Origin of the sequence: Streptomyces fildesensis (assembly GCF_016107395.1) — a bacterium.
Classification (GTDB): domain Bacteria; phylum Actinomycetota; class Actinomycetes; order Streptomycetales; family Streptomycetaceae; genus Actinacidiphila; species Actinacidiphila fildesensis.
Genome location: NZ_JAAIKO010000005.1, coordinates 280,923 through 337,928 on the forward strand (window position 1 = coordinate 280,923; position 57,006 = coordinate 337,928).

54 protein-coding genes (2 of these 54 running past the window's edge) are annotated in these 57,006 nt (G+C 71.6%); 8 read left to right on the plus strand and 46 right to left on the minus strand.

Annotated features, from left to right (window positions below):
- The 7 genes from C6N31_RS11215 to C6N31_RS11245 all read right to left on the minus strand — a co-directional run.
- Positions 1-68, minus strand: the 5' portion of a protein-coding gene (locus C6N31_RS11215) for a carbon-nitrogen hydrolase family protein (RefSeq protein ID WP_138353011.1). 733 nt of this gene lie to the left of the window's left edge; only the first 68 of its 801 coding nucleotides appear in the window; it begins with the start codon at positions 66-68; its stop codon lies beyond the left edge, outside the window.
- A gap of 175 nt (positions 69-243) precedes the next feature.
- Complete coding sequence (locus C6N31_RS11220) at positions 244-699, minus strand: Lrp/AsnC family transcriptional regulator (protein WP_138353010.1); 456 nt, start codon at positions 697-699, stop codon at positions 244-246.
- A 10-nt stretch (positions 700-709) separates the two neighbouring features.
- Positions 710-2,200, minus strand: a complete 1,491-nt coding sequence (locus C6N31_RS11225) for an amino acid permease (RefSeq protein ID WP_307811331.1) — start codon at positions 2,198-2,200, stop codon at positions 710-712.
- A gap of 338 nt (positions 2,201-2,538) precedes the next feature.
- Complete coding sequence (locus tag C6N31_RS11230) at positions 2,539-3,978, minus strand: GuaB1 family IMP dehydrogenase-related protein (RefSeq protein ID WP_138353009.1); 1,440 nt, start codon at positions 3,976-3,978, stop codon at positions 2,539-2,541.
- A 154-nt stretch (positions 3,979-4,132) separates the two neighbouring features.
- On the minus strand, positions 4,133-4,447 hold the full coding sequence (locus tag C6N31_RS11235; RefSeq protein ID WP_244809089.1) for a barstar family protein: 315 nt from the start codon (positions 4,445-4,447) through the stop codon (positions 4,133-4,135).
- Entirely contained in the window at positions 4,444-4,911 is a 468-nt protein-coding gene (locus tag C6N31_RS11240; RefSeq protein WP_138353008.1) for a guanyl-specific ribonuclease, read from the minus strand. Before C6N31_RS11240 ends, C6N31_RS11235 begins: the two co-directional genes overlap by 4 nt.
- Before the next feature lie 50 nt (positions 4,912-4,961).
- Positions 4,962-5,720: a GntR family transcriptional regulator gene (locus tag C6N31_RS11245; RefSeq protein WP_138353007.1), complete on the minus strand. Its 759-nt coding sequence runs from the start codon at positions 5,718-5,720 to the stop codon at positions 4,962-4,964.
- 188 nt (positions 5,721-5,908) lie between these two features.
- Here C6N31_RS11245 and C6N31_RS11250 point away from each other — a divergent pair, with 188 nt between their 5' ends.
- Positions 5,909-7,021, plus strand: coding sequence for a glycosyl hydrolase family 18 protein (locus tag C6N31_RS11250; RefSeq protein ID WP_198357469.1), 1,113 nt, complete (start codon positions 5,909-5,911; stop codon positions 7,019-7,021).
- Positions 7,022-7,056: 35 nt separating this feature from the next.
- On the opposite strand, the gene C6N31_RS11255 is transcribed toward C6N31_RS11250, so the two are convergent.
- Together C6N31_RS11255 and rpe are read right to left on the minus strand one after the other, a co-directional pair.
- Positions 7,057-8,043 carry a sugar-binding transcriptional regulator gene (locus tag C6N31_RS11255; RefSeq protein WP_187145265.1) on the minus strand — a complete coding sequence of 329 codons (987 nt, stop codon included), beginning with the start codon at positions 8,041-8,043 and terminating at the stop codon, positions 7,057-7,059.
- A gap of 110 nt (positions 8,044-8,153) precedes the next feature.
- Entirely contained in the window at positions 8,154-8,819 is a 666-nt protein-coding gene (rpe, locus tag C6N31_RS11260) for a ribulose-phosphate 3-epimerase (protein WP_138353005.1), read from the minus strand.
- A 176-nt stretch (positions 8,820-8,995) separates the two neighbouring features.
- Here rpe and C6N31_RS11265 point away from each other — a divergent pair, with 176 nt between their 5' ends.
- The gene (locus C6N31_RS11265; RefSeq protein WP_138353004.1) at positions 8,996-11,146 is read left to right on the plus strand and encodes an MMPL family transporter; all 2,151 of its coding nucleotides are present in this window, start codon (positions 8,996-8,998) and stop codon (positions 11,144-11,146) included.
- Positions 11,147-11,168: 22 nt separating this feature from the next.
- Here C6N31_RS11265 and C6N31_RS11270 read toward each other — a convergent pair whose 3' ends face one another.
- From C6N31_RS11270 to def, 3 genes are all read right to left on the minus strand, one after another.
- The gene (locus C6N31_RS11270) at positions 11,169-12,683 is read right to left on the minus strand and encodes an RsmB/NOP family class I SAM-dependent RNA methyltransferase (RefSeq protein WP_198357470.1); all 1,515 of its coding nucleotides are present in this window, start codon (positions 12,681-12,683) and stop codon (positions 11,169-11,171) included.
- Between the two features lie 188 nt (positions 12,684-12,871).
- On the minus strand, positions 12,872-13,813 hold the full coding sequence (gene fmt / locus C6N31_RS11275; protein ID WP_138353002.1) for a methionyl-tRNA formyltransferase: 942 nt from the start codon (positions 13,811-13,813) through the stop codon (positions 12,872-12,874).
- Positions 13,814-13,925: 112 nt separating this feature from the next.
- Complete coding sequence (gene def, locus C6N31_RS11280; RefSeq protein ID WP_138353001.1) at positions 13,926-14,471, minus strand: peptide deformylase; 546 nt, start codon at positions 14,469-14,471, stop codon at positions 13,926-13,928.
- A 301-nt stretch (positions 14,472-14,772) separates the two neighbouring features.
- Here def and C6N31_RS11285 point away from each other — a divergent pair, with 301 nt between their 5' ends.
- Positions 14,773-15,417 (plus strand): hypothetical protein, encoded by a 645-nt coding sequence (locus C6N31_RS11285; protein ID WP_138353000.1) that lies wholly within the window; start codon positions 14,773-14,775, stop codon positions 15,415-15,417.
- Between the two features lie 154 nt (positions 15,418-15,571).
- Here the strand turns inward: C6N31_RS11285 and C6N31_RS11290 are convergent, their stop codons facing one another.
- The 14 genes from C6N31_RS11290 to pyrR all read right to left on the minus strand — a co-directional run bounded on the left by C6N31_RS11290 (position 15,572) and on the right by pyrR (position 32,163).
- On the minus strand, positions 15,572-17,710 hold the full coding sequence (locus C6N31_RS11290) for a primosomal protein N' (protein ID WP_198357471.1): 2,139 nt from the start codon (positions 17,708-17,710) through the stop codon (positions 15,572-15,574).
- Positions 17,711-17,806: 96 nt separating this feature from the next.
- Complete coding sequence (gene metK / locus C6N31_RS11295; protein WP_138352590.1) at positions 17,807-19,015, minus strand: methionine adenosyltransferase; 1,209 nt, start codon at positions 19,013-19,015, stop codon at positions 17,807-17,809.
- Between the two features lie 231 nt (positions 19,016-19,246).
- Complete coding sequence (gene coaBC, locus C6N31_RS11300; RefSeq protein WP_498063715.1) at positions 19,247-20,479, minus strand: bifunctional phosphopantothenoylcysteine decarboxylase/phosphopantothenate--cysteine ligase CoaBC; 1,233 nt, start codon at positions 20,477-20,479, stop codon at positions 19,247-19,249.
- A 75-nt stretch (positions 20,480-20,554) separates the two neighbouring features.
- Positions 20,555-20,824, minus strand: coding sequence for a DNA-directed RNA polymerase subunit omega (rpoZ, locus tag C6N31_RS11305; RefSeq protein WP_138352592.1), 270 nt, complete (start codon positions 20,822-20,824; stop codon positions 20,555-20,557).
- 44 nt (positions 20,825-20,868) lie between these two features.
- Positions 20,869-21,462 (minus strand): guanylate kinase, encoded by a 594-nt coding sequence (gene gmk, locus C6N31_RS11310; RefSeq protein ID WP_138352593.1) that lies wholly within the window; start codon positions 21,460-21,462, stop codon positions 20,869-20,871.
- A gap of 38 nt (positions 21,463-21,500) precedes the next feature.
- Positions 21,501-21,824, minus strand: coding sequence for an integration host factor (locus tag C6N31_RS11315; RefSeq protein WP_138352594.1), 324 nt, complete (start codon positions 21,822-21,824; stop codon positions 21,501-21,503).
- A 255-nt stretch (positions 21,825-22,079) separates the two neighbouring features.
- On the minus strand, positions 22,080-22,925 hold the full coding sequence (gene pyrF, locus C6N31_RS11320; RefSeq protein ID WP_138352595.1) for an orotidine-5'-phosphate decarboxylase: 846 nt from the start codon (positions 22,923-22,925) through the stop codon (positions 22,080-22,082).
- Positions 22,922-24,031, minus strand: a complete 1,110-nt coding sequence (locus C6N31_RS11325; RefSeq protein WP_138352596.1) for a quinone-dependent dihydroorotate dehydrogenase — start codon at positions 24,029-24,031, stop codon at positions 22,922-22,924. Before C6N31_RS11325 ends, pyrF begins: the two co-directional genes overlap by 4 nt.
- 77 nt (positions 24,032-24,108) lie before the next feature.
- Complete coding sequence (gene carB, locus C6N31_RS11330) at positions 24,109-27,420, minus strand: carbamoyl-phosphate synthase large subunit (RefSeq protein WP_198357472.1); 3,312 nt, start codon at positions 27,418-27,420, stop codon at positions 24,109-24,111.
- The gene (gene carA, locus C6N31_RS11335; protein ID WP_198357473.1) at positions 27,413-28,555 is read right to left on the minus strand and encodes a glutamine-hydrolyzing carbamoyl-phosphate synthase small subunit; all 1,143 of its coding nucleotides are present in this window, start codon (positions 28,553-28,555) and stop codon (positions 27,413-27,415) included. Before carA ends, carB begins: the two co-directional genes overlap by 8 nt.
- Positions 28,552-29,196, minus strand: coding sequence for a PH-like domain-containing protein (locus tag C6N31_RS11340; RefSeq protein ID WP_244809091.1), 645 nt, complete (start codon positions 29,194-29,196; stop codon positions 28,552-28,554). Before C6N31_RS11340 ends, carA begins: the two co-directional genes overlap by 4 nt.
- Complete coding sequence (locus C6N31_RS11345; protein ID WP_138352599.1) at positions 29,193-30,479, minus strand: dihydroorotase; 1,287 nt, start codon at positions 30,477-30,479, stop codon at positions 29,193-29,195. Before C6N31_RS11345 ends, C6N31_RS11340 begins: the two co-directional genes overlap by 4 nt.
- Entirely contained in the window at positions 30,476-31,507 is a 1,032-nt protein-coding gene (locus C6N31_RS11350; RefSeq protein ID WP_138352600.1) for an aspartate carbamoyltransferase catalytic subunit, read from the minus strand. Before C6N31_RS11350 ends, C6N31_RS11345 begins: the two co-directional genes overlap by 4 nt.
- An 83-nt stretch (positions 31,508-31,590) precedes the next feature.
- Entirely contained in the window at positions 31,591-32,163 is a 573-nt protein-coding gene (gene pyrR / locus C6N31_RS11355; protein ID WP_138352601.1) for a bifunctional pyr operon transcriptional regulator/uracil phosphoribosyltransferase PyrR, read from the minus strand.
- A 237-nt stretch (positions 32,164-32,400) separates the two neighbouring features.
- Between pyrR and bldD the strand changes: the two genes are divergently transcribed.
- Positions 32,401-32,901, plus strand: a complete 501-nt coding sequence (bldD, locus tag C6N31_RS11360) for a transcriptional regulator BldD (protein WP_138352602.1) — start codon at positions 32,401-32,403, stop codon at positions 32,899-32,901.
- A gap of 116 nt (positions 32,902-33,017) precedes the next feature.
- Here the strand turns inward: bldD and C6N31_RS11365 are convergent, their stop codons facing one another.
- The 15 genes from C6N31_RS11365 to C6N31_RS11435 all read right to left on the minus strand — a co-directional run bounded on the left by C6N31_RS11365 (position 33,018) and on the right by C6N31_RS11435 (position 47,744).
- On the minus strand, positions 33,018-34,478 hold the full coding sequence (locus C6N31_RS11365; RefSeq protein WP_198357474.1) for a pyridoxal phosphate-dependent decarboxylase family protein: 1,461 nt from the start codon (positions 34,476-34,478) through the stop codon (positions 33,018-33,020).
- A 94-nt stretch (positions 34,479-34,572) separates the two neighbouring features.
- Positions 34,573-34,998, minus strand: coding sequence for a transcription antitermination factor NusB (nusB, locus tag C6N31_RS11370; RefSeq protein ID WP_138352604.1), 426 nt, complete (start codon positions 34,996-34,998; stop codon positions 34,573-34,575).
- 1 nt (position 34,999) lies between these two features.
- Positions 35,000-35,566 carry an elongation factor P gene (gene efp, locus C6N31_RS11375; RefSeq protein ID WP_138352605.1) on the minus strand — a complete coding sequence of 189 codons (567 nt, stop codon included), beginning with the start codon at positions 35,564-35,566 and terminating at the stop codon, positions 35,000-35,002.
- 53 nt (positions 35,567-35,619) lie between these two features.
- Positions 35,620-36,729 carry an aminopeptidase P family protein gene (locus C6N31_RS11380; RefSeq protein ID WP_138352606.1) on the minus strand — a complete coding sequence of 370 codons (1,110 nt, stop codon included), beginning with the start codon at positions 36,727-36,729 and terminating at the stop codon, positions 35,620-35,622.
- 69 nt (positions 36,730-36,798) lie between these two features.
- A complete protein-coding gene (locus C6N31_RS11385; RefSeq protein WP_138352607.1) occupies positions 36,799-37,497 on the minus strand; it encodes an AAA family ATPase in 699 nt (232 codons plus the stop codon).
- 136 nt (positions 37,498-37,633) lie between these two features.
- Positions 37,634-38,074, minus strand: coding sequence for a type II 3-dehydroquinate dehydratase (gene aroQ / locus C6N31_RS11390; protein WP_138352722.1), 441 nt, complete (start codon positions 38,072-38,074; stop codon positions 37,634-37,636).
- Between the two features lie 5 nt (positions 38,075-38,079).
- The gene (gene aroB / locus C6N31_RS11395; protein ID WP_138352608.1) at positions 38,080-39,171 is read right to left on the minus strand and encodes a 3-dehydroquinate synthase; all 1,092 of its coding nucleotides are present in this window, start codon (positions 39,169-39,171) and stop codon (positions 38,080-38,082) included.
- The gene (locus tag C6N31_RS11400) at positions 39,168-39,683 is read right to left on the minus strand and encodes a shikimate kinase (RefSeq protein WP_138352609.1); all 516 of its coding nucleotides are present in this window, start codon (positions 39,681-39,683) and stop codon (positions 39,168-39,170) included. Before C6N31_RS11400 ends, aroB begins: the two co-directional genes overlap by 4 nt.
- Positions 39,680-40,864, minus strand: a complete 1,185-nt coding sequence (aroC, locus tag C6N31_RS11405) for a chorismate synthase (RefSeq protein WP_138352610.1) — start codon at positions 40,862-40,864, stop codon at positions 39,680-39,682. Before aroC ends, C6N31_RS11400 begins: the two co-directional genes overlap by 4 nt.
- A gap of 172 nt (positions 40,865-41,036) precedes the next feature.
- Complete coding sequence (locus tag C6N31_RS11410; protein ID WP_138352611.1) at positions 41,037-41,879, minus strand: shikimate dehydrogenase; 843 nt, start codon at positions 41,877-41,879, stop codon at positions 41,037-41,039.
- A complete protein-coding gene (mltG, locus tag C6N31_RS11415; protein ID WP_198357475.1) occupies positions 41,879-43,690 on the minus strand; it encodes an endolytic transglycosylase MltG in 1,812 nt (603 codons plus the stop codon). The genes C6N31_RS11410 and mltG overlap by 1 nt, the downstream gene beginning before the upstream one ends.
- 120 nt (positions 43,691-43,810) lie before the next feature.
- A complete protein-coding gene (ruvX, locus tag C6N31_RS11420) occupies positions 43,811-44,275 on the minus strand; it encodes a Holliday junction resolvase RuvX (RefSeq protein ID WP_138352613.1) in 465 nt (154 codons plus the stop codon).
- 2 nt (positions 44,276-44,277) lie between these two features.
- Positions 44,278-46,947, minus strand: a complete 2,670-nt coding sequence (gene alaS / locus C6N31_RS11425; protein WP_138352614.1) for an alanine--tRNA ligase — start codon at positions 46,945-46,947, stop codon at positions 44,278-44,280.
- Positions 46,947-47,303: a DUF6167 family protein gene (locus C6N31_RS11430; RefSeq protein WP_138352615.1), complete on the minus strand. Its 357-nt coding sequence runs from the start codon at positions 47,301-47,303 to the stop codon at positions 46,947-46,949. The genes alaS and C6N31_RS11430 overlap by 1 nt, the downstream gene beginning before the upstream one ends.
- A gap of 6 nt (positions 47,304-47,309) precedes the next feature.
- Positions 47,310-47,744 (minus strand): DUF948 domain-containing protein, encoded by a 435-nt coding sequence (locus C6N31_RS11435; protein WP_138352616.1) that lies wholly within the window; start codon positions 47,742-47,744, stop codon positions 47,310-47,312.
- Positions 47,745-47,926: 182 nt separating this feature from the next.
- On the opposite strand from C6N31_RS11435, the gene C6N31_RS11440 reads away from it, so the two are divergent.
- Positions 47,927-50,077, plus strand: a complete 2,151-nt coding sequence (locus C6N31_RS11440; protein ID WP_198357476.1) for an ATP-binding protein — start codon at positions 47,927-47,929, stop codon at positions 50,075-50,077.
- 22 nt (positions 50,078-50,099) lie between these two features.
- On the opposite strand, the gene rpsD is transcribed toward C6N31_RS11440, so the two are convergent.
- A complete protein-coding gene (rpsD, locus tag C6N31_RS11445; protein ID WP_138352618.1) occupies positions 50,100-50,711 on the minus strand; it encodes a 30S ribosomal protein S4 in 612 nt (203 codons plus the stop codon).
- Positions 50,712-50,835: 124 nt separating this feature from the next.
- On the opposite strand from rpsD, the gene C6N31_RS11450 reads away from it, so the two are divergent.
- The gene (locus tag C6N31_RS11450) at positions 50,836-51,564 is read left to right on the plus strand and encodes a DUF2470 domain-containing protein (RefSeq protein ID WP_198357477.1); all 729 of its coding nucleotides are present in this window, start codon (positions 50,836-50,838) and stop codon (positions 51,562-51,564) included.
- Positions 51,565-51,574: 10 nt separating this feature from the next.
- Complete coding sequence (locus C6N31_RS11455; RefSeq protein ID WP_138352619.1) at positions 51,575-51,874, plus strand: YciI family protein; 300 nt, start codon at positions 51,575-51,577, stop codon at positions 51,872-51,874.
- A 34-nt stretch (positions 51,875-51,908) separates the two neighbouring features.
- On the opposite strand, the gene C6N31_RS11460 is transcribed toward C6N31_RS11455, so the two are convergent.
- From C6N31_RS11460 to C6N31_RS11475, 4 genes are all read right to left on the minus strand, one after another.
- Positions 51,909-53,258 (minus strand): replication-associated recombination protein A, encoded by a 1,350-nt coding sequence (locus C6N31_RS11460; protein ID WP_198357478.1) that lies wholly within the window; start codon positions 53,256-53,258, stop codon positions 51,909-51,911.
- Positions 53,259-53,268: 10 nt separating this feature from the next.
- Positions 53,269-53,988, minus strand: coding sequence for a gamma-glutamyl-gamma-aminobutyrate hydrolase family protein (locus tag C6N31_RS11465; protein WP_138352621.1), 720 nt, complete (start codon positions 53,986-53,988; stop codon positions 53,269-53,271).
- An 86-nt stretch (positions 53,989-54,074) separates the two neighbouring features.
- Entirely contained in the window at positions 54,075-55,574 is a 1,500-nt protein-coding gene (eat, locus tag C6N31_RS11470) for an ethanolamine permease (RefSeq protein ID WP_198357479.1), read from the minus strand.
- A 117-nt stretch (positions 55,575-55,691) separates the two neighbouring features.
- The gene (locus C6N31_RS11475) at positions 55,692-56,447 is read right to left on the minus strand and encodes a FadR/GntR family transcriptional regulator (protein ID WP_138352623.1); all 756 of its coding nucleotides are present in this window, start codon (positions 56,445-56,447) and stop codon (positions 55,692-55,694) included.
- 74 nt (positions 56,448-56,521) lie between these two features.
- On the opposite strand from C6N31_RS11475, the gene C6N31_RS11480 reads away from it, so the two are divergent.
- Positions 56,522-57,006, plus strand: the start of a protein-coding gene (locus C6N31_RS11480; RefSeq protein WP_138352624.1) for a glutamine synthetase family protein. It continues 877 nt past the right edge of the window; only the first 485 of its 1,362 coding nucleotides appear in the window; it begins with the start codon at positions 56,522-56,524; the stop codon falls past the right edge of the window.

Consider the following 57,006-nt stretch of genomic DNA (forward strand, 5'->3'; position numbering starts at 1 on the left):
AGGGCGGCGCCGGTGGAATCCGGAACGCCGCCGGGGCCTTGGTACAGCGCGATGCGCAGCGGCGGCATGGATCCTCTTCGTCGCTCGATGGTCTGTTCGGGGTCTCTTAGAAGGTACGTTTCCGGCCACCTACGCAACAAGATGTGAATCTTGCGCACCTACCAGCGATCCGTTGCGTCTCGGAGCCGGCCGGCGGCGATCTGTTGCGTATGTGGTTCAGGCCACAGCCTGGGACGGCACGGCCTAGGCCGGCGAGCCCGAGGTGTAGCGGCGCAGCAGCGGCGACAGCACCAGGACGGACTTGGTCCGCTCGACGAACGGCTCCCCGGCGATCCGTTCCAGCACCCGCTCGAAGTGCCGCACGTCGGAGGCGAAGACCTGGACGAGGGCGTCCGCCTCGCCGGTGACGGTCGAGACGGTCGCGACCTCGGAGTAGCGGGCGAGGCCGCGCAGGATGTCGCCGGGGCCGGTGTTGCGCCGGCAGTAGATCTCGACGAACGCCTCGGTCTCCCAGCCGAGCGCCGCCGGGTCCACCCGTACGGTGAAGCCGGTGATGGCGCCGGAGGCCAGCAGCCGGTCCACCCGGCGTTTGACGGCGGGGGCGGAGAGCCCGACCTGGGTGCCGATGTCGGCGTAGGAGCGGCGGGCGTCCTCGGCAAGGGCATGGACGATGCGTTCGTCGAGATCATTCAGGCGCACAGCGGGTGGTTCACACTTCTTCTCGGGCGAGCTGGGACCGGCGCATGCCGTACGTGAAGTACAGCACGAGTCCGCCGGCCATCCAGATTCCGAACCACTTCCAGGTCTGGGCGCCGAGGCTGGTCATCATCCACAGGCACAGCAGGAACCCGATGGCGGGGGTGACCGGGGAGAACGCGACGCGGAAGGTGCGCGGCAGGTCCGGCCGGGTGCGGCGCAGGATGATCACCGCGACGTTGACCAGGGCGAAGGCGAAGAGCGTACCGATGCTGGTGGCGTTGGCGAGCTCGCCGAGCGGCACCAGGGCCGCCAGGATGCCGCAGAAGAGCGAGACGATCACGGTGTTGGCGCGCGGGGTGCCGCTCTTCGGGTCGACCTTCGAGAAGATCTTGGGCACCAGGCCGTCGCGGGACATCGAGAACAGGATGCGGGTCTGTCCGTACAGCACGGTCAGCACCACGCTGGCGATCGCGATGACAGCGCCCGCGGCGAGCAGCACCGCCCAGAAGCTCTGGCCGGTGACCTGGCGGAGGATCTGTGCGAGGGCGGCGTGGGCGTCGCTGAACTGCTGCCACGGCATGGCGCCGACGGCGACCAGCGCCACCAGGCAGTACAGCACCGTGACGATGAGCAGCGACAGGATGATCGCGCGCGGCATGTCGCGCTTGGGGTTCCTGGCCTCCTCGCCTGCGGTGGAGGCGGCGTCGAAGCCGATGTAGGAGAAGAACAGCGTGGCGCCCGCGGCGCTGACGCCCGCCATGCCGAGCGGCATCAGCGGGTGGAAGTTGCCGGCCCGGATGCCGGTGAAGGCGACCGCGCAGAACAGCACCAGCGAGGCGATCTTCACGACGACCATGACGGTGTTGACGCGGGCGCTCTCCCGGGCACCCCGCAGCAGGAACGCCATGGAGAGCAGCACGACCAGGAGTGCGGGGATGTTCACGACGCCGCCCGCGCCCGGCGGGTTGGCGAACGCGTCGGGGATGGTGACCCCGATCGTGCCGTGCAGCAGCTCGTTGAGGTACTGGCCCCAGCCGACCGCGACCGCGGCGACCGACACCCCGTACTCCAGGATCAGGCACCAGCCGCAGAGCCAGGCGATGAACTCGCCCATCGTGGCGTAGGTGTAGGAGTACGAGGACCCCGAGACCGGGATGCTGCCCGCCAGTTCGGCGTAGGAGAGCGCCGAGAAGAGCGCGGTGAACCCGGCGATGACGAAGGAGATCACGACCGCGGGGCCGGCCTTGGGGACGGCCTCGCCCAGCACCACGAAGATGCCGGTGCCGAGGGTCGCCCCGATGCTGATCATCGTCAGCTGCCACATGCCGAGGGAGCGCTTCAGCTCCCCGCCGTCACCGTGGCCGCCCTCGGCGACGAGCCGGTCGACGGGCTTGCGCCGCATCAGCCTGCCTCCGAAGCCGCCGCCGGGGGTGGGGCCGCCCGGGGCGGGATCCGCCCCGGTCCGGTCGCGGGTGGACGGCGCTGCGCCAGTTCGTGCCACTGCGGGAGCTCCTTGGTCGTGCCGGTTCGGACGGCGGCGGCGAGGTCGCGGCGGCACCGTACGGGAGTGCGCGTCCCGGCGCACTACCGGTGGGAACCGCCGAGCTTGGGGTCGCCACCGCTCCACGTACAGGGCATGACCTTACGAGGTATGACGAGTGCCTGTAATGCGGGTCTATTGCGCATCTGCGGATGATCGTTGCGCGAAACCGCCGGAGTGCGCCGAATCATTGCCATCGCTGCGGCAGGTCGTTGCGTTGTCCGCTTTGTGGGGGCGAACGCGAGAGCGCCGGACCGGGCTGGAGTCCCAGCCCGTCCGGCGCTCGGCGTGCTGCGTCATCAGCTCCAGCTGGCGTGCAGGGCCTTGCCCTCGGCGTAGCCGGCGGCGCTCTGGATGCCGACGATGGCCTTCTCCTCGAACTCGGCGAGCGAGCCCGCGCCCGCGTAGGTGCACGAGCTGCGCACCCCCGCGATGATCGAGTCGATCAGGTCCTCGACGCCCGGACGCGTCGGGTCGAGGAACATCCGCGAGGTGGAGATGCCCTCCTCGAAGAGCGCCTTGCGGGCCCGGTCGTACGCGGACTCCTCGCTCGTTCGGTTGCGCACCGCGCGAGCCGAGGCCATGCCGAAGCTCTCCTTGTACAGCCGCCCTTCGGCGCTCTGCTGGAGGTCGCCCGGGGACTCGTAGGTGCCGGCGAACCAGGAGCCGACCATCACGTTGGACGCGCCCGCGGCCAGCGCCATCGCGACATCGCGCGGGTGCCGGACGCCGCCGTCGGCCCAGACGTGCTTGCCGTACTTCTTCGCCTCGGCGGCGCACTCCAGGACCGCGGAGAACTGCGGGCGGCCCACGCCGGTCATCATGCGGGTGGTGCACATGGCGCCGGGGCCCACACCGACCTTGATGATGTCCGCGCCGGCCTCGATGAGGTCGCGCACCCCCTCGGCGGCGACGATGTTGCCCGCCACGATCGGCACCTGCGGGTCGAGGGCGCGGACCGCCCTGACCGCGGTGAGCATCGACTCCTGGTGGCCGTGCGCGGTGTCGACGACGAGTGTGTCGACGCCCGCGTCGAGCAGCTGCTTGGCCTTGACCGCGACATCGCCGTTGATGCCGACGGCGGCGGCGATGCGCAGCTTGCCGTTGGCGTCGGTGGCGGGCGTGTACAGGGTGGCGCGCAGCGCGGCCTTGCGGGTCAGGATGCCGACCAGCCGGCCGTCCGCGTCCACGGCCGGGGCGAGCTTGCGGTTGGCGGCGTCGAGGCGGTTGAAGGCCTCGCGCGGGTCGATGCCGGCGTCCACGAGCAGCAGGTCGCGCGTCATCACCTCGGACAGCTGGGTGAAGCGGTCCACGCCGGTGAGGTCGTGGTCGGTGACGACGCCGACCGGGCGGCCGTCCTCTACGACGACGCCCGCGCCGTGCGCCCGCTTGGGCAGCAGCGACAGCGCGTCGGCGACGGTCTGGTGCGGAGCCAGCGTGATCGGGGTGTCGAGCACCAGGTGGCAGCTCTTGACGTACGCCACGACGTCCGCGACCACGTCGATCGGGATGTCCTGGGGGATCACGACGAGGCCACCACGGCGGGCGACCGTCTCGGCCATCCGGCGGCCGGCGATGGCGGTCATGTTCGCGACGACCAGCGGGATGGTGGTGCCGGTGCCGTCGGGGGACGCGAGGTCCACCGCCTGCCGGGACCCGACCGCGGAGCGGCTGGGCACCATGAAGACATCGTCGTAGGTCAGGTCGTAAGGGGGCTTCACGTCATTGAGGAATTTCATACTGGCTGCCTCACCTGCGGTTATACGTCTGGGGCGGGTGGGGAGTCAGCACCGAACCAGCGCCGTCCAGGCTGCGGCTCCTACGCCATCATCGCCGATGCGACCAAGTTCTGGCGAACCGGCGCCCCCCGTTCTGTGCCTTCCACCAGGGGGCTCAGACCTCGTTTGTGGCTTCCTCCACGATCACGTGAAGGGGGGTGTCGGTGTGCTGCCAGAAGTCGGAGGCGTCCCGGAGGATCTGTGTGACGATGCGCCATTCGCGGGGCGAGACGGCGGCGTACTCCTGCCAGCCCGTGACCCGCAGCCGGCGCCGGGTGGCGGCCGGGCACCAGGACAGGTCGGTGAGGCAGTCCGCCAGGGCGTCCCAGTTGCGGCCGAAGTACTCCGGCAGGGACAGCGACCGGGCGCAGCGGTCCATGAACTCGTGCCGGGTGGTGACACCGGCGAGGTCGAGCACGGTGGCCGTCACCGCAGCACCGCCTTGAAGGTCTGGTAGTGGTCGTCGGTGTAGTAGAACTCCCCGCCCTCGCCGGTGATGACCCGGCGGGCCCCGCGGTCGCGTGAGCCCGGGGTCGTGACGGTGTACTCGTGGTAGTAGCCGGACTTCTCGCGGGGCAGTTCCCTCTCGAAGTTGCTGAACACCGCCCCGTCCTTCGCGTACGGGTACGGGCCGCCCCGGTCGATCAGCGCCAGTGTGTTCCGCGCCTCGGCGGGCAGCCGGCCGGCCGCGACCGTCGCCCGTCCCGAGGCCCAGCCGGGAACGGAGGCGGTGGGGCCGTAGCCGCTGCCCGGGGACGCCGGGGAGCGCGTCGCGGTCCCGGTACCCGTCGTCCCGGTGCGCGTCCCGGTGTCCGAGGAGCAGCCGGTGAGGAGCACGACGAGGCACATCAGGAGCGCGGCGGCGGCCGCGCGCGTGGCGGACCGCAGCAGCATGCGGCCGATGCTGCCACACGGCCCCGGCCGGAGCACGGTGGCGCGCGCGGTCAGACGGTGGGCGTGACCTGGGGACTCGCGGCGTCCGGCGGACCGCTGAGGGCCAGCTGGGAGACCAGCCGGTAGCGGTCGCCGCGGTAGATGGCGTGCGTGTACTCGAAGAGCCGGCCGTGCTGGTCGCGGGTGACGCGCTCGGAGGACAGCACCGCCGCTCCGGCGCTGATGCCGAGCAGCGACGCCTGCACGGTGTCGGCGGACAGCGCCTCGTGGATCTGCTCGGCCGCGGAGGGCTCGATGCCGTAGCGCTCGCGCAGCAGGGAGTAGAAGGAGCCGCTCTCGACGTCGTCCGCGGTGGCGCCGGGCACCAGCTCGCTGAGGACGTGGATGGTCTCCAGCGCCATCGGCTCGTCGTTGACCAGCCGCTGCCGGGCCACCCGCAGCACGGGGGTGCCGGCCTCGACGCGGAGCCGGCTCCCGATGCTCATGCCGGCCGGGATCACCGAGTGGTCGAGGACGCGGCTGGTCCACGTCCCCGGGGCCGCCGGGTAGCCGGACTGATCGGCGGCCGGCGCGGTCACGATCCGCTGGGAGATCTTCGGCGTGCCGACGAACACCCCGCGCCCGTGCTCGCGCACCAGCCAGCCGTCCTTGACCAGTTCGTCCACCACGGCGCGCAACGTCGGCCGGGACGTCTCCAGTTCGACGCACAGCTGCCGTTCGGCCGGGATGGCCTGCCCCACCGCACGGGCCTCGATCAGCGAGATCAGGTGCTCGCGGATCAGATCGCGTTTTCTCAGTCCGGCAGTCATCGGGTACGCCGCTCCCGCGCAGTGAGCACACAGTGGCCAATCTTGTGCTCTCAGCTTAGGTCAGCAGACAGGTTGGCGTAAATAAACTGACCACTTATTGACCAATTGCCGCCTCCTGGTCCACCATCACCCCAGCGCCATCCCCCCACTGGTCAGGATTCCGACCACCGTCACCGGAGGCCAGCACCATGCGCAATCGCCGACTTCTCACCGCCGCCGCCGCGGCCGCCGCCTGTACGGTCGCGGCGTTCACCGCCGGATCGGCCGTGGGTTCTCCCGCGGGCCGTACGCCCGCCCCGGCCCACGCCGCTCCCGCCGCCGTCCCCGCCGTCCCGTCCGGTGTGCAGCTGCAGGGCTGGCTCTACCCCGGCTCCGCCGGTGAGCCGCAGTGCTCCGGCCAGGCCGAGTACGCCGACAACCGGCTCAGGAGCGGAGCGCTCAAGCCCGAGTACTGGGCGGTCCAGCCCAACGGCACCCTGCTCCTGGAGACCACGGCGCAGGGCCTGTGCAACGCCTACAGCGCGGCCAACGTCACCGATCTCAAGGCACATTCGACGTACCAGTACCCGACCGTCTCGGGCATGGACACCCCCACCGTCCGCGCCCTGGTGGGCAGTTCGGCCCGGCGCGGCCAGGCCGTCCAGCAGCTCACGGCGATGACGGTCAACGCCGGGCTGACCGGCATCGACGTCGACATGGAGGACTACTGGTCCTGGTCCACCGGCGACTTCGCCACCTACCGCACCTTCCTCACCCAGCTCGCCACATCGCTGCACGCCTCCGGCAAGCGCCTGCAGGTGGACGCCCCGGCCATGACCGAGGACGCGCCCTACTACGACTACGCGGCGGTGGTCGCGACGGGCGTCGACGAGCTCGCGATCATGGCCTACGACGACGAGTACGACTCCGACCCGGGCGGAAAGTGCAAGGCCATCACCCCGTACGCCTGGCTGAAGCAGGTCGTCCAGTACGCCCGGAGCAAGGTGCCCAACCACGACAAGCTGGTCATCGGACTGCCCTCGTACGGCTACAGCGCCCCCGCGTCGTGCGACACCTCGGCCATCGAGGGCAACATCCCGTTCAGCGTGATGCGCGGCAAGCCCGGCTGGTCGGGCAACGCGTCCACCATCGAGCAGCGCCGGGACAGCGGATCCGGCGAGATCCGCTGGACCTCGGGCGGAAAGCTCTACGACTACGTCGACCAGACGTCGATGGACCGCAAGCTGCAGGTCCTCACCGGCCTCGGCGTCACCAAGGTCTCGGTGTGGTCCCTCGGCGGGAACCCCTGGTTCACCCGCTGATCCGGCCGGACCAGGGCACGTGCGACCCCGGCGGACTACGGTCCGTCGGGGTCCGCGCGGTCCAGGGCGGGGCGCGGGGCGGCGCCGGTCGAGTACAGCAGGTGGTCGGCGGCGGCCGTGTCCGTCACCAGGCTGGTGACCAGCCCGGAGCGCAGCACGGCGTCGATCGCGGCGGCCTTGCGCAGCCCGCCCGCGATGGCCAGCACCTCGGGGATCCGGCGGAGCCGGTCCGCCTCGATGGTGATGCAGCGCTCGCCCAGGTCGCGGCCGACCCGGCGCCCCGCGGCGTCGAACAGGTGCGAGGACATCTCGGCGGCGACGCCGAGCCCCGCGTAGTGCGCGCGCTCGGCGTCGGTCAGCGCGTCATGGACGGTGGAGATGCCGGCCGCCCAGGAGCCGATCGAGACCACCGCGACGGTGACCTTGTCGAAGTACCCCATGGCGGCGGCGATTCCGCTCTGGGCGCGCAGGGTGGCGGCCGTCGCCGGGTCCGGCAGCACCATCGGCGCGTACAGCGGGTGCGCCTCACCGCCGGAGACCGCGGCGGCGGTCCGCACCGCCTCGACGGAGCCGCGCTCGGCGGTGCCCACGTCGTACACACCGGTCAGCTGGACGACGGTGCACTGCGGCAGCCGGTCCAGGGCGTTGGCCATCGTGATGATGGAGCGGCCCCAGGCCAGGCCGAGCACATCGCCCTCGGTGACCAGCTCGCCGAGCAGGTCGGCGGCGACCTTGCCCAGGTTCTCCGGGTCGGGCGCGTCGGACTGCTCCGGCGGGGTCTCGACGACGACCGCGTGCCGCAGGCCGTAGCGGGCGCGCAGCGCGTCCGAGCGCTCGGCGTCCAGCTCGGCCGGGACCCGGATCTCGATCCGTACCAGGTCACGTTCGAGGGCGGTCTCCAGCACCCGGGCCACCTTGAAGCGGCTCACGCCGAACTCCTCGGCGATCTGGATCTTGGACTTGCCCTCGAGGTAGAAACGGCGCGCCATCGCTGCGGCCTGGACCATCTCGCCGGGGCCCATGCGCACCTGTGTGCGGCCTGTGGTCACGTTGCTCTCCCCAGTTGCCCATCTGATCGGCTCCGCGCTCATCCTCGCAGATGGCGCGGTGTTACGGACGCGTAGCCGGACCGTCAGTGGGTACAGGCCGCCGTGGCCAGCTCACGCAGCCCCCGCACCGCCGCCGCCGGGTCGTCCGCACCGTAGACCGCGGAACCTGCGACGAAGACGTCCGCGCCCGCCTCGGCACACCGTTCGATGGTCCGCTCCGACACCCCGCCGTCGATCTGCAGCCACAGCTCCAGGCCGTGCTTGTCGATCAGCTGACGGGTCCGGCGGATCTTGGGCAGCATGATGTCGAGGAACGCCTGCCCGCCGAAGCCGGGCTCCACCGTCATGATCAGCAACATGTCGAGCTCGGGCAGCAGGTCCTCGTACGGCTCGATCGGGGTGGCGGGCTTGAGTGCCATCGACGCCCGCGCGCCCTTCGCCCGGATCTCCCGGGCCAGCCGCACCGGCGCGGCCGCCGCCTCGACGTGGAAGGTGACGGAACCGGCGCCCGCCTCGACATAGGCCGGGGCCCAGCGGTCCGGGTCCTGGATCATCAGATGGCAGTCGAGCGGGATGTCCGACGCCCTGCTCAGCGACTCCACGATCGGCACACCGAGCGTCAGGTTGGGCACGAAGTGGTTGTCCATGACGTCGACATGGAGCCAGTCGGCGCCTTCCACGGCCTTCGCCTCGTCGGCGAGCCGGGCGAAATCGGCGGAAAGGATGCTGGGGTTGATCTGCACGCTCATATGCCCAGCAAACCAGATCCCGGAGGGTGCCAGATCCCTGCCCCCGCAAGGAACGGGTCCGTTCCGTAAAATCGCGGAACGATCTCGAACACCGGTGCCATGCTGGCTCTCCAAGCACTCTCCCCACAAGGATTTCGGGAGGGCCGACAGACGTACGCAAAGCGGGGAGACTCGTCGTGGGCGGAACCGGACGGTGGGCACACCTGGTGTGCGGCCGGCGCAGCAAGTGGGTCGTACTCGTCCTGTGGCTGATTCTGCTGGTGGCGGTCTCACCGCTGGCGCAGAAGCTGACGGACGAACAGAAGAACGACTCGTCGACGTGGCTTCCCGGGAGCGCGGAATCCACTCAAGTCCTCACCCTCCAGAAGGATTTCCTCCCCGACACCGCTCCAGCCGTCGTCGTATACGCCCGGCCGGGCGGCCTGACCGAGACCGACCGCGCCAAGATCGTCAAGGACACGGCGTCCCTCAAGGCCATGACGCAGCACGGCATCCTCGGCGCCCGCACCGTGGGACCGGTGCTGGAGAAGACCGGCACTCCGCGCGCGGCCCAGATCATCGTCCCGATCAGCGTGGACGCGGGCGGCTGGAACGGCCTGGCCGACGCGGTGAAGGACATCCGCGCCACCGCCGACGCGAACAGCGCCGGCCTCGATGTGCACCTCACCGGTCCTGGCGGCTACGCCTCGGACTCCGCCGAGGCGTTCCAGGGCCTCGACGGCACGCTGCTGTTCTCCGCGCTCGCGGTGGTCGTGGTGATCCTGCTGCTCACCTACCGCAGCGTGACCCTGGTCTTCCTGCCGATCATCTCCGTCATCGGCGCGCTGTTCACCGCCCAGGCGGTGATCTATCTGCTCGCCAGGCACGCCGGTCTGGTGGTCAACGCGCAGAGCGCCGGCATCCTCACCGTCCTCGTCTTCGGCGCCGGCACGGACTACGCGCTGCTGCTCGTCGCCCGGTACCGCGAGGAACTGCGCCGCCACGAGGACCGGCACGAAGCGATGGCCCTGGCCCTGCACCGGGCCGGGCCCGCGGTGCTCGCCAGTGCCTCGACTGTCGCCGTCAGCATGCTGTGCCTGATGGCCGCCGACATGAACTCGACCTCGGGGCTCGGGCCGGTCGCGGCCATCGGCGTGGCCGTCGCCCTGCTCGCGATGACCACGCTCTTCCCCGCGCTGCTCGTCATCGTCGGACGCTGGGCGTTCTGGCCCGCCGTGCCGCACATGGGATCCGACGAGCCGACCCGCAGCGGACTGTGGGCGCGGGTGGGCGGGCGTATCTCCCAGCGGCCGCGCGCGGTCTGGGCGGGCACCGCGGTGGCCCTCGCGGTGCTCTCACTGGGGCTGATCGGCCTGAAGGCGAACGGACTGACGGCCGCCCAGGGCTTCACCGGCACCCCCGACTCCGTGGTGGGCCAAGAGGTCGCGGCGCGGTACTTCCCCGCCGGCGCCGGGCAGCCGCTCGTCGTCATCGCCGACGCCGGGGCCGCGGACCAGGCGCGTACCGCCCTCGGCTCGGTCCAGGGCGTCGCGCCCGGCTCCGTCACCACCCCACCGGGCGTCCCAGCCGAGAAGAACGGCCGGGTCTATCTGGAAGCCACGATGGCTTCGGCGGCCGACAGTACGGCGGCCAAGCAGACCGTCGACCGGGCCCGTGACGCGCTGCACGCGGTGCCGGGCGCCGACGCCAAGGTCGGCGGCGGCACGGCGGTCATCCAGGACGCCAACCGTGCGACCTCGCACGACAACAAGCTCCTCATCCCGATGATCCTCGCCGTCGTGCTGTTCATCCTCGCGCTGCTGCTGCGGTCGCTGGTCGCCCCGCTGATCCTCATCGCGACCGTCGTGCTGTCCTTCGCGGCGGCGCTCGGGGCGAGCACGTTCGCCTTCCACCACCTGTTCGGGTTCGAGGGCGAGGACACCTCGTTCCCGCTGTTCGTCTTCGTGTTCCTGGTGGCGCTGGGCATCGACTACAACATCTTCCTGATGACCAGGATCCGCGAGGAGACGGCCCACTCCGGCACCCGTGCCGGAACGCTCACCGGCCTCGCGGCGACCGGTGGTGTCATCACCTCCGCGGGACTGGTCCTGGCCGGCACGTTCGCCGCGCTGGGCACTCTCCCGCTGGTCGGCTTCGCCGAGCTCGGGGTCGCGGTCGCCTTCGGCGTCCTGCTCGACACGTTCATCGTGCGGTCGATCCTGGTCTCGGCGATCACCCTCGACCTGGGTCACCACGTCTGGTGGCCCAGCAAGCTGGACGCCCCCGGCACCACACCGCCGCAGGCCACCGCCCACCAGCAGGACGACGATCTGGCACAGCGGTCCTGAGACCCGTTCGGCCGCGGGCAGCTCAGGCAGTGCGGCGCAGCAGGGCCAGGTACATGGCGTCGGTGCCGTGCAGATGCGGCCAGAGCTGGACGTCCGGGCTGTCGCCGATCGCGGGGACGCCGGACATCAGGGGGCGGGCGTCGATCCACTCGGCGGCCGGCTGCCCGTCCGTCCCCCAGCTGCCGCTGGTAGGTGCCCCCAGGCCGCGCAGCACGTCGTCGACGACGGCACGGGTCTCCGCCGGGTGCGGCGAGCAGGTGGCGTAGCCGACGACGCCGCCGACGCGGACGGCTCGCAGCGCCTCGGTGAGCAGTCCGCGCTGGAGCGTCGCGAAGCCCGCGACGTCCTCGGCCTTGCGGCGCCAGCGCGCCTCGGGGCGGCGGCGGAGCGCGCCCAGGCCGGTGCAGGGCACATCGACGAGCACCCGGTCGAAGGAGCCCTGGGCCCAGGCGGGACGGGTGCCGTCGGCGACGATCACCTGGTAGGGGCCGGGGTTGCCGGCCAGCGTGCGTTCCACCAGCCGGGCCCGGTGCGGCTGCTTCTCGGACGCGACGAGCAGGGCGCCGCGCTGCGCGGCGAGCGCGGCGAGCAGGGCGGCCTTGCCGCCGGGGCCCGCGCAGCCGTCCAGCCAGAGTGCGTCCCGGCCGTCCAGCGGAGCTGCCGCCAGCGCGGCCGCGACCAGCTGGCTGCCCTCGTCCTGTACCCCGGCCCGGCCCTCACGGACGGCTTCCACCGCGCCCGGGTCGCCGCCCTCGGCCAGCCGTACGGCGTACTGGGACCAGCGGCCGGGCTCGGTCGCCTCCGGCGGGAGCGACGCGGCCACCTCCTCGGCCGTGGAACGGCCGGGACGGGCCACCAACGTCACCTCGGGCCGCTCGTTGTCGGCCTCCAGCAGGTCCTCGATACCGGCCCGGCCGCCGCCGAGCGCGTCCCACAGCGCGGAGACGATCCAGCGCGGATGCGAGTGAACCACGGCGAGGTGCGCCTCGGGGTCGTCGTCGTACGGCGGGGCGACCTGGGCGACCCAGGCGTCGATGTCCTGCGCGGCGATCTTGCGGAGCACCGCGTTGACGAACCGGGCCCGGCCGTCGCCGAGCACGCACCGGGCCAGTTCGACGGTGGCCGAGACGGCGGCGTGCGGCGGGATGCGGGTACCGAGCAGCTGGTGCGCGCCGAGCGCGAGCACGTCCAGCACCGGCGGGTCGACCTCGCGCAGCGGCCGGTCCACACAGGCGGCGATCACGGCGTCGTAGGTGCCCTGACGGCGCAGCGTGCCGTAGACCAGTTCGGTGGCGAGGGCGGCGTCCCGGCGGTCGAACTCGCCGCCCTTCTTGACCGCTTCCGCCTCGGCGTTGCGCAGCAGCGAGGGCAGGACGAGGTTGGCGTACGCGTCGCGCTCGTCGACCGCCCGCAGCGCCTCGAAGGCGAGGATCCGGACCGGATCCCGCTGGGGCCTGCGGTAGGGCTTGCCCTTCGGCTTGCCCTGGGACTTCCCCTGCGAGGTGCCCTGCGGTCGGCTGCGCGGCTGGTCGTTCACGATCAATGTGCTCCGGACTCGGTCGGAAAAAACTGCTGCGCCCGGGCGGCGGGATGCCCCCTCCCGCGCACAGGGCGTGAACAAAGCGTACGGCCGCCGGCCCGCCGACCGCTCACCCGGGCGACCGGGGCCGGCCGCGGGCCGTCACCGTCCGGCGGGACGGCGCTCCTCGTCGGAAGGGGTGCGGGCTACGCGCCCAGGCGGGTGCCGGAGGCGAGGCGGACGCCGCGCGCCCAGTCGGCGGCGCGCATCAGCTTCTTGCCCTGCTGCTGCACCTCGCCGAGTTCCACGGCGTGGCTGCCGGTGCCCACGTACACCGCGTTCTTGGCGACGGAGAGCTCGCCGGGGGCCAGTCCCGCGAGGTCCTCGCGGCCGGGCAGCGGGGTCACGGGGCCGAGCTTGAACCGTTCGCCGTCGAGCAGCGTCCAGGCGCCGGGCGCCGGGGTGCAGCCGCGGATCAGCCGGTCGACGCGCAGCGCGGGCGCGTTCCAGTCCACCGCCGCGTCCTCGACGGTGATCTTGGGGGCGATGGTGATGCCCTCGGTGGGCTGTGTACGGGGCACCAGGCGGCCGTCCTCGATGCCGTCCATGGTCGCGGTGAGCAGCCCGGCGCCGCTGTGCGCGAGCCGGGTGAGCAGATCTCCGCTGGTGTCGGTGGGCCGGACCTCCTCGGTCACGACGCCGAAGACCGGGCCGGAGTCGAGCCCCTGCTCGATGAGGAACGTCGAGGCGCCGGTGACCTCGTCACCGGCCATCACCGCGTGCTGTACAGGAGCCGCGCCGCGCCAGGCGGGAAGCAGCGAGAAGTGCAGGTTGACCCAGCCGTGCACCGGGATCTCGAGCGCGGCCTTGGGCAGCAGCGCGCCGTACGCGACGACCGGGCAGGCGTCCGGGGCGATCTCCCGGAGCCGGGCGAGGAAGTCCTCGTCCCGCGGCTTCACGGGCTTGAGCACCTCGATGCCGGCCTCCTCGGCCCGCTGGGCGACCGGGCTGGAGACCAGCTTGCGGCCGCGGCCCGCGGTCGCGTCGGGGCGGGTGACGACGGCGACGACCTCGTGCCGGTCCGACGCCAGCAGCGCCTCCAGGGCGGGGACGGCGACCTCGGGAGTGCCTGCGAAGACGAGCCTCATCGTGGGTTCTGTGCCTCTCGTTGGCAGGGGGGACGGCCGTGGGCGGTGGTCCGCGCGGCGGGTCGGACGGCGGTCAGGGCAGCGGTCAGGGCAGCGGTTCGGGCGGCCGGACTCACAGCGCGCTGCCGAAGGTGCTGTGCGGGGAGACCTTCACCTGCGGCACGCCCAGGTCCGCCCACTCCGCCTCCCGGATCGCCTTCATCGCGGCCTTGCGCTGCTCGGCGTCGAGCCGGTCGATGAAGATGATGCCGTCGAGGTGGTCGGTCTCGTGCTGGATGCAGCGGGCCAGCAGCTGGGTGCCCTCGATGGTGACCGGGTCGCCGTACATGTTGAAGCCCTTGGCGACGACACCGTAGGAGCGGACGCAGTCGTAGGTCAGGCCGGGGAGCGACAGACAGCCCTCGGGGCCGTCCTGCTCCTCCTCGCTGAGCGTGAGGTCCGGGTTGACCAGATGCCCCATTTCGCCGTCGACGAAGTAGGTGAAGACCCGCAGCGAGACGCCCAGTTGCGGGGCCGCGAGGCCGGCGCCCGGCGCCGCCTGCATGGTCTCGGTCAAATCCTGGACGAGGGTGCGGAGTTCCTTGTCGAAGGTGGTGACAGGCTGCGCCGTCATGCGCAGCACCGGGTCGCCGAAGAGGCGGATGGGCGTGACGGACACGGCTGGCGGGCTCCCGGGTCGGACGGAGCGGGCGGCACCCCTGGGGGCACCCCCGGACGAAGTTCGGGGGATGTGGCTGTGGGGGCACCTCCCAGCGGTAGCTGGGGGCCGTCCAATTCTAGGGGCCGACCCGTTCGGGGGTGCACGCGGTCGTTCGCGCCCCCCGGAAACATCAGCACGCCCCCTGATGCGTGACTCGATGGCCCGCTGGAGCGTTGGTCAAGAGAGATTGACCGAAAAAGGGCCATCACACCACGGACACGGCCCGATCCTTATCAACGCCGGTTGGAGAGGCTTGTTGATGCCCGACCACGCAACCCATGACGCCCAGGCCCGGGCAAGCCTGCACCTACTGGTGCGGGACATCGAAAGGGTCCGCCGACAGGTGGACGCGCTACGGACCCTGACCGCCCAGCTGGGCAATGTGTACCGACCGCGGCGCAGCGGTCCCGCCGCCGGATTCGTCGTCTACGGACGCGCCCCCGCACCCACCGTGCGGCTCGCCCAGGAACTCCGCGACAGTGTGGAGACCCTGGTCACGGCGGCGGTGGAGTTCGACCGCTCGCTGGGGTTCTCCTGGGACGCGGTGGGCTCCGCCCTCGGGGTGACGAAACAGGCGGTGCACCGCCGGTACGGGGCGCGCCGCCATGCCGTCCACGGTACGGAGGACGAGTCCTCGCAGCCGGACACCACGGGGGTGCACGCCGCGGCGTCCGCTCCCCCGATGGCCGGCGTGCCGGCGGCGCGCTCGATGCCGGACCAGATGTCCGCGCCGATGTCGGGGCAGCCGGCCGGGCCGATGTCCGGGCACCTGCCCTCGCAGGGGTCCGGGCCGTTGCCCGCGCAGCTGCCGCAGCAGATGCCGGGACATGTGCCGGGACATCTGCCGGCCAACGCCCGGGAGGACGCCTTCCCCGGCGCGCTTCCCGGTCCGCGCAGCGGCTGAGCGGCACCACCCGCACCACCGCACCGCACCCGCACCACCCGCGGTGCGTTTCCGCAGGACCAGCCGCCCCGCCGCCCGCCACGCCGACAGGTCGGACGCCGGGGCGGCGCCATGTCCAGAACCGGACCGGACGTCCTGGGTCTCTGGGGACCGGTCAGCCGATGTCCAGCGGGTCGATGCGGACCAGGACCTGATCGGTCTGCTTGAGCGCCGTACGGGCCACCTGTGCGGCCTTGAGAGCGGCGGCCAGCGCCGCCCCGCTGCCCGGCGGGACCCTGATCAGCATCCGCTCCCTGTGCTCCCCCGCCGGGGCGTCCCCGGCCCTGCGCGGTCCGCCCGGCCGGTCGCCGGACACCGGGACCGGTCCCAGGACGGCGGCCCCCTCGGGCAGCCGGGCCAGCTCGACCAGTGCGGCCACCGCCGCCGGGCTCCCGGTCACGGAGGCCATCCGCGAGACGGGTGGGAAGCCCAGTTCGGCCCGCTCGGCCAGTTCGCGGGCCGCGTGCCCGGCGGGATCCCAGCGCACCAGCGCCTGGACCGGCCGCAGCGTGGGCTCGGCCAGCACCAGCACCGTGCCGCCCTCGGTCGCGGGCCTGACCAGGGCGGCCGCGCCCGTCCAGCGGCGCAGCGTCTCCTCCCCCGCCCGCAGGTCCGGCCGGTTGAGCAGCGCCCAGCCGTCCAGCAGCAGCGCGGCCGCGTAGCCGCCCTCCGCGACCGGTTCGGCGCCCGGCGTGGAGATGACCAGCGCCGGGGTACCGGTGACGGCTCCGAGGATGCCGTCCCGTCCCGAGGTGCGGACCGGGACCTTCGGGAACGCCCGGCCGAGTTCGTCCGCGGTCCGCCGGGCGCCGACCACCTGGGCGCGCAGCCGAAACCCGCCGCACTCCTGGCAGTGCCACGCCGCCTCGGGGCGGCCGCACCATCCGCACTGCGGCGCGCTGCTGCCGTCGGTCAGCTCCAGCGGTCCCGCGCACTTTCCGCACCGGGCGGGTTCCCTGCAGCGTTCACAGGCCAGCCGCGGCACATAGCCGCGGCGCGGGACCTGGACGAGGACGGGGCCGCGCAGCAGCGCTTCCCTGGCCACCTGCCAGGCGAGGCTCGGCAGCCGGGCGGCGCGGGCCGCCCCGTCCCGCGCCTGGTCGCCGTCGCCGATGGTGCGGACGAGCGGCGCCGCCGCCCGGACCGCCTCACGGGTGGCGTCCACCGGCAGCGCCCACTGGGTCTCGACGAGCTGGGCGCCTTCGACGGTGCGGATGAGGCCGCCGAGCAGGAAGGCCGCCCGCTCCTCCGTGGCCCGCAGCAGCAGCACGTCCCGGGCGTGCGGCATGGGGGCGTGCGGCTCGGCGTGGCTGGAGTCGCCGTCGTCCCACAGCGCGACCAGGCCGAGGTCCTGCACCGGGGCGAACATCGCGGCCCGGGTGCCGACGACCGCCCGGACGGCGCCCCGGCTGACCGCCAGCCAGCGCCGGTAGCGCGCCTCGGGGCCGGCATCCGCGGTGAGCAGGACGTGGTGGCCCTCGCCGAGCAGCGCGGTGAGCGCCGCGTCGACCCGGGCGGCGGCCCGGCCGTCGGGCAGCACCGCGAGCGCGCCGCGGCCCGAGGCGAGGGTGGCGGCGATGGCGGCGGCCAGCTCGGCGGGCCAGTGCGGGCCCGGCAGCGCGGTCCACACGGCGCGCGGGGAGTCACCGCGGCCCAGCGCGCGCAGCAGCGCGGGGCCGGTCGGATAGCGCGACCAGGTGCCGGGCTCCGGTGGGGCGGGGGTGGCGGGCGGTTCCGGGGAGGGCTTCTTCTCCACCCGGCCGTGCCGGGCGGGCACGGCGAGCTGGATCACGTCGGCGAGCGATCCGGCGTACCGGTCGGCGACCGCGCGGCAGAGCCGCAGCAGCGCCGGGCTGAGCACCGGCTCCGGGGACACCACCTGGGCGATCGCCGCGAGCGGGCCTGCGTAGTCGGACTCGGTGAGCCGGGCGACGACGAAACCGTCGATCAGCCCGCCGCCCTCGCGGCGTCCGCTGACGACGTTGTGCGCCCCGGCGCCGAAGCGGACCCTGACCCGGACCCCGGGCTGCGCGTCCGCGTCCATCGCGGCGGGCACCGCGTAGTCGAAGTACTTGTCGAGGTGCAGCACGCCTTTGTCGACCAGGACGCGGGCGACGGGCAGCCCCTCGGCGAGATCGGCACCGCGCCAGGTGCCACGCCTGGCCTTGGGTTCCTTCGCCTTGCGCACGGACTCGCGGATGAGCGCCAGCTGCTCCCCCGCCGGTGGATTCGTCCGCTCGTCCTCGCTGCTCACAGCCCCAGTCCTACCAGACGTCCCGGACAGCGCGACGGCCCCGGACCGCAGGGTCCGGGGCCGTACGCGTGGTGCGGGTGTGTCTGCTGCCGGGTCCTACAGACCGGCGGCGGCGCGCAGCGCCTCGACACGGTCGGTGCGCTCCCAGGTGAAGTCCGGCAGCGCGCGGCCGAAGTGGCCGTACGCGGCGGTCTGGGAGTAGATCGGACGCAGCAGGTCCAGGTCGCGGATGATCGCGGCCGGGCGCAGGTCGAAGACCGACGCGATGGCCTGCTCGATCTTCTCGACGTCCACGGACGCGGTGCCGAAGGTCTCGACGAACAGACCCACGGGCTCGGCCTTGCCGATCGCGTAGGCGACCTGGACCTCGCAGCGCGAGGCGAGGCCCGCGGCGACGACGTTCTTGGCGACCCAGCGCATGGCGTACGCGGCGGAACGGTCGACCTTGGACGGGTCCTTGCCCGAGAAGGCACCGCCGCCGTGACGGGCCATGCCGCCGTAGGTGTCGATGATGATCTTGCGGCCGGTGAGGCCGGCGTCGCCCATCGGGCCGCCGATCTCGAAGCGACCGGTCGGGTTCACCAGCAGGCGGTAACCCTCGGTCTCCAGCTTGATGCCGTCACCGAGCAGCGCCTTGAGCTCGTGCTCGACGACGAACTCGCGGATGTCGGGCGCGAGCAGCGACTCGAGGTCGATGTCCGAGGCGTGCTGCGAGGAGACGACCACGGTGTCGAGGCGGACGGCCTTGTCGCCGTCGTACTCGATGGTGACCTGGGTCTTGCCGTCCGGGCGCAGGTACGGGATGGTCCCGTTCTTGCGGACCTCGGAGAGCCGGCGGGCGAGCCGGTGTGCCAGGTGGATCGGCAGCGGCATCAGCTCGGGGGTCTCGTCGCAGGCGTAGCCGAACATCAGGCCCTGGTCGCCGGCGCCCTGCTTGTCGAGCTCGTCCTCGTCACCCTCGACACGCTGCTCGTAAGCGGTGTCCACACCCTGGGCGATGTCGGGCGACTGCGCGCCGATGGACACCGAGACGCCGCACGAGGCGCCGTCGAAGCCCTTCTTCGACGAGTCGTAGCCGATCTCGAGGATCTTGTTGCGCACCAGGGTCGCGATGTCCGCGTATCCCTTGGTGGTGACCTCACCGGCGACGTGCACCTGGCCGGTGGTGATCAGCGTCTCGACCGCGACCCTGGAGGTCGGGTCCTCCTTGAGGAGGGCGTCGAGGATCGTGTCGCTGATCTGGTCAGCGATCTTGTCGGGATGTCCCTCGGTGACGGACTCCGAGGTAAACAGGCGGCGGGACACATTGCTCCCTGGGGTTGCAGCGGCTGCTGGCTGATCATGGGGTGGGACGCGCGGGGCTGCGCCCGGCGTTCCGTGGCTAGTTTATCGTTCGCTCCGGCCGGACCGACAAGCCATCTCGGTACTTGGATATGCCGTGACCTGCGACACCACTGGCGCCGGTACGACGATCGGCCTTGTCGCACGGGCAGAATGCCGCAGAATTCCGGTTTTGGTACACCCGGAGGAACTATTTCACGTCAACCGGGCCAGCGTGAGATCCCACACCTGGTCGGCGAGGGCTTCCTTCGGACCGTACGGTACCGGGGTCTCGCTGCCGTCCGCACCCAGCACCACGGCTTCGTTCTCCTCGGAGCCGAACGCCTTGTGGTCCCCGACCTCGTTGACAACGAGCAGGTCACAGCCCTTGCGGAGCAGTTTGGCCCGACCGTTCGCCAGTACATCGTCGGTTTCGGCGGCGAACCCGACGATGAGCTGTCCGGGGTATGAACGTTGTGTGGCGAGTTCGGCGAGGACGTCGGGGTTGCGGACGAGTTCCAGGGGCGGCTGCTCCTGGTCGTCCTTCTTCTTGATCTTGCCTTCGGCGTAGTACGCGGGCCGGAAGTCCGCCACGGCCGCCGCCATGACGACCACATCGGCGTCCGCCGCCGCCTTCAGCACCGCCTCGCGCAGCTGCAGCGCGGTGCCGACCCGCACCACATCGGCGCCCGCCGGGTCGGCGAGGTCGGTGTTGGCGGCCACCAGGGTGACCCGGGCGCCGCGGGCGACCGCCGTACGGGCCAGTGCGTAGCCCTGCTTGCCCGAGGAGCGGTTGCCCAGGTAGCGCACCGGGTCCAGCGGCTCACGGGTGCCGCCGGCGCTGATCACCACATGGCGCCCGGCGAGATCGGTCGCGAGCCCCCGCGGGCCGCGGGCGAGCACCCGGCGGCAGACCTCGAAGATCTCGGCGGGGTCGGGCAGCCGGCCCTTGCCGGTGTCCACACCGGTCAGCCGGCCGACGGCGGGCTCGATCACGATCGCGCCCCGGCGGCGCAGGGTGGCGACGTTCTCCTGGGTGGCGGGGTGTTCCCACATCTCGGTGTGCATGGCCGGCGCGAACACCACCGGACATCGCGCGGTGAGCAGAGTGTTGGTGAGCAGGTCGTCGGCGAGGCCGTGCGCGGCCTTGGCGAGCAGGTCGGCGGTGGCCGGGGCGACCACCACGAGGTCGGCGTGCTGGCCGATCCTGACGTGCGGGACTTCCTGGACGTCGTCCCACACCCGGGTCGAGACGGGGTTGCCGGACAGCGCCGACCAGGTGGCCTCTCCCACGAAGTGCAGCGCCGAATCGGTGGGGACCACGCGTACGCCGTGCCCGGACTCGGTGAGCCGCCGCAGCAGCTCGCACGCCTTGTAGGCGGCGATCCCGCCGCTCACCCCCAGGACGACCTGTGGCTGGCCCATCGTCTCTCCCGCCGAGCTGTGGATTCTCTGGTGTCCATCACACACCACGGGCCCGGCAGCGGTGCTGCCGGGCCCGTGGTGACAAGGATTCGGGTACTGCTAGCCGGCCGACTCGATGGCCTCGGAGGTCAGCAGTCCCGCGTTGATCTCGCGCAGCGCGATCGACAGCGGCTTCTCGTGGACGTGGGTGTCCACCAGGGGGCCGACGTACTCCAGCAGGCCTTCACCGAGCTGGGAGTAGTACGCGTTGATCTGGCGCGCGCGCTTGGCCGCGTAGATCACCAGGCTGTACTTCGAGTCCGTGGCCTCGAGCAGCTCGTCGATCGGCGGGTTGATGATGCCCTCGGGCGTGGTGATGGAAGAGGACATTCTCTACCTACCCCTACTTGCTTGTGGAAAAGAATGGAAGTGGATCATACAACTCTCATCAAGGCTAGCAGCTCACGTGCTACATCCTCGACGGAGGTATTGACAAGGGTGATGTCGAACTCGGATTCGGCAGCCAGTTCGACCTTGGCCGCGGCCAGCCGCCGCTCGATCACCTCGGGCGATTCGGTGCCCCGCCCGGTGAGCCGGCGGACCAGCTCGTCCCAGCTCGGAGGGGCCAGGAAGACGAGCTGCGCCTCGGGCATCGACTGGCGGACCAGCCGGGCACCCTGCAGATCGATCTCCAGCAGCACGGGTTCGCCCGCGTCGAGCCGGTCCAGGACCGCCTTGCGCGGGGTGCCGTAGCGGTTGCCCGCGAACTCGGCCCACTCCAGCAGTTCACCGTTGGCGACGAGCTTGTCGAACTCGTCGTTGTCCACGAAGAAGTAGTGCACTCCGTGCTGCTCGCCCGGCCGTGGCCGACGAGTGGTGGCCGACACCGAGAGCCATACCTCGGGGTGGACCTTGCGCATATGAGCGACGACCGTGCTCTTGCCGACCCCGGAGGGGCCGGAGAGCACGGTCAGCCGCGGACGTACGTCCGGGGGCACGGGGGACGTCCCCCGGGATGTTGCAGCCATGAAGCGATTATCCCGGTTCCCGGAGGTGCTGGGGACCGTCAGGCGGCGCCGCCGCCGAACTCACGCTCCAAAGATGCGATCTGGTTGGAGCCGAGACCCCGCACCCGGCGGCTTTCGGAGATGCCGAGCCGCTCCATGATCTGCTTGGCGCGGACCTTGCCCACACCGGGCAGGGACTCAAGGAGGGCCGAGACCTTCATCTTGCCGATGACATCGTTCTCTCGGCCCGACTTGATGACCTCGTGCAGCGAAGCGCCGGAGTGCTTGAGCCGATTCTTGACCTCGGCGCGCTCCCGGCGAGCCGCAGCGGCCTTCTCGAGCGCGGCAGCGCGCTGTTCAGGGGTAAGGGGCGGAAGAGCCACGCCTACGTCACCTCGGATATCGAACTGTCGGATACGGACCGGTTGTGGAACCTAGTCGCCCTCACCTGCAGGGCAACGAACGAAGCACTTGCGTGCTCGCTCTCGTCGGAGACTAGCGGTCACGGCGGCTCAAGTCAGCGAGAACAGACGAAAAGTCCTGGTCAGACTCGATCCGCTGGGATTTTTAGGACATATCGGCACCGGTTGACGCTGTCGCGGCTCCCGACAGGGGTCCTGAAGGGCGCCGGTTGCCGCTCAGCCCGCCAGGGCGGCACGGACCTCGTCGGAGAACCGGGCCGCGGCGTCCCGCAGTCCGGCCGCGTCGGGGCCGTGCCGCAGCACATCGCGGCTCACGCTCGGGAGGACGTTGCCGACCGCGGACCCGAAGAGCCCGGGAAGACCGGCGGGCGTCGCGCCCTGGGCGCCGATACCGGGGGCCAGCAGCGGCCCGTTGACGTCCAGGTCCGCGCCGGCCTCGCCGAGGGTGGCACCGACCACGGCGCCGACGGATCCGAGCGGCCGCTCGCCGGCGTTCTCCGCCGCGATGTGGTCGAGCATCACCTGGGCGAGCGACTTACCGTTCGCCGCCGTGGCCCGCTGGACCTCGGCGCCCTCCGGGTTGGAGGTCAGAGCGAGGACGAAGACCCCGGCGCCGGAGATCCGCGCCGCGTCCAGCGCGGGGCGCAGCGAGCCGAAGCCGAGGTACGGGCTGACGGTGACCGCGTCGGAGAAGAGCGGGGAGTCCTTGTCGAGGAACGTGGCGGCGTAGGCGGCCATGGTGGAGCCGATGTCACCGCGCTTGGCGTCCATCAGCACCAGCGCGCCGGCGGCGCGGGCGTCGGCGACGGCCCGCTCCAGCACGGCGATGCCCTTCGAGCCGAAGCGCTCGAAGAACGCGCTCTGCGGCTTGAGGACGGCGACCCGGTCGGCGAGGGCCTCGACCACGGTGCGGGTGAAGCGCTCCAGACCGGCCACGTCGTCGTTGAGGCCCCAGGAGGTCAGCAGCGCCGCGTGCGGGTCGATGCCGACGCAGAGCTGACCGCGGGTGTCCATCGCGTGCCGCAGCCGCGCGCCGAAGGGTTCCAGGTTCTCCACGCTCATGAGCTCACCTTCCGGTGTTCGGCGCCGACCGCGTCGGCGAGGGTGGCGTACGGGCTCGCGGCCAGCCGGGCCGCGAGGCCCTTGTGGAGGGCGCGGCACCAGAACGGGCCCTCGTAGATGAAGGCGCTGTACCCCTGGACCAGGGTGGCGCCAGCCAGGATGCGCTCCCAGACGTCGTCGGCGGTCGTGACGCCGCCGACCCCGACCAGGGTGATCCGGTCGCCGACCCGGGCGTACAGCCGGCTCAGCACCTCCAGTGAGCGGGATCGCAGCGGAGCGCCGGACAGCCCGCCGGTCTCCTGGACCAGCGCCGGGTCCGAGGTCAGCCCCAGGCCGTCGCGGGCGATCGTGGTGTTGGTGGCGATGATGCCGTCCAGACCGAGTTCGACGGCGAGGTCGGCGACCGCGTCGATGTCGTCGTCGGCCAGGTCGGGGGCGATCTTCACCAGCAGCGGTACCCGGCGGGTGGTGACCGTGCGGTCGGCGGCCTCGCGCACCGCGGTCAGCAGCGGGCGCAGCTGGTCGACGGCCTGCAGATTGCGCAGGCCCGGGGTGTTCGGCGACGAGACGTTGACGACGAGGTAGTCCGCGTGGGCCGCGAGCCGCTCGGTGGACGTCACGTAGTCCCCGGTGGCCTCGTTCTCGGGGACCACCTTGGTCTTGCCGATGTTGACGCCGACCGTCGTCCGGAAGACCGGGTTACGGGCCGCCAGCCGGGCGGCGACCGCGGCGGAGCCCTCGTTGTTGAAGCCCATGCGGTTGATCAGCGCCCGGTCCTGGACGAGGCGGAAGAGCCGTTTCTTCGGGTTGCCGGACTGCGGCTGCCCGGTGACGGTGCCGATCTCGATGTGGTCGAAGCCGAGCATCGCCATGCCGTCGATCGCGACGGCGTTCTTGTCGAAGCCGGCCGCGAGGCCGAACGGGCCGTGCATGCGCAGGCCCAGCGCCTCGGTGCGCAGCGCCTTGTGGCGGGGCGCGAGCACGGCCGCCACGAGGGTACGCAGGACCGGGACGCGGGCGGCGAACCGGATCCAGGCGAACGCCAGGTGGTGCGCCCGCTCGGGGTCCATGCGCCGGAAGAGCAGTCGGAAGAGGAGGGGATACATGCGGAGCCTTCTACGGGATTCTGCGGGGCGGCGGTCACATGGCGAGGGGGACACCGGTCGGTGTCCCCCTCCTGGCGCTATCCCTCGCGGGCGGCGTTCAGCCGTTCCGCGTGTTCCTGCAGCGATCTGACCCCGATGTCACCGCGGTTGAGCGCGTCGATGCCCTGCACGGCGGCGGCGAGCGCCTGCACCGTGGTCAGGCACGGGACACCGCGGGAGACCGCGGCGGTCCTGATGTCGTAGCCGTCGAGGCGGCCGCCGGTGCCGAACGGGGTGTTGACGATCAGGTCGATCTTGCCGTCGTGGATCAGCTGCACCACGGTCGGCTCACCGTCCGGGCCGGTGCCCTCGCTCTGCTTGCGCACGATGGTGGCGTGGATGCCGTTACGGCGCAGCACCTCGGCGGTGCCGGAGGTGGCGAGCAGTTCGAAGCCGTGGTCGGCGAGCGCGCGGGCCGGGAAGACCAGGTTGCGCTTGTCGCGGTTGGCCACCGAGATGAACGCGGTGCCCTTGGTGGGCAGCGCGCCGTACGCGCCGGCCTGGGACTTGGCGTAGGCGGTGCCGAAGACGGAGTCGATGCCCATGACCTCGCCCGTGGAGCGCATCTCCGGGCCCAGCACGGTGTCGACGCCGCGGCCGTGGATGTCGCGGAAGCGGCTCCACGGCATGACGGCCTCCTTGACGGAGATCGGCGCGTCCAGCGGCAGGGTGCCGCCGTCGCCGGTCTTCGGGAGCATGCCCTCGGCCCGCAGTTCGGCGACGGTCGCACCGAGCGAGATCCGGGCGGCGGCCTTGGCCAGCGGCACCGCGGTCGCCTTCGAGGTGAAGGGGACGGTGCGCGAGGCGCGCGGGTTGGCCTCGAGGACATAGAGGATGTCCCCGGCCAGCGCGAACTGGATGTTGATCAGACCCTGGACGCCGACACCCTTGGCGATGGCCTCGGTGGAGGCGCGCAGCCGCTTGATGTCGTAGCCGCCGAGGGTCATCGGGGGCAGTGCGCAGGCGGAGTCGCCGGAGTGGATACCGGCCTCCTCGATGTGCTCCATGACGCCGCCGAGGTAGAGCTCGGTGCCGTCGTAGAGCGCGTCGACGTCGATCTCGATGGCGTCGTCGAGGAACCGGTCGACCAGGACCGGGCGGGTCGGGCTGATCTCGGTGGACTCGGCGATGTACGAGGAGAGCCGGGCCTCCTCGTAGACGATCTCCATACCGCGGCCGCCGAGCACGTACGACGGGCGGACCAGGACCGGGTAACCGATCTCGTCGGCGATGGCCTTGGCCTCGTCGAAGGTGGTCGCGGTGCCGTGCTTGGGGGCGGGCAGTCCGGCCTCGGCCAGGACGCGGCCGAAGGCGCCGCGGTCCTCGGCAAGGTGGATGGCCTCGGGCGAGGTGCCGACGATCGGCACCCCGTTGTCCTTGAGGGCCTGCGCCAGGCCGAGTGGGGTCTGGCCGCCGAGCTGGACGATGACGCCCGCGATCGGGCCGGCCAGCGACTCGGCGTGCACGATCTCCAGCACGTCCTCGAGCGTCAGCGGCTCGAAGTACAGGCGGTCGGAGGTGTCGTAGTCCGTCGAGACGGTCTCGGGGTTGCAGTTGACCATCACGGTCTCGTAGCCCGCGTCGTGCAGCGCGAACGAGGCGTGGACGCAGGAGTAGTCGAACTCGATGCCCTGGCCGATGCGGTTGGGGCCCGAGCCGAGGATGATCACGGCGGGCTTCTCGCGCGGCGCGACCTCGGACTCCTCGTCGTAGGACGAGTAGAAGTACGGGGTCTTGGCGGCGAACTCGGCGGCGCAGGTGTCGACCGTCTTGTAGACCGGGCGCACCCCCAGCGCGTGCCGGACCTCGCGCACGACGTCCTCGCGCAGTCCCCGGATCTCACCGATCTGAATGTCGGAGAACCCGTGCCGCTTGGCGTCGGCGAGCAGCTCGGGGCCGAGCTTGTCGGCGGCCGCCAGATCGTCGGCGACCTCCTTGATCAGGAAGAGCTGGTCGGTGAACCACGGGTCGATCCGCGTCGCGTCGAAGATCTCCTCCGGGGTGGCGCCGGCGCGGATCGCCTGCATGACGGTGTTGATCCGGCCGTCGGTCGGCACCGCCGCCGTGGCCAGCAGCGCGTCCTTGTGGCCGGGCTCGCCGGTGAAGGTGAACTGGCTGCCCTTCTTCTCCAGCGAGCGCAGCGCCTTCTGCAGCGCCTCGGTGAAGTTGCGGCCCATCGCCATGGCCTCGCCGACCGACTTCATGGTGGTGGTGAGGGTCGCGTCGGCCGCCGGGAACTTCTCGAAGGCGAAGCGCGGCACCTTGACGACGACGTAGTCGAGCGTCGGCTCGAAGGACGCCGGGGTCTTCTCGGTGATGTCGTTCGGGATCTCGTCGAGCGTGTAGCCGACGGCGAGCCGGGCGGCGATCTTGGCGATCGGGAAGCCGGTGGCCTTGGAGGCGAGCGCCGAGGAGCGCGAGACCCGCGGATTCATCTCGATGACGATGACGCGGCCGTCTTCGGGGTTGATCGCGAACTGGATGTTGCAGCCGCCGGTGTCGACGCCGACCTCGCGGATGATCGCGATACCGACGTCCCGCAGGTTCTGGTACTCGCGGTCGGTCAGCGTCAGCGCCGGGGCGACGGTGATGGAGTCGCCGGTGTGGACGCCCATCGGGTCGAAGTTCTCGATGGAGCAGACGACCACGACGTTGTCGTTGCGGTCGCGCATCAGCTCCAGCTCGTACTCCTTCCAGCCGAGGATGGACTCCTCCAGGAGCACCTCGGTGGTCGGCGAGAGCGTGAGGCCCTGGCCGGCGATACGGCGCAGTTCTTCCTCGTCGTGGGCGAAGCCGGAGCCGGCGCCGCCCATGGTGAAGGACGGGCGGACGACGACGGGGTAGCCGCCGAGGGTGTCCACCCCCGAGATGACGTCGTCCATCGAGTGGCAGATGACGGAGCGGGCGGACTCGCCGTAGCCGATCTTGGCGTTGACGGCCTCGACGACGCCCTTGAAGAGCTGGCGGTCCTCGCCCTTGTTGATCGCCTCGACGTTGGCGCCGATCAGCTCGACGTTGTACTTGTCCAGGACGCCGTTGTCGTGCAGCGAGATCGCCGTGTTGAGCGCGGTCTGGCCGCCGAGGGTGGGCAGGAGCGCGTCGGGGCGCTCCTTGGCGATGATCTTCTCGACGTACTCCGGCGTGATCGGCTCGACGTAGGTGGCGTCGGCGATCTCGGGGTCGGTCATGATCGTGGCCGGGTTGGAGTTCACGAGGATGACCCGCAGGCCCTCGGACTTCAGCACCCGGCAGGCCTGGGTACCGGAGTAGTCGAACTCCGCTGCCTGGCCGATGACGATCGGGCCGGAGCCGATGACCAGGACGGACTGGATATCGGTGCGCTTAGGCACGCTGGCCCTCCATCAGAGATACGAAGCGGTCGAACAGGTACGCGGCGTCGTGCGGGCCGGCGGCTGCTTCGGGGTGGTACTGGACGCTGAACGCCAGCTGGTCGAGGAGGTGGAGTCCCTCGACCACGTTGTCGTTCAGGCAGACGTGGCTGACCTCGGCCCGGCCGTAGGGCGTGTCGGAGACCGTGTCGAGCGGCGCGTCGACGGCGAAGCCGTGGTTGTGCGCGGTGACCTCGACCTTGCCGGTGGTGCGGTCCTGGACCGGCTGGTTGATGCCGCGGTGGCCGTACTTGAGCTTGTAGGTGCCGAACCCGAGCGCGCGGCCCAGGATCTGGTTGCCGAAGCAGATGCCGAAGAGCGGGGTCTTCCGCTCCAGCACACCGCGCATCACCGCGACCGGGTGGTCGGCGGTGGCCGGGTCGCCGGGGCCGTTGGAGAAGAACACCCCGTCGGGCGCGACGGCGTACACGTCCTCGACGGTCGCGGTGGCGGGCAGCACATGGACCTCGATGCCGCGCTCGGCCATCCGCTGCGGCGTCATCGCCTTGATGCCGAGGTCGATCGCGGCCACGGTGAAGCGCTTGGTGCCGATCGCCGGGACGATGTACGACTCCTTGGTCGCCACCTCGGCCGACAGGTCGGCGCCCTTCATCTCGGGCGCCTGGAGGACCTTGGCGAGCAGGTCCGCGTCGGTGCCGATGCCGGCACCGGAGAAGATGCCGACCCGCATGGCGCCGCGCTCGCGCAGATGGCGGGTGAGGGCGCGGGTGTCGATGCCGCTGATGCCGACGACGCCCTGGTTGACGAGTTCCTCGTCGAGGGTGCGGCGGGCGCGCCAGTTGGAGGAGACCCGGGCGGGGTCGCGGACCACATAGCCGGCGACCCAGATGCGGGAGGACTCCGGGTCCTCGTCGTTGACGCCGGTGTTGCCGATGTGCGGGGCCGTCATGACGACCACCTGGCGGTGGTACGACGGGTCGGTCAGCGTCTCCTGGTAACCGGACATGCCGGTGGAGAAGACGGCCTCGCCGAAGGTCTCCCCCACCGCGCCGTAAGCACGGCCGCGGAAGATCCGGCCGTCTTCCAGGACGAGTACGGCGGGGGTCCTGTCTGCCCGCTGAGTGGAGGTCGTCATCGTGGGCCTTCCTGGTGGAGCGGGGCGGCGACGGCACTGTCGCCGGGGTGCTGGTCGGGTTCGGGGGCGTCCGCTGCGGATGCCGCGGCCCCGGATGTTGATGCCATGGAGTCGACCGCGTCGACCCAGCCGGCGTGCTCGGCCGCGTGCTCGGAGCGGAAGCCCGAGTCGATGAGCCGGCCGCCGTGCTCCCAGGTGATCACCAGCAGGCCGCCCTCGGTGAGGACCTTGCCGGCGATGCCCTTGTCGAGCCGGGCGCCGCGCAGTGCGGCGGTGGGGACGAAGAAGTCCGGCGCGCCGGTCCGTTCCGCGCGCAGGCCCTGCTCCGTCAGAGTGAGCACGACCATGCTGCGCACCCCGAGACCGTGGGCGACGATGCGGTCAAGCCACTGACCCGCGGTGGTGCTGCCGTGGTAGCGGCCCTCGAGGGTCAGCAGCGGTTCGGCGCCGTCCTCGGGGGCGGTGGGCAGCTCGGGCAGGCCGCCCTGCAGGGTGCCGCGCCACTTCCAGCCCTCGCGCATCAGCCAGTAGACGAGCGCGACGAACAGGCCCAGGCCGACGATCCAGCCGATCCGTGCGGACCAGTCGGTGACCTGCTGGGACTTCTGGTCCGCCGCCAGCAGAAGAGTCAGAGTTGTCACGCGAGTTTCCCGTCCACGACCGTCGCCCTGCCCCGCAGGAAGGTGGCGATCACCCGGCCCGGCAGCTCGCGGCCCTCGTACGGGGTGTTGCGGCTGCGGGAGGCGAAGCCCGCGGGGTTCACCACTCCACGGTATGCCGGATCGACGAGAGTGAGGTTCGCGGGCTCGCCCGCGGCGACCGGCCGTCCGTGTCCTGCCAGCCGGCCGATGGCGGCGGGCCGCGCCGACATGCGGTCGGCGACGCCGGCCCAGTCGAGCAGACCGGTGTCGACCATCGTCTGCTGGACGACGGACAGCGCGGTCTCCAGGCCCACCATGCCCATGGCGGCCGCGGCCCACTCGCAGTCCTTGTCCTCGTGCGGGTGCGGCGCGTGGTCGGTGGCGACGCAGTCGATGGTGCCGTCGGCCAGCGCCTCGCGCAGCGCCATGACGTCGGCCTCGGTGCGCAGCGGCGGGTTGACCTTGTAGACCGGGTTGTACGAGCGGACCAGCTCGTCGGTGAGCAGCAGGTGGTGCGGGGTGACCTCGGCGGTCACGTTCCAGCCCTTGGACTTGGCCCAGCGGACGATCTCGACGGAGCCGGCCGTGGACAGGTGGCAGATGTGCACCCGGGAGTCGACGTGCGCGGCGAGCAGCACATCGCGGGCGATGATCGACTCCTCGGCGACGGCCGGCCAGCCGATCAGGCCCAGTTCGCCGGAGACGATGCCCTCGTTCATCTGGGCGCCCTCTGTGAGGCGGGGCTCCTGGGCGTGCTGGGCGACGACACCGTCGAAGGCCTTCACGTACTCCAGCGCGCGGCGCATGATCACCGCGTCGTCGACGCACTTGCCGTCGTCGGAGAAGACCCGCACACCGGCGGCGGAGTCGGCCATCGCGCCGAGCTCGGCGAGCTGCTTGCCCGCCAGGCCGACGGTGACGGCGCCGACCGGCTGCACGTCGCAGTAGCCGGACTCGCGGCCGAGCCGCCAGACCTGCTCGACGACGCCCGCGGTGTCCGCGACGGGGAAGGTGTTGGCCATCGCGTGCACGGCGGTGTAGCCGCCGATGGCGGCGGCGCGGGTGCCGGTCAGGACCGTCTCGGAGTCCTCGCGGCCCGGCTCGCGCAGATGGGTGTGCAGGTCGACGAGGCCCGGCAGGAGGATCATGCCGTCGGCCTCGACGACGGTGGCGTCGCCGGCCTCCAGAGCGGTTCCGACGGCGGCGATCGTCTCGCCGTCGATCAGGACGTCCTGCGGGTCGCCGCCAAGGATCTTCGCGCCTCGGATCAGGGTCTTGCTCATGACTGGTGGTTCTCCTCGGTGCGGGCGGCGGGGGCGGCCGTGGCGATGGCGGGTTCGTTCCCGCCGAGCAGCAGGTACAGGACGGCCATCCGGATGCTGACGCCGTTGGCGACCTGCTCGACGACGGTGCAGCGCTCGGAGTCGGCGACCTCGGCGGTGATCTCCATGCCGCGGTTCATCGGGCCGGGGTGCATGACGATGGCGTGTTCCGGCAGGGCGGCCATCCGGCCGCCGTCGAGGCCGTAGCGGCGGGAGTACTCGCGCTCGGTGGGGAAGAACGCGGCGTTCATCCGTTCGCTCTGCACCCGCAGCATCATCACGGCGTCGGACTTGGCGAGCACCGCGTCCAGGTCGTAGGAGACGTCGCAGGGCCAGGTGTCCACGCCGATCGGCAGCAGGGTCGGCGGGGCGACCAGGGTGACCTGGGCGCCGAGCGTGTTGAGCAGATGGACGTTGGAGCGGGCGACCCGGCTGTGCAGGATGTCGCCGACGATCGTGATCCGGCGGCCCGCCAGATCGCGCCCGCTTCCGTCACCGGGACCGCGGTGGAACGTGGGGCCGCCGTCCTTCGCGCCCGCCAGGTGGCGGCGCATGGTGAAGGCGTCGAGCAGCGCCTGGGTGGGGTGTTCGTGGGTGCCGTCACCGGCGTTGACGACCGAGCCGCCGATCCAGCCGGAGGTGGCGAGCCGGTGCGGGGCTCCGGAGGAGCCGTGCCGGATGACGACGGCGTCGGCGCCCATCGCCTCCAGGGTCAGCGCGGTGTCCTTGAGGGACTCGCCCTTGGAGACCGAGGAGCCCTTGGCGGAGAAGTTGATGACATCGGCGGAGAGCCGCTTGGCGGCGGCCTCGAAGGAGATGCGGGTGCGGGTCGAGTCCTCGAAGAAGAGGTTGACGACGGTGCGGCCGCGCAGGGTCGGCAGCTTCTTGATCGGCCGGTCGGCCACGCGGGCCATTTCCTCGGCGGTGTCGAGTACGAGGATGGCGTCGTCGCGGGTCAGGTCGGCGGCCGAGATCAGGTGGCGCTTCATCGGGTCACTCCGAAGGGGGTACTGGGACGGCGGAGGGCATGCTCGTGGGCCCGGACCACACAGGGGTCCGGGTCGTGCTTGCGCTATTCGTCCGCCGGGGAGCCCTCGCGCACGCCGAGGAGGACCGTGTCACGGCCGTCCTCTTCGGTGAGGTGGACCTTGACGGTCTCGCGCAGCGAGGTGGGGAGGTTCTTGCCGACGTAGTCGGCCCGGATCGGGAGTTCGCGGTGGCCGCGGTCGACCAGGACGGCGAGCTGTACGGCTCGCGGCCGGCCGATGTCATTGAGCGCGTCGAGGGCGGCGCGGATCGTGCGGCCCGAGAAGAGCACGTCGTCGACGAGGATCACCAGCCGGCCGTCGACGCCGTCACCGGGGATGTCGGTGCGGGCCAGCGCGCGGGCCGGGTGCAGCCGCAGGTCGTCGCGGTACATGGTGATGTCGAGCGACCCGACCGGGACCTTGCGGCCGGTGATGTCGGCGAGCTTGTCGGCCAGTCTGCGGGCGAGGAAGACACCGCGGGTGGGAATGCCGAGGAGCACCACGTCGTCGGCGCCCTTGGCGCGTTCGACGATCTCGTGGGCGATGCGGGTCAGGACCCGGGCCATGTCCGGTGCTTCGAGCACCGGGCGTGCGGATGTACTGCGGTCTTCAGCCATGAAGGGCTCTCCTTCCCCGCCTCACAGGACGGGTCTTAAAGGACGCCAGGGATACAGCCTCACGTTACCAGGCGCGCAGGTCGCGTTCTCGGGCGGTCACCCGCACGATAGGCACACCGGTACGAATCGGACGCTCGTGCAGTACAGGGAGACCGGTCCGGACCATTCGGCTTGACGAAGTCAAATTACGCTGCGTAACCTCACAGTGAGTCACCGAGATTCCGTCCGGGGAGCCTTATGTCCAGCGATTACGCCAAACAGCTCGGAGCCAAGCTCCGCGCCATCCGCACGCAGCAGGGTCTCTCCCTTCACGGCGTCGAGGAGAAGTCCCAGGGCCGCTGGAAGGCCGTCGTCGTCGGCTCGTACGAGCGTGGCGACCGCGCCGTGACCGTACAGCGACTCGCCGAGCTGGCGGACTTCTACGGAGTGCCGGTCCAGGAACTGCTGCCCGGCACCACGCCGGGCGGGGCCGCCGAGCCGCCGCCGAAGCTTGTCCTGGACCTGGAGCGACTGTCCCAGGTCCCGCCGGACAAGGCCGGTCCGCTGCAGCGCTACGCCGCCACCATCCAGAGCCAGCGCGGGGACTACAACGGCAAGGTGCTGTCGATCCGCCAGGACGACCTGCGCACGCTGGCCGTGATCTACGACCAGTCGCCGTCGGTCCTCACCGAGCAGCTCATCGGCTGGGGCGTCCTCGACGCCGACGCGCGCCGCGCGGTTCAGCACGAAGACGGCTGAAAACGGCTGTCAAACACAAGTGCAGAAACGTACCGCCCGGGGCGGTGTCCGCAGGGACACCGCCCCGGGCGGTTCTGTTTGCCCCGGAGCCCGGAACGGGCCCGCGGCGGTCTCCGTCACTCGTACGGCGCAGTCCGCGCCCGGTAGAGCCGGCCGATGACTTCCGGCAGCAGCCGTTCGGTCAGCCGGGGCGGCAGTGCCTGCAGCACCGCCAGCACCGGGGCCATCCGCTCCGGGAGCGCCCCGTCGTCGGAAATGCCGGCGAGCTGGAGGGCCAGAGCGACCTCCTCGGGGCCGAGCGTGTCGGGATCGAGCTGGGCGGCGAGCCCGGCGAGCCCTTCGTCGACGGTGGCCGGGCCGAGGTCACGGGCCCGCCGTACGGCGCCGCCGAGCTCCTCCAGCAGCAGGGCGATCCGCCCGGGGGACGCCACCACGGCCGTGACGGTCAGATGCAGATTGGGCGGGGAGCCGCCGAAGGCGGGCTGCGGCTGCAGGAACCACCCGCGCAGCCGCATCTCGTCGGCGACGACGAAGGGGTCCAGCCCCGGGTCGTCGGAGGCCACGGCGACCAGCGACGCCTGCGGGCTGCCCAGCACCCGCAGCCCGTCGATTCGGCCGATGCCCCCGACGAGGGCCTGTACCGCCTCGTGCACGCGCCCGGAGAGCTCGGCGTAGGCCGAGGGGCCGATCCGCCGCAGGACCGCCCAGGCGGCGGCCAGCGGCCCGGCGGACTTGGTGCCCTGGAGCGTCGCGTTGACCACCGGGTAGCCGGGCCATGAGGCGTCCGCGAACCAGCCGTGCCGGCGCAGCTCGGCGTCCCGGAAGAGCAGCACCGAGGCGCCCTTGGGGGTGTACGCGTACTTGTGCAGGTCCACCGAGAGCGACGTGACGCCCGGCACCGCCAGGTCGAACGCGGGCGGCCGGGGCAGCGTCCTGGGCAGGTGCGCCAGGTACCAGCCGCCGATGCAGGCGTCGACATGGCACAGCACCCCGCGCCCGGCCGCCGCGGCGGCGATCTCGGTGACCGGATCGATCACCCCGTGGGCGTAGGACGGTGCCGAGGCCACCACCAGGGCCGTCCGGTCGGTGGTGGCGGCCGCCATGGCCTCCGGGCGGGCCCGGAACGTCACCGGGTCCACCGGGACCGTGACGACGGTCAGGCCGAAGAGCGCGGCGGCCTTGCGGAAGGCCGCGTGGGCGGTGGCGGGCAGCACGAGTTCCGGGGCGGTGACGCCCCGGGTGCGGCGGGCGTGGTTCCGGGCGGTCAGCACGGCGAGCAGACAGCTCTCGGTACCGCCGCTGGTGAAGGTGCCGGCTGTCCTGTCGTCCCCGCCGAGCAGTCCGGCGACCCGGCCGACGATGTCGTTCTCCAGGGCCACCACGCTGGGAAAGGCCGTCATGTCCAGGCCGTTGACCCCGGCGAAGGCCGCCTGGGCGCGCTCCGCGAGGTCGTCGAGACCGTCCAGCCCGGAGTCGTAGACGTACGCCATGGTGCGGCCGCCGCGCACCGGCAGGTCCTGGGACCGCAGCGCCGTCAGCCGGTCGATGATCTCCTGATCGGTCTCCTGATCGGACATGCCAGCGAAACTAGGCCACCGTCCGGGAAACGCACCAGGCCCAAAGCAGAAGATTGTTCAGCTTCTGCTCCGGGCCTGGTCGGTGCGGGTGACGCTATCGCCGGAGAGTCGGCTTGAGGTCCTTCAGACGGGCCAGCAGCCCGTTGACGAAGGCGGGCGACTCATCGGTGGAGAACTCCTTGGCGAGCTGGACCGCCTCGTCCAGCACGACCGCGTCCGGGGTCTCGTCCTCCCAGATCAGCTCATAGGTGCCGAGCCGCAGGACGTTCCGGTCGACGACCGGCATCCGGTCCAGCGTCCAGCCCACCGAGTAGGTCGCGAGCAGCTCGTCGATGCGGGGCGCGTTGGCGGCGTACCCCTCGACCAGCTGCATGGTGTACTCGGTGACCGGCGGCTGCCGGTCGTCGGTCCGGGCGAGCCGGATCCAGTCCGCCATGGCGGTCTTCGGGTCGACACCCCGCTGATCCGCTTCGAAGAGGATCTGGAAGGCACGCTTGCGGGCCTTGTTCCGAGCAGCCACGTTAGCTGTTCACCCGGCCGAGATAGTCACCCGAACGGGTGTCGACCTTGATCTTCTCACCGGTGGTGATGAAGAGCGGAACGCCGATCTCGTAGCCGGTCTCGAGCCGGGCCGGCTTGGAGCCACCGGTGGACCGGTCGCCCTGGACACCCGGCTCGGTGTACTCGATGACCAGCTCGACGGAGGCCGGGAGCTCGATGTAGAGCGGAGCGCCCTCGTACATCGCCACGACGGCCTCGAAGCCTTCGAGGAGGTAGTTGGCGGCGTCGCCGACGACCTCGGGGGTGATGTACACCTGGTCGAAGGTGTCGGTGTCCATGAAGACGAAGTCGGTGCCGTCCTTGTAGGAGAACTGCATACCGCGCTTGTCGACGTTGGCCGTCTCGACCTTGATGCCGGCGTTGAAGGTCTTGTCGACGACCTTGCCGGACAGCACGTGCTTGAGCTTCGTGCGGACGAAGGCGGGGCCCTTGCCGGGCTTGACGTGCTGGAACTCGACAACGGTCCAGAGCTGGCCGCCGTCGAGCTTGAGCACGAGGCCGTTCTTGAGGTCGTTCGTGGATGCCACGGTTGCGGAATCTCCTGAAAGTGCAGCTTCGGAGACCGAGGGGGCGCGCCCTTTTACAGGGCGAGCAGTTCCTTGGTCGTAATGGTGAGTAGCTCGGGCCCGCCGTCCGTCGGTGGACGTACGACGAGTGTGTCGTCGATGCGGACACCGCCGCGGCCCGGAAGGTGGACCCCCGGTTCGACGGTGACCGGCACGCAAGCGTCCAGTTTACCCATGGCCGCAGGTGACAGCCGAGGGTCCTCGTCGATTTCGAGTCCCACGCCGTGTCCCGTCACCTCTCCGAGGGCCTCCCCGTAGCCCGCGGCGGCCAGTACGGAGCGTGCCGCGTGGTCCACATCACGGCAGGCCACACCGGGTGCGAGCGCCTCCCGGCCGGCCCGCTGGGCGGCGAAGACCAGCTCGTACAGCTCGATCTGCCAGTCGGCGGGAGAAGTCCCCACGACGAAGGTGCGGCCGACCTCGCAGCGGTATCCGCGGTAGCAGGCGCCGAGCCGGACGGTGAGGAAGTCGCCCTCCTCGACGCGCCGGTCGGTGGGGACGTGCCGCGCGGCCCCCGAGTGCGGCCCGGTGCCCACACAGGTGGGGAAGGCCGGACCGTCCGCGCCGTGGTCGACCAGCCGGCGCTCCAGTTCCAGCGCGAGGTGCCGCTCGGTCCTGCCGACCAGGATCGACTCCAGCAGCTCGCCGAGCGCCTGGTCGGCGAGTTCGGCGGCGATCCGGATCGAGGCGATCTCCTGCTCGTCCTTGACCACCCGCAGCTGTTCCACGGCCCCGCGGAGGTCGGTCAGCCGCAGGCCTGGCGCGACCGAGCCGATCGCCCGGTGCCGGCTGACCGTGAGGTGGTGTTCCTCGACGGCCAGCGTGTCGCCCCGCCGGTCGAGGACCAGTCCGGCGGCGGCCACCACCGGATCGCCGTCCGACCGGGCCAGGACCACGGTCCGTACGTCCTCCGGCGGCTGCGCCTCGGACAGGTCCCCGACCGCGGGGCGGCTGCGGACCAGCGCGTCCTGGTCGCCGGGGCCGATCAGCAGGACCGCGCCGGCCGGCGCGCAGCCGGTCAGATAGCGGACGTTCGCGGGGCGGGAGACCAGCGCCGCCGCCGCTCCGGACGCCGCGCATCGGTCGCGCAGGCGCTCTCTGCGGGCTGCGTGCACGTCGGACATGTCGCGAGCGTACGTGCGGGCCGTCCGGGGGGCCGCCCGAGCGCGTCCGACCGGGGACGGCCCGCCGGGCTACCAGACGGGCGGGCCCTGGACGCTGCGGGCCACGACCCGGTCCAGGGCCGCGGCCGCCGCGACCACGTCGAGCTGCGAATTGTCGATGATCGGCAGTCCTGATCCGTACCAGCCGGCCATCCGGCCGTGGATCCGGGCGACCTCCTCGTCGGACAGCCGCCGGTTCCCGTTGCGCGCGGCGTTGCGGGCCAACACCACGTCCAGGCCCGGGAGCAGGACGACCGGCAGCAGGCCGGGGCCGACGTGCCGCTTCCAGCCACCGAGGCCGACGACCGGCCGGTCCGGGAAGACCGCGTCGTCGATGATGCACGATATGCCGTTGGCCAGGAAGTTCCGGGCCGAGAAGCCGCAGGTGCGGCGGGCCAGCCGGTACTGGGCCTCGGAGTGCTCGTTCCAGCCGGCCTGCGGGTCCGCGAAACCGGAGCGGACCCACTCGCGGACGTCGTCGAGGCTGATGTGGGCGGTCGGTACGCCGCGGTTGTCCGCCCAGTGCCGGGCGATGGTGGTCTTGCCGGCCCCGGCCGCGCCGATCAGCAGGACCGCCACGGGCCCCGGGCCGCCGCCCGGCGGCGAGCCGCCGGAAGCGGCGGGCAGCTGGACCGGGCCGGCGGCAGGCAGGGGGAAGTGGCCGGTGGTGCTGGGGGCCGGCTGAGGTCCCGGCCGGCCGGGCTGCGGTGCCCCCACAGCGTGCTGCATCCCGTCCCACTCCATCTCGTGCCGGAGGTTCTGCTTCCGTGACGGCCGGGAACAGGCCGTTCGAACCGAACCGTACCGTCCCCGGAGGCTCTTGTGTGAACGGCCGGGGAGCGGCACAGGTGCCCGGACGGCGATGTCAGCCGGTGATCTCCTCCGCCAGGGCGCGCAGCGCCAGCCGGTAGGAGCCGATGCCGAAGCCGGCGACGGTACCGGTGGAGACGGCCGCGATGACCGAGGTGTGGCGGAATTCCTCACGGGTGTACGGGTTCGAGATGTGCACCTCGATGAGCGGAGCGGTGCGCTGGGCCGCCGCGTCCCGGATCCCGTACGAGTAGTGGGTGAACGCGCCGGGGTTGATGACGACCGGGATCCGGCCGTCGGCCGCCTCGTGCAGCCAGCGGATCAGCTCGCCCTCGTCGTTGGTCTCGCGGACCTCGACGTCGAAGCCGAGCTCCTTGCCGAGGGTGGTGCAGGCCTCGACGAGCCCGGCGTACGAGGTGGCGCCGTACACGTCGGGCTCGCGGGAGCCGAGCCGGCCGAGGTTCGGCCCGTTCAGCACCAGGACGCGGCCGCTCACCCCGGTCACTTGGAGACCTCCGCGTAGGCGGCCACCAGGACCGCCGGGTCCGGGCCCTCCAGGACGGTGGGCTTGGCCAGCCCGTCCAGCACGATGAAGCGCAGCAGGTCACCGCGGGACTTCTTGTCGACGCGCATGGTGTCCAGCAGCTTCGGCCACTGGTCCCCGCGGTAGGTCAGCGGCAGCCCCACCGACTCCAGGACGGTGCGGTGCCGGTCGGCGGTCGCGTCGTCCAGCCGGCCGGCCAGCCGGCCCAGCTCGGCGGCGAAGACCATGCCGATGGAGACCGCGGCGCCGTGCCGCCAGTTGTAGCGCTCGTTCTTCTCGATGGCGTGCGCCAGGGTGTGGCCGTAGTTCAGGATCTCGCGCGGGCCGCTCTCCTTGAGGTCGGCGGAGACCACGTCGGCCTTGACCTGGATGGAGCGCACGATCAGCTCGGCGGTGTGCTCGCCCTGCGGCGTACGGGCCCCGGCCGGGTCGGCCTCGATCAGGTCCAGGATCACCGGGTCGGCGATGAAGCCGGCCTTGATGATCTCGGCGAGGCCGCTGATGTAGTCGTTGGGCGGCAGCGAGTCCAGCGCCGCGAGGTCGCACAGCACCCCGGTCGGCGGGTGGAACGCCCCGACCAGGTTCTTGCCCTCGGCGGTGTTGATGCCGGTCTTCCCGCCGACCGCCGCGTCCACCATGCCCAGCACGGTGGTGGGGACGGCGATCCAGCGCACTCCGCGCAGCCAGGTCGCCGCCACGAAGCCGGCGATGTCCGTGGTGGCTCCGCCGCCGACGCCGACGATCACGTCGGTGCGGGTGAAGCCGGTCTGGCCCAGCGCCTTCCAGCAGTAGGCGGCGACCTCGACGGTCTTGGCCTCCTCGGCGTTCGGCAGCTGGATCGCGATGGCCTCGAAGCCCTGCTCGGCGAGGTCAGCGCGCAGCGCCTCGCCGGTGGCGGCGAGCGCCTCCGGGTGCAGGACCGCGACCCGCTTGGCGGCCGGCCCGATGAGGGCGGGCAGCTCGGCCAGCAGCTGGCGTCCGACCAGCACCTCGTAGGGTTCCGTACCCGCGGTGCCGGCGATCGCGATACGGGTGGGGTTCTCGCTCATGCGTCCTTCAACTCCAGTGCGTCGAGGACCGCTTCGGCAGCGTCCTCGGGGGTGCGGTCGTCGGTGGAGACGACCGCGCGGGCGACCTCGGTGTACAGCGGACGGCGCTTCTCCATCAGCTCGCGCCACTGCTGGCGCGGGGCGACGGCGAGCAGCGGGCGTGGGGCGTCCAGCCCGACCCGCTTGACGGCGTCGTTGACTCCGACGTCCAGGAAGACCACCGGGCGGCCGCGCAGCAGGCTGCGGGCGACCGGCGACATGATCGCTCCGCCGCCGAGCGCCAGTACGCCGGTGTGCTCGGCGAGGGCGTCGGTGACCGCGGCCAGTTCGAGCTGCCGGAAGTGGTCCTCACCGTCGTTGATGAAGATCTCCGGGATGGACTTGCCCGCCGTCTGCGCGACATCCGCGTCGGTGTCCCGGTAGGTGGTGCCGAGCCGGGCCGCGAGCAGCATGCCGACGGTGGTCTTGCCCGCACCGGGCGGGCCGACGAGGACGACCAGCGGCCCGGTCAACGGATCGCCAGGTTCTCGAGGTACCCCTGGACGTTGCGCCGGGTCTCGCCCACCGAGTCGCCGCCGAACTTCTCCGCGACCGCGTCGGCGAGCACCAGCGCGACCATGGCCTCCGCGACGATCCCGGCGGCCGGCACCGCGCAGACGTCCGAGCGCTGGTGATGGGCCGCGGCGACCTCACCGGTGGTGACGTCGACGGTGGCCAGGGCGCGCGGCACCGTCGCGATCGGCTTCATCGCCGCCCGGACCCGCAGCAGCTCACCGGTGCTCATCCCGCCCTCGGTGCCGCCGGAGCGGCCGGTGGAGCGGCGGATGCCCTCGGGGCTGGGCACGATCTCGTCGTGCGCCTGCGAACCCGGCACCCGGGCCAGCCCGAAGCCGTCGCCGACCTCGACGCCCTTGATCGCCTGGATGCCCATCAGGGCGGCGGCCAGCCGCGCGTCGAGCCGGCGGTCCCAGTGGACGTGGCTGCCGAGTCCGACGGGAACGCCGTACGCCAGCACCTCGACGACTCCGCCCAGGGTGTCGCCGTCCTTGTGGGCCTGGTCGATCTCGGCGACCATCGCGTCGCTCGCGTCGGAGTCCAGGCAGCGCACCGGGTCGGCGTCGAGGCGGGCCTCGTCGGCGGGCACCGGCACGACCCCGTACGGGGCCTTGGCCGCGGCCAGTTCGACGACATGGCTGACGATCTCGATGCCCGTCGTCTCCTTGAGGTAGGAGCGGGCGACGGCGCCCAGCGCGACGCGGGCGGCGGTCTCCCGGGCGCTGGCGCGCTCCAGGATCGGCCGGGCCTCGTCCAGCGCGTACTTCTGCATACCGGCGAGGTCCGCGTGGCCGGGGCGCGGGCGGGTCAGCGGCGCGTTGCGCCCCAGACCGGCCAGGATCTCCGGGTCGACGGGGTCGGCCGCCATGACCTGTTCCCACTTGGGCCACTCGGTGTTGCCGACCATGATCGCGACCGGGCTGCCCATGGTCAGGCCGTGCCGTACGCCGCCGAGGAAGGTGACCTCGTCCTGCTCGAACTTCATCCGGGCACCGCGGCCATAACCCAGCCGCCGGCGCGCCAGCGCGTCCGCCACCATCGCCGTGGTGACGGGTACGCCGGAGGGCAGCCCCTCCAGCGTCGCGACGAGTGCGGGGCCGTGCGACTCCCCCGCGGTCAGCCAGCGCAACCTGCTCAACGGTGCTCCTCTTGCTCGCGCCTCGAACGTCCGAAATTCAACGGCACGGCCGGGTGCGCGGCCCTGGCCCGCCACCACCGATCCTCCCACGGCCGGGGCGGACGTCCCGCCTCCGGTCCAGGTTGTGGACGTGGCGGCGCGGCGGGCTCAGAACGGGTGGACGCCGCCGGTGTCAGACACCCAGTGCCGCCTCGCCGGCGGCGCGCATCGCCGCGAGCGGTGCGGGAGTCCGGCCGGTCATCCGCTCGACCTGGAGCACGGCCTGGTGCACCAGGAGGTCGAGGCCGCCGACGACCTCGCCGCCGCGGGCCGTCCAGGCGGCCGCGAGGGCGGTCGGCCACGGGTGGTACAGCACGTCGAAGAGCGCGCCCGGCCGCTCCGGCACGAACTCGGCGAGGCCGTCGGTGGCGCCCGCCGGGGTGGTGGCGATCACCAGCGGTGCCTCGAACGCCTTCGCCGCGTCGCCCCAGTCCTCGGTGCGCACCCGCACGCCCAGCCGTTCGCCCCACTCGCGCATCTCGGCGGCGCGCGCGGCGCTGCGCACGTACACGGTGACCTCGCCGGCGCAGATCCGGGCGAGCGCGGCCAGCGCGGACGAGGCGGTCGCCCCGGCGCCGAGCACCACCGCGGACTCCACGCTCGTCACACCGTGTTCGCGCAGCGCGGCGGCGATTCCCGGGATGTCGGTGTTGTCGCCGGTCAGCCGGCCGTCCGCGGTGAAGACCACGGTGTTGACGGCCTCGACGGAGGCCGCGGTGGCGCTGACCTCGTCCAGCAGCGGGATGACCGCGCGCTTGAGCGGCATCGTCAGCGACAGCCCGGCCCAGCTGCCCGGCTCCCCCGTGCCGTCCCGGACCCCGGCCAGGAAGCCGGGCAGCGCCGCCTCACCCACCTCGAAGGGGTCGTAGCGCCAGCCGGTGAGACCGAGCTCGGCGTACGCGGCCCGGTGCAGCACCGGTGAGAGCGAGTGGGAGATCGGCGAGCCGAGGACTCCGGCCCGGCGTGGTGCACTCATCAGCCGGTGCCCTTGTTCTTGTTGAACTCCTGGACGTTCTTCTGGTGCTCCGTGTAGCTGTCGGTGAAGCGCGTGTCGCCCTTCTTGACCGTGACGAAGTACAGCCAGTTGCCCGTCGTCGGGTGCAGCGCCGCGTCGATCGCCTGGTGTCCCGGGTTGCCGATCGGACCGGGCGGCAGGCCCTTGTGGAGGTAGGTGTTGTACGGCGACGGGAACTTGGTGTCCTTGGTGGACGTGTTCAGCGTGGAGCGGCCCATGGCGTAGTTGATCGTCGAGTCGAAGCCCAGCGCCATGTCCTTGTCGAGGCGGTTGTAGATGACCCGCGAGACCTTGCCGAACTCCTCGTCCTCCTGCGCCTCGGCCTGGATGAGGCTGGCGATGGTGACGATCTGCAGCGGCGTCTTGTGGACCTTCTTCGCCTCTTCCTCGATGTTGTCCTTTTTGTACTCGCTCTGGGCCTGCGCGACCATCTGCTTGAGCAGGTCGAGCGGCTTGGTGGCCTTGCCGACGCTGTACCTCGACGGGAAGAGGAAGCCCTCGACATTGCCCTGCGCCCAGGCGGGCAGGCCCAGGTCGGCGCCCTTGGCGGCGGCCTGTGTGGTGCCCGCCTTGATGCTCAGCCGCTTGTCGATGGCGGCGTAGATCTCGGTGGCCCGCAGCCCCTCGGGAATGATGATGGCGCTCTGCTTGGTCGGGTCGGTCATCATCGTGACCGCCGCCGCGGCCGACATCTCCTCGTGGAGGAGGAAAATGCCGGCCTGGATGCTCTTGCCCTTGGGATTCTTGCCGGCCGCCGCGGTGAAGGCGTCGACGCTCTTGACCACGCCGGCGGTCTTGAGAATGTTGCCCATGTCCGTGAGCGTCGAGCCCTTGGGGATCGTGACCTGCACGTCTCCGGTGCCCTCGCCCGAGAAGTCGGGTGCCGCGCCGAAGTGGCTCTCGTAGAACTGGTAGCCGAAGTAGCCGGCACCGCCGACGCCGCCGCCGAGGACCAGCAGGACGACCAGGCAGGCGCAGCCGCTGCGGCGCTTCTTGCCCTCTTTCTTGCCGCCCTTGCCGCCGCGCTTGCGGCCGCCGCGGCCGGCCGGGGTGTCGTCGTCCGGCTCTTCCTCGTCCGTGCCGTCGGCGAAGAAGGCGTGCGTCTCGGGCTCGGACTCGGCCTCCCAGTCGCCGGTGTTGTCAGGGGCGGACCGCATCGGCTGCTGGGGCTGCTGCTCCGGCGGCTGCCGGTGCTGCGGCTGCTGCGGGGGCGGGTAGCCGCCCTGGCCGTAGAAGTCGGGCTGCTGGGAGCCGTAGGGATCGGCCGGCGGCTGGCCGCCGTAGGGATCGCCGGGGTTGGCACCGTACGGGGCGGACGAACCCCCGGAGGTGTCCCAGTCGTTGTACTGCTGCTGGCCCTGTTGCTGGCCCTGCTGGAGGTGCTGTTGCTGCTGCTGCTGGCCCTGTTGCTGGCCCTGCTGGAGGTGCTGTTGCTGCTGCTGCTGCTGCGGGTACTGCTGTTGCTGCTGGGGGTACCCCTGCTGCGGGTACTGCTCCTGCTGGGGGTACTGCTGCTGTTGCGGATTCTGCGGGTATTGCTGCTGTTGGGGGTTCTGCTGCTGGTTCTGGGGGTATTGCTGCTGCGGGGGGTACTGCTGCTGGGGAGCCTGCTGACCGTTGTACGGGTACTGCGGCTGCTGCCCGGTGGCGTAGGGGTCCCAGTCGTCCTGCGGCTGCGGCTGGCGCGGCTGCTGCTGGTACCCCTGGTCACCGAAGAGCGGGTCCTCGGGATGCCACGGTTCGGAGCCGGAGCCCCGGCCATAGTCAGTCATCGATCCCCTTGGTACGCGTCGGTACGCGGGGCGATCGCATCCTCGGAACTGGCCGCCCCTTGCGAAACGGGCGGCGCCAAGTGGCGCCGCCGTGTCGCGCGGAACGTTACCGTACCGCGATCAGATGACCACTTCGACGCTCTCCCCCGCTGGTTTCCCCGACACCCGTTCGGTCTCGAGGGCGCTCTGCAGGATGACGATCGCGGCTGCTTGATCGACCACCGCACGGCCCTTCTTGGCCTTGACGCCCGATGCCCGCAGGCCCTGGGTGGCGGTGACCGTGGTCATCCGCTCGTCCACCAGCCGCACCGGGACGGGCGCGATGATTTTTGCCACATCCTGCGCGAACGCCCGGACCTTGACCGCCGCGGGACCCTCGTTCCCGCTCAGCGAGCGCGGCAGCCCCAGGACGACCTCGATCGGCTCGTACTCCTCGATGATCGCCGCGAGGCGGCGCAGCGCCGCCGGGACGTCCCGCCCCGGAACCGTCTCGACCGGTGTCGCGAGGACCCCGTCGGGGTCGCACGAGGCGACCCCGATCCGGGCATCCCCGACATCGACGGCGATACGCCTGCCTCTGCGCACCGTCAGGCCTTCTCTTCGACCAGGCGCTGGACCGCGGCGACGGCCTCGTCCACGGCGGCCGGGTTCTGGCCGCCGCCCTGCGCGACGTCGTCCTTGCCGCCGCCGCCACCACCGAGGGTCTTGGCGGCGGACCTGACGAGTTCACCGGCCTTGATACCGCGCTCGCGAGCGGCCTCGTTGGTGGCGATGACGGTGAGCGGGCGGCCGTTGGCCACGGTGAACAGCGCGACGACGGCGGCCCGGCCGCCCCCGATGCGCTGCCGCACGTCCAGGACGAGCTTGCGCAGGTCGTCGGCGCCGGTGCCCTCCGGCACGGTGCCGGTGACCAGGGCCACGCCCTTGATGTCCTGGGCGCCCTGCGCCAGTCCGGCCGCTGCCTGCAGGACCTTGTCGGCGCGGAACCGCTCGATCTCCTTCTCCGCGTCCTTGAGCTTGGCGAGCATGCCCGAGATCTTGTCGGGCAGCTCCTCGGGACGGCCCTTCACCAGCTCGGTGAGCTGCGCGACGACCGTGTGCTCACGGGCCAGGAACTTGTACGCGTCCACCCCGACCAGCGCCTCGACCCGGCGCACTCCGGAGCCGATGGACGACTCACCGAGCAGCTTGACCAGCCCGAGCTGGGCGGTGTTGCCGACGTGCGTACCGCCGCACAGCTCCTTGGAGAAGTCGCCGATGGTGACCACGCGGACCCGGTCGCCGTACTTCTCGCCGAACTCGGCGATGGCGCCCTGCTTCTTGGCCTCTTCCATGCTCATGACCTCGGCGGTCACGTCGAGCTCCCGGGCGAGCACCTCGTTGATCTTCTGTTCGACGTCGGTGAGCACCGTGCCGGGTACGGCGGCGGGCGAGCCGAAGTCGAAGCGGAAGCGCCCCGGGGAGTTCTCGGAACCGGCCTGGGCGGCGGTGGGGCCGAGCGCGTCCCGCAGCGCCTGGTGCGTGAGGTGCGTCGCGCTGTGCGCGCGGGCGATGGCCCGGCGGCGCACCAGGTCGATCTGGGCGAGCGCGCCGGCGCCGAGGGTGACCTCGCCGACCTGGACGACGCCCTTGTGCACGCTGACGCCGGCCACCGGCTGCTGCACGTCGCGGATCTCGATGATCGCGCCGGTGTCGATCCTGATCCGGCCGGTGTCGGCGAGCTGGCCGCCGCCCTCGGCGTAGAACGGGGTGCGGTCCAGGACGATCTCGACCTCGTCGCCCTCGTGGGCGGCCGGCGACGGGACACCGTCGACGAGCAGTCCGACGACGGTGGCCTCGTTCTGGTTGGAGCTGTAGCCGGTGAACTCGGTGGTGCCGGAGCGGTCGGCGACCTCACGGTAGGCCGAGAGGTCGGCGTGGCCCTGCTTCTTGCCGCGGGCGTCGGCCTTGGCGCGGTCCCGCTGCTCCTTCATGAGCCGGCGGAAGCCCTCCTCGTCCACCGACAGGCCCTGCTCGGAGGCCATTTCGAGGGTGAGGTCGATCGGGAAGCCCCACGTGTCGTGCAGCAGGAACGCCTTGTCGCCGGAGAGGACGGTGCCGCCGGCGGCCTTGGTCTCGCTGACGGCGGAGTCCAGGATGTTGGTGCCGCCGCTGATCGCCTTGAGGAAGGCGACCTCCTCGGAGAGGGCGACGGTCTCGATGCGCTTGCGGTCGGTGACCAGCTCCGGGTACTGCTCGCCCATCGTCTTGATGACGGTGTCCACGAGCTCGCCGACGACCGGCCCGGTGGCGCCCATCAGCCGCATGTTGCGGATGGCGCGGCGCATGATGCGGCGCAGCACGTAGCCGCGGCCCTCGTTGCCGGGGGTGACCCCGTCGCCGATGAGCATCACGGAGGTGCGCATGTGGTCGGCGACGACGCGCAGCGAGACGTCGGTGCCGTGGTCGGCGCCGTACCGGACACCGGTGAGTTCGGTGGCCGTGTCCATCACCACGCGCAGGGTGTCGGTCTCGTACATGTTCTGCACGCCCTGCAGGATCATCGCGAGGCGTTCGAGGCCGAGGCCGGTGTCGATGTTCTTCGACGGCAGCTCGCCGAGGATCTCGAAGTCGTCCTTGCCCTGGCCGGGGCCGCGCTCGTACTGCATGAAGACCAGGTTCCAGATCTCCACGTAGCGCTCGTCGTTGACGGCCGGGCCGCCCTCCTCGCCGAACGCCGGGCCCCGGTCGTAGTTGATCTCGGAGCAGGGTCCGCACGGTCCGGGGACGCCCATGGACCAGTAGTTGTCGGCCTTGCCCAGGCGCTGGATCCGCTCGGCGGGGACGCCCACGACCTCGCGCCAGATGCGCTCGGCCTCGTCGTCGTCCAGGTACACGGTGACCCAGAGCTTCTCGGGCTCCAGGCCGTAGCCGCCGTCCGCCACGGAGCTGGTGAGCAGCTCCCAGGCGTACGTGATGGCGCCTTCCTTGAAGTAGTCGCCGAAGGAGAAGTTGCCGCACATCTGGAAGAACGTGCCGTGCCGGGTGGTCTTGCCGACCTCTTCGATGTCGGGCGTCCGCACGCACTTCTGCACGCTGGTGGCGCGCTCGAAGGGCGGCTTGACCTCGCCGAGGAAGTACGGCTTGAACGGGACCATGCCCGCCGGGACCAGCAGCAGCGTCGGGTCGTCGGCGATGAGGGACGCCGAGGGCACGACCGTGTGCCCGCGCTCCTCGAAGAAGCGCAGCCAGCGGCGGCGGATTTCTGCCGACTCCATCAGTGATTGTCCTTCCGGTTGTACGACTGCTTGTGCGACTGCTTGTAGGACTTCTGGGGGTGTGACTGCTGCGGGAGCGGCTGCGGTGCGTCGAGTTCGGCCCGGCGCTGCCCGGGGAGGTCTCCCTCGGCGGCCTCCAGGCCCAGCGCGTCCTTGAGTTCGATCTCGCGCTCGGTCATCCCGGCGCGCACGTCCTGGGCGAAGAGCCGCAGGCGGGCGCCGGTTTCGAGCGCCTTGTCGGCCGCCGTCGCGGCGAGGCTGTCCGGGGAGAGCCTGCGCACCGCGCGGTTGACCTTGGTGGTGGCCCAGACGCCCGCGGCGGCGCCGGTGAAGAACCAGAACAGGCGGCGGAACATGGTGTGTCAGCCCTTCGAACGGTTGCGTCGGCTGCCGCGCCGGGCGGCCGGCAGCGCCTTGCCGACCACGACGGTGCGGGTCTTCCCCGCGCCCTTGGCCTGCAGGCCGACCGCGCGCCGCACCCCGTAGCCGAAGGCGGCGACCTTCACCAGCGGCCCGCCGAAGGTGGAGGCCACCGTCGAGGAGAGCGCGGAGGCGTTGGCGGTCACCTCGGCGACGTCCGCGGTGATCGTGTCGACCCGGTCCAGCTGGGTGTGCGCGGAGCGGAGCGCCGAGGTCGCCTCGCCGAGCAGCGGAACGGCCTGTTCGGTGACGTTCGCGACCAGTTCGGTGGTCTTCCTGAGCGTCTGGGACAGCCGGACGAGCGCCACCGCCAGGAACGACACCAGGATCGCCCAGAAGACGGCCACGATCAGGCCGGCCACCTCTCCACCGGACACGTTGCTGCGCTCCCTCACCGTCACCACTTCACAACAACAATCAGCTACCGACCCTATCGCGCCCGGCCTCGGCGTTCGTACCGCATTCCCGGCGCGGCGGCAGCGTCGCAGGGTAGTGCCCCGGGCCCCCGGAGGTGGCGTGATTGTACGTTCCGCTTACCACCCCGTACTCTCCGTAGACCATGGACACTGCGGGAAACCTCCCCGCCGAGCTGAACAGCTTCGTCGGGCGGGCCGCCGAACTCTCGGCCCTCGCCGGTTTGCTGGAGCAGGCGCGGCTGGTCACCATCACCGGGGTCGGCGGCGTCGGCAAGACCCGGCTGGCGGTGCGGACGGCACGGCAGGTGGCCGGCAGGTTCCCCGACGGGGTGTGGCTCGTGGAGCTGTCCGCCCTGTACAACGCGGAGCTGCTGGAACACAGCCTGGCCGAGGCGCTGAAGCTGGCCGACCACACCGGACGGCCGCCGCGGACCGTGCTCGCCGAGGAACTGGCCGAACGTGAACTGCTGCTGGTGCTGGACGGTTTCGAGCATGTGGTGCGGGAGTGCGCGGAACTCGTCGCGGAACTGCTGCGCCGGGCGCCCGGGCTGCGGGTGCTGGCCGCCGCGCGCCGGCCGCTGGGCATCACCGGCGAGCACACCGTCCCGCTGGCGCCGCTGCCCGCGGCGGCCGCGGACGGTGACGCCGTCCGGCTGTTCGCCGACCGGGCGGCCGCCGTGCTGCCGGGCTTCACGGTCACCGCGGCCGACCAGGAGGCCACGGTGGAGCTGTGCCGGCGGCTGGACGGCATTCCGCTGGCGCTGGAACTGGCGGCGGGCCGGCTGCGGGCGCTCTCGGTGGGCCAGGTGCTGCAGCGCCTCGACGACCGTTTCCGGCTGCTGACGGGCGGCGACCCCAGCGCGCCGACCCGGCATCACACACTGCGGACCGCGATCGGCTGGAGCCACGAACTGTGCACGCCCGCCCAGCGGCTGCTGTGGGCCCGGCTCTCGGTCTTCGCCGGACTGTTCGACCTGGAGGCCGCGGAGTACGTGTGCTCCAGTCCCGATCTGCCCGCCGAGGACGTCATGGAGACGGTCGCCCAGCTGGTGGCGCAGTCGGTGGTGGCCTGCGAGGCGGGCGTCGGATACCGGATGCTGGAGACCGTCCGCGAGTACGGCGCCGGCTGGCTGGAGGCGCTGGACGACACGGAGCGCATGCAGCGCCGGCACCGCGACTGGTACCTCGGGCTGGCCACCTGGTGCGAGCTGGACTGGTTCAGCCCCCGGCAGGCCGAGGTCGCCGCCCGGGTCGAGACGGATCTGCCCAATCTGCGGCTGGCGCTGGAGTTCAGCCTCAGCGGCGCCGAGGATCCGCACGTGGGCCAGTACCTCGCGGCCACCCTCTGGTTCTACTGGGTGGGCTGCGGCCGGCTGTCCGAGGGCCGGCTCTGGCTGGCCAGAGCGCTGGAGCTGGAGACCTCGCACGCCGAGGCGCGGGCCAAGGCGATGTGGGTGTACGGGTATGTGGCCGTGCTGCAGGGCGATCCGGTGTGCGCGCTCGGCGTGCTGCAGGAGTGCCGCGACGAGGCCGCGCTGACGGGCAACGCGCCGGCCTCGGCGTACGCGGTGCACCGGCTGGGATGCCTCGCGCTGCTGTCGGACGACATGGTCAGGGCCGAGGAGCTGATCGGGGCGGCGCTGGACGCCTACCGCGAGATCGGCGAGCTCAACAGCAATGTGCTGATGGCGCAGGTCGAGCTGGCGATGGCGGTCGCCTTCCGGGGCGATCTGGAGCGGGCGGTGGCGCTGAGCGAGGAGGTCCGCGACATCTGCCGCGACCACGGTGAGCGCTGGGCGCTGGCCTACGCGCTCTATGTACTGGGGTACGCGGCCTGGCTCGGCGGGGACCCGGCCACCGCCCGGGAACTGGTCGAGGAGTGCCTGGTCATCGACCACGCCTTCCACGACCTGGTCGGCGCGGTGCTCGCCATCGAGCTGCTGGCGCTGATCACCGAGGGCGAGGGCGCGCCGTACGAGGCGGCGGTGCTGCAGGGCGCGGCCGGCCGGCTCTGGCGCTCGGTGGGCCTGCGGCTGTTCGGCTCGCAGTTCTTCAACGCGCCGCACGAGCTGTGCGAGAAGCGGGCCAGGACCGCCCTGGGCGATGCCGCCTATGAGGCGGGGCTGGCTGAGGGCGCGCGGTTCGGCCTGGACGCGGCGGTGGCACGGGCGCTGCGCGAGCTGCCGGCGGAGCAGCCGCCTGAGCGGCTCGGCACGGTGGCGCGGGTGGCCGGCCCCCGTACGCACGAACCCGCCGCCTCCCCTGCCGTGGGCGGCGGGGAGACGGCGGGCTGAGAGTACGGGGGCTCTCGCTGGATCAGCGGGCGTAGTACTCGACGACGAGCTGCTCGTCGCAGATCACCGGGATCTCGCGACGGTTCGGGTCGCGGTCCAGGCGGAAGGCCAGGGCCTGCAGGTTGACCTGCAGGTACTTCGGCGTCTCGCCCTCGCCGGCCCAGCCACCCTCACGGGCGACCTGGAACGGGGTCTTCTCGCGGCTGCGCTCGCGGACCATGACGACGTCGTCGGGGCGCACGCGGAAGGAGGGCTTGTCGACCTTGCGGCCGTTGACCTCGATGTGACCGTGCACGACCATCTGCCGGGACTGGTAGATGGTGCGGGCCAGACCGGCCCGCAGGACGAGCGCGTCCAGACGGCGCTCCAGCTCGATGATCAGCGCTTCGCCTGTCTTGAGGTCGACCTTCCGAGCGCGGTCGTAGGCACGGCGCATCTGCGTTTCGCTGATGTCGTACTGGGCACGCAGACGCTGCTTCTCGAGCAGACGGGTCTTGTAGTCGCTGTTCTGCTTGCGACCGCGACCGTGCTCGCCGGGCGGGTAGGGGCGGGCCTCGAAGTACTTGACTGCCTTCGGGGTCAGCGCGATGCCGAGCGCACGCGACTTCTTGACCTTGGGACGCGACTGGTTCACGTGGAACGATCCTCCATGTAAATTAGGTAAGGCTTACCTTAGCTGAGGAGATCGCATGATTCGACCCGGGAACCCCATGCCTGCGCACGGTCAGCCGCGCCCCGACGTGGACGATGCGCTCCGGATGCCATCGGCAGCCGAACGCGCGCGAACTCTAGTCGAGGGTAACCCGTCGGCTGTCCTGGTCATTCCCGGGCTGGACCCCGTACTGCCCGGTCAGATGGTCCCCGAGATGCGCAGCGTCGGCCCCGAGGGCGACGTGTTCCTGCTGTTCCCGGTGGATTCCCCGGCCGTGCGGGCCGCCACCCACGCCGAGGCCGACGAGCTGACCGCTGTGCTGGAGATCACGGACGTCGCACCGGTCTCGGTGCCGTACCGGATCCGCGGGCGGGCCTGGATCGCGGGCTGGCTGACGCCGGTGCGCGACGAACCGGTCGTGCCCGGCACCGCGCTGCTCCGGCTGGAGGTCGGCGAGGCGTCCGTGGACGACCTGTGGGGCGCGGAGCAGGTGGAACCCGACGAGTTCGCCGACGCCACCGCCGACCCGCTGGCGGCCCACGAGTCCGAGCTGCTCCAGCACCTGGCCGCCGCGCACGAGGACCAGGTGGGGTGGCTGTGCGGGCTCGTCGGCGGCTACGGCGGACGGGGCCCCGAGTGCGCCGGCACCCGGACGGCGGTGCCGGTGGCGCTGGACCGCTTCGGGCTGCGGGTCCGCTTCACCGACCCCGACGGCAGCTTCGACGCGCGCTTCGACTTCCCCGAACCGGTGCGCGGCCACGAGGAGTTGCACCACACGATGCACACCCTCTTCGACGCGGCCCGCGCCTCCGCGGACGATCTTCACGGGGCGTAGCCTGACCTTCATGTTCGTACTCGACATCACGTACACCGCCCCCGTGGAGCAGGTCGACGCCGTCCTCGCCGATCACGTCGGCTGGCTGGACCTGCAGTACGCGGCCGGGGCTTTCCTGGCCTCGGGCCGCAAGGAGCCGCGCGAGGGCGGGGTGATCCTCGCGGTGGCCCGGGACCGGGCGGCGATCGAGGAGATCGTCTCCGGCGACCCGTTCGTCACCGCGGGGGTCTGCGCCTACCGGATCACCGAGTTCCTGGCCACGAAGACGGTGCCGGCGATGGCGGAGTACCGCCAGGAACTGCCGGTCTGATCACGGGCCCGGCCACTTCGCCCTGCCGGCGGGGTCACTCCCCCGACAGGCGTTCCCGGACGCGGTCGAGGATGTCGGCGTACCGGGCCTCCGCACCGTAGCGGGTGGGCTCGTAGTAGCGGCGGCCGTGGATCTCGTCGGGGGCGTACTGCTGGGCGGCGATGGCGCCGGGCAGATCGTGCGGGTACTGGTAGCCCTGCGCGTGGCCGAGCTTGGCCGCGCCCTTGTAGTGCCCGTCGCGCAGATGCGGCGGCACCGGCCCCGCCAGGCCCTTGCGCACATCGGCGAGCGCCGCGTCGATCGCCATGTACGCCGCGTTGGACTTCGGCGCCAGGGCGAGCGCGATCGCGGCCTGCGACAGGATGATGCGCGCCTCGGGGAAGCCGATCATCGCGACGGCCTGCGCGGCGGCGACCGCGGTCTGCAGCGCGATGGGGTCGGCCATGCCGACGTCCTCGCTCGCCGAGATCATCAGCCGGCGGGCGATGAAGCGGGGGTCCTCCCCCGCCTCGATCATGCGCGCCAGATAGTGCAGCGTGGCGTCCACGTCCGAGCCCCGGATGGACTTGATCAGGGCGCTCGCCACGTCGTAGTGCTGGTCGCCGTCCCGGTCGTACTTCACCGCGGCCCGGTCGACGGACTCCTCCAGCGTGCTGAGGGTGATCTCCGCTTCGCCCTTGGCGATGGCCGCGCCGGCGCCCGCCTCCAGGGCGGTCAGGGCCCGCCGTGCGTCCCCGCCCGCGATGCGCAGCAGATGGGCCTCGGAGTCGGCGGGGAGAGTGACGGCGCCGCCGAGACCGCGCTCGTGGGTCAGCGCCCGGCGCAGCACTCCGCTCAGGTCCTCGTCGGTGAGCGGCTCCAGGGTGAGCAGCAGCGAGCGGGACAGCAGCGGGGAGATGATCGAGAAGTACGGGTTCTCGGTGGTGGCCGCGATCAGGGTGACCCAGCGGTTCTCGACGGCCGGCAGCAGCGAGTCCTGCTGCGCCTTGCTGAAGCGGTGGATCTCGTCCAGGAAGAGCACCGTCTCCCGGTCGTAGCCGCCGGACTGCCGCTTGGCGCTCTCGATGACCGCGCGGACCTCCTTGACGCCCGCGGTGATCGCCGAGAGCTCGACGAAGCGCTTGTTGGTGGCCTTGCTGACCACGTACGCGAGCGTCGTCTTGCCGGTGCCGGGCGGGCCCCACAGGATCACCGAGGACGGCCCCGCCGGGCCGCCGCTGCCCTCGCCGACGAGCCGGCGCAGCGGTGCTCCCTGCTTGAGCAGATGCTGCTGGCCGACCACCTCGTCCAGGACGCGCGGACGCATCCGCACGGCGAGCGGGCTGTTGCCCGGCTCCCTCTCCTGGCGTTCCTCGGCAGCTGCGGTGAACAGGTCGGGCTCCATTCGTCCGAGCCTATGGCACGGGTGTGACAGCGCCTCCTGCCGCGGCCAGCAGCGCCCGCACCAGCCGCGGGTCGGAGCCCATCTCGGGGTGCCACTGCACGCCCAGCGCGAAGCCGGGCCCGGGCAGCTCGACCGCCTCCACGGTGCCGTCCTCGGCGTACGCGCTCACCGTCAGACCGGCGCCGAGCGAGCCGACGGCCTGGTGGTGGTAGGTCGGCACCTTCTCCGGGGCCGGGGTGATCCGGGCCAGCAGGGTGCCCGGCACCGGTGTCACGACGTGGTCGCCGAAGACCCCCGGCGTGACGGCGTGCCCGTCGTGGCCGACCTGCTCCGGGAGGTGCTGGACGAGCGTCCCGCCGCACAGCACGTTCAGCAGCTGCATCCCGCGGCACACGGCCAGGACGGGTGTGCCGGAGTCGATCGCGGCCCGCAGCACCGCCAGTTCCCACCGGTCGCGCTCGCGCGCCTGCGGCCCGGTGCGCGGATGGCGCGGTTCCCCGTAGAGCGAGGGTTCGACGTCGGGGCCGCCGGCGACGATGACGGCGTCCATCCTGGCGACCGCCGCGGCCGCGACGTCGGGATCGTCCGGCGGCAGCAGCGCGGCGATGCCGCCCGCGGCGCGGACCATGCGGGGGTAGACCTCCGGCAGGAGTACGGCGCTGGTCTCCCAGACGCCCCACCTGGCGGTGTCGAGATAGGTCGTGACGCCGACCAGCGGCTGCTCGGGCATGAACTGATCCTCCTGGATGACGGGGTCGATTGTGGCGCGGACGGCTGCCGGGCGTCCGGAGCCGCGCGGGTGTCGCGCGGCGGCCGTCAGTCCCGTGCCAGCTCGGCCTCGGCGGCGGCCAGTGCCGCGAACTCCTCCTCGGGGGCGGAGGCGACCAGCCGCTTGCGGCTGTAGAGGGCGAAGTAGGCGATGGCCACGGCGTAGACGGCGAGCGCGGTGAGGGCCGCGTCGATGTCGACCAGGAACGTGGCGACCACGGCCGCGACGGCGAGCACGAAGGCGACGGCGGAGGTGACGATGCCGCCGGGGGTGCGGTAGGGCCGGTGCAGGGCGGGCTCGCGCAGCCGCAGCACGATGTGCGACAGCGCCATGAGGACGTAGCTGACCGCCGCGCCGAAGACCGCCATGTTCAGGACCTTGGACCCGTCGTCGGCGTTGGCCGCCGCCAGGACGAAGCCGATGGTGCCGGGGACCACCAGCCCCAGGTACGGGGCCTTGCGCTTGCTGGTCAGGGAGAGGAAGCGGGGCAGATAGCCGGCCCGGGACAGGGCGAACAGCTGCCGCGATCCGGCGTAGATGAGCGAGAAGAACGAGGCGACCAGACCGGCGAGACCCGCGTAGTTGACGATCTGGCTCAGTGCGGAGGACTTCCCGCCGTTGGCCGTCTGCAGCGCTTCGACCAGCGGGTTCCCGGACTCCTTGAGCGCGTCGGCGCCGCCCGCTCCGACCGTCGGAAGCAGGGTGATGACGGCGAGCACCACGAGGATGCCGATGGAGAGCGCCATGGCCCTGGGCAGGCTCTTCACCGGGTCCTTGGTCTCCTCGGCGGCGAGCGGAACGCCTTCGACGCCCAGGAAGAACCACATTCCGAAGGGGAACGCGGCCCAGATCCCCATCAGGCCGAAGGGCAGCCAGGATCCGGCGCCGACCGCGTCGGTCACCTTGATGTCGTTGAGCCGGCTCGCGTCGAAGGAGCCGAGGGCTCCGACGGCGAAGACCACCAGCGCGAGGACGGCGACGGCGGTGACGACGAAGCTGAACCGCAGCGCCTCGCCGACGCCCCACAGATGCACGCCGATGAAGATCACGAAGCAGGCGAGGAAGACCGGCCAGCCGGAGGTGAGCCCGAAGAGGTTGAGGGACTCGACGTAGGCACCGATGAACGTGGCGATGGCGGCGGGCGCGAGCACGTACTCGATGAGGATGGCGGTACCGGTGAGGAAGCCGCCCCAGGGTCCGAGGGCGCGGCGGGCGAAGCCGTAGCCGCCGCCGGCCGTGGGCAGCACCGAGGACATCTCGGCGAGCGAGAAGACCAGGCAGGTGTACATCAGGCCCATCAGGGCGGTGGCGATGGCCAGTCCGCCGAAACCGCCCTCGCGCAGGCCGAAGTTCCAGCCGGAGTAGTCGCCCGAGACGACGTAGGCGACGCCGAGTCCGGTGAGCAGCAGCCAGCCCGCGGTGCCGCGGCGCAGGGTGCGGCGCTCCAGGTAGTCGTCGCCGCCGGGCGGGGCGCCGGGCGGGGTCGCCGTCGCCGTGCTGCCTGCCGTGCTGCCTGTTGGGAACGGTGAATCGCCGGGCTGGGGCATGCGTCACTCCCGTACGGGACGAGGGGTAAAGGTTTGAACGCATACCTTTACGGCTGTCGCGGAGATGCGCAAGCCCCCGGCAGGGACCGGCCGGCCGGTTCGCCGGCCACGGCGGGGTCAGGCGAGGAAGCCGCGCAGCAGGGCCGCGGTGCCCTCGGCGTGCTCGCGCATCACCGCCGCCGCGGCCTCCTCCTCGCCGTCGAGAATGGCCTCGACCAGCGCGGTGTGCTGGCCCTGCGAGTGTTCGAGGTTGCGTACCAGGATGGGGATGCAGTCCAGGAGTTCGTTGACCTGGGCGCGCACCGCGGCGTACTGCGTGACCAGCGAAGGGGAGCCGCAGAGCTCGGCGATGGCCAGGTGCAGCAGGGTGTCGGCGCGCCGGTAGTCTGCGGTGGGCGCGTCGCCCGTCTCGCGCAGCCGGCGGCGCAGCAGGTCCGTCTGCTCCCCGGTCAGTTCGGTGCGGGCGCAGAGACCGGCCGCCCCGACCTCCAGGACCTCGCGGAAGCGCAGCACGTCGTCCAGGCCGCCGGTGCCCAGTCCGGCCGCCCTGCGCCGCAGTTCGTTCTCCGCGTCCGCCCGGCCCGCGCCGTGGGACGGCGGGCGGTTGCGGACGAAGGTGCCGCCGTGCCGGCCGCGGCGGGTCTCGACCAGCCCCTGCTCGTGCAGGACCTTCAGTACCTCGCGCAGGGTGACGCGGCTGATCCGCAGCCGTTCGGCCAGTTCGCGCTCGGCGGGCAGCCGCTCGCCGTCGGGCACCAGACCGAGCCGGACGACCTGGAGCACCTGCTCCAGCGCCTCCTCGAAACCATTGCCGCCGCGGACCGGCCGTAGCACCGAGGCGAGCGGATCCGCGGAGATTTGCTGCTCACTCATGCGCGGGCCCCTTCCCAATCAATGGTTCCAACCCATACCTTAGTGCTTCCGCCCGATCCGAGAGGACCTCCCTCGTGGCAGATCGCACACCCCCCCTGTCCGTCGACGCCCTGCGCGCCCTGGTGGCAGCGGGGAAGATCCACACCGTCATCCTCGGCTTCGCCGATATGCAGGGGCGGCTGCAGGGCAAACGATTCGCCGCACCGTTCTTCCTCGACGAGGTGCTGGCCCACGGTACCGAGGGCTGCAACTACCTGCTCGCGGTGGACGTCGACCTCAACACCGTCGACGGCTACGCGATGTCCTCCTGGGAACGCGGCTACGGCGACTTCGCCATGCACCCCGACATCAGCACCCTGCGCCACGTCCCCTGGCAGGACGGCACGGCGCTGCTCATCGCCGACCTCGCCTGGAACGACGGCAAGCCGGTGGTCGCCGCGCCCCGGCAGATCCTGCGCCACCAGCTGGGCCGGCTCGCGGACCAGGGCTGGACCGCCCATGCCGGCACCGAGCTGGAGTTCATGGTCTTCCGCGACACCTACGAGCAGGCGTGGGACGG

Bases quoted from the DNA above. Each gene is read 5' to 3' on its own strand.
- C6N31_RS11230 (WP_138353009.1), bottom strand. From the start codon at position 3,978: ATGAAATTCCTCAATGACGTGAAGCCCCCTTACGACCTGACCTACGAC.
- C6N31_RS11240 (WP_138353008.1), bottom strand. From the start codon at position 4,911: ATGCTGCTGCGGTCCGCCACGCGCGCGGCCGCCGCCGCGCTCCTGATG.
- C6N31_RS11245 (WP_138353007.1), bottom strand. From the start codon at position 5,720: ATGACTGCCGGACTGAGAAAACGCGATCTGATCCGCGAGCACCTGATC.
- C6N31_RS11250 (WP_198357469.1), top strand. From the start codon at position 5,909: ATGCGCAATCGCCGACTTCTCACCGCCGCCGCCGCGGCCGCCGCCTGT.
- C6N31_RS11255 (WP_187145265.1), bottom strand. From the start codon at position 8,043: ATGGGCCCCGGCGAGATGGTCCAGGCCGCAGCGATGGCGCGCCGTTTC.
- rpe (WP_138353005.1), bottom strand. From the start codon at position 8,819: ATGAGCGTGCAGATCAACCCCAGCATCCTTTCCGCCGATTTCGCCCGG.
- fmt (WP_138353002.1), bottom strand. From the start codon at position 13,813: ATGAGGCTCGTCTTCGCAGGCACTCCCGAGGTCGCCGTCCCCGCCCTG.
- C6N31_RS11285 (WP_138353000.1), top strand. From the start codon at position 14,773: ATGCCCGACCACGCAACCCATGACGCCCAGGCCCGGGCAAGCCTGCAC.
- rpoZ (WP_138352592.1), bottom strand. From the start codon at position 20,824: ATGTCCTCTTCCATCACCACGCCCGAGGGCATCATCAACCCGCCGATC.
- gmk (WP_138352593.1), bottom strand. From the start codon at position 21,462: ATGGCTGCAACATCCCGGGGGACGTCCCCCGTGCCCCCGGACGTACGT.
- pyrF (WP_138352595.1), bottom strand. From the start codon at position 22,925: ATGAGCGTGGAGAACCTGGAACCCTTCGGCGCGCGGCTGCGGCACGCG.
- C6N31_RS11325 (WP_138352596.1), bottom strand. From the start codon at position 24,031: ATGTATCCCCTCCTCTTCCGACTGCTCTTCCGGCGCATGGACCCCGAG.
- carA (WP_198357473.1), bottom strand. From the start codon at position 28,555: ATGACGACCTCCACTCAGCGGGCAGACAGGACCCCCGCCGTACTCGTC.
- C6N31_RS11345 (WP_138352599.1), bottom strand. From the start codon at position 30,479: ATGAGCAAGACCCTGATCCGAGGCGCGAAGATCCTTGGCGGCGACCCG.
- C6N31_RS11350 (WP_138352600.1), bottom strand. From the start codon at position 31,507: ATGAAGCGCCACCTGATCTCGGCCGCCGACCTGACCCGCGACGACGCC.
- pyrR (WP_138352601.1), bottom strand. From the start codon at position 32,163: ATGGCTGAAGACCGCAGTACATCCGCACGCCCGGTGCTCGAAGCACCG.
- bldD (WP_138352602.1), top strand. From the start codon at position 32,401: ATGTCCAGCGATTACGCCAAACAGCTCGGAGCCAAGCTCCGCGCCATC.
- C6N31_RS11365 (WP_198357474.1), bottom strand. From the start codon at position 34,478: ATGTCCGATCAGGAGACCGATCAGGAGATCATCGACCGGCTGACGGCG.
- C6N31_RS11380 (WP_138352606.1), bottom strand. From the start codon at position 36,729: ATGTCCGACGTGCACGCAGCCCGCAGAGAGCGCCTGCGCGACCGATGC.
- C6N31_RS11385 (WP_138352607.1), bottom strand. From the start codon at position 37,497: ATGCAGCACGCTGTGGGGGCACCGCAGCCCGGCCGGCCGGGACCTCAG.
- aroB (WP_138352608.1), bottom strand. From the start codon at position 39,171: ATGAGCGAGAACCCCACCCGTATCGCGATCGCCGGCACCGCGGGTACG.
- C6N31_RS11410 (WP_138352611.1), bottom strand. From the start codon at position 41,879: ATGAGTGCACCACGCCGGGCCGGAGTCCTCGGCTCGCCGATCTCCCAC.
- mltG (WP_198357475.1), bottom strand. From the start codon at position 43,690: ATGACTGACTATGGCCGGGGCTCCGGCTCCGAACCGTGGCATCCCGAG.
- alaS (WP_138352614.1), bottom strand. From the start codon at position 46,947: ATGGAGTCGGCAGAAATCCGCCGCCGCTGGCTGCGCTTCTTCGAGGAG.
- C6N31_RS11430 (WP_138352615.1), bottom strand. From the start codon at position 47,303: ATGTTCCGCCGCCTGTTCTGGTTCTTCACCGGCGCCGCCGCGGGCGTC.
- C6N31_RS11440 (WP_198357476.1), top strand. From the start codon at position 47,927: ATGGACACTGCGGGAAACCTCCCCGCCGAGCTGAACAGCTTCGTCGGG.
- C6N31_RS11450 (WP_198357477.1), top strand. From the start codon at position 50,836: ATGCCATCGGCAGCCGAACGCGCGCGAACTCTAGTCGAGGGTAACCCG.
- C6N31_RS11455 (WP_138352619.1), top strand. From the start codon at position 51,575: ATGTTCGTACTCGACATCACGTACACCGCCCCCGTGGAGCAGGTCGAC.
- C6N31_RS11460 (WP_198357478.1), bottom strand. From the start codon at position 53,258: ATGGAGCCCGACCTGTTCACCGCAGCTGCCGAGGAACGCCAGGAGAGG.
- C6N31_RS11465 (WP_138352621.1), bottom strand. From the start codon at position 53,988: ATGCCCGAGCAGCCGCTGGTCGGCGTCACGACCTATCTCGACACCGCC.
- eat (WP_198357479.1), bottom strand. From the start codon at position 55,574: ATGCCCCAGCCCGGCGATTCACCGTTCCCAACAGGCAGCACGGCAGGC.
- C6N31_RS11475 (WP_138352623.1), bottom strand. From the start codon at position 56,447: ATGAGTGAGCAGCAAATCTCCGCGGATCCGCTCGCCTCGGTGCTACGG.